The 56,735-nt window shown below is 74.4% G+C and carries 52 protein-coding genes and 1 riboswitch (1 of these 53 running past the window's edge); of the genes, 30 read left to right on the forward strand and 22 right to left on the reverse strand.

Annotated features, from left to right (window positions below; all coding sequences use genetic code 11):
* Window positions 1–220: 220 nt before the first annotated feature.
* Together IF30_RS41905 and IF30_RS0123900 are read right to left on the reverse strand one after the other, a co-directional pair.
* Window positions 221–517, reverse strand: a complete 297-nt coding sequence (locus tag IF30_RS41905) for a DUF1330 domain-containing protein (RefSeq protein WP_051710963.1) — start codon at window positions 515–517, stop codon at window positions 221–223.
* Window positions 518–572: 55 nt separating this feature from the next.
* A complete protein-coding gene (locus tag IF30_RS0123900; protein WP_030242037.1) occupies window positions 573–1,535 on the reverse strand; it encodes an EamA family transporter in 963 nt (320 codons plus the stop codon).
* Between the two features lie 132 nt (window positions 1,536–1,667).
* Between IF30_RS0123900 and IF30_RS0123905 the strand changes: the two genes are divergently transcribed.
* Window positions 1,668–2,180 (forward strand): MarR family winged helix-turn-helix transcriptional regulator, encoded by a 513-nt coding sequence (locus IF30_RS0123905; RefSeq protein WP_030242038.1) that lies wholly within the window; start codon window positions 1,668–1,670, stop codon window positions 2,178–2,180.
* A 134-nt stretch (window positions 2,181–2,314) separates the two neighbouring features.
* Window positions 2,315–2,767 (forward strand): hypothetical protein, encoded by a 453-nt coding sequence (locus IF30_RS0123910; protein ID WP_030242040.1) that lies wholly within the window; start codon window positions 2,315–2,317, stop codon window positions 2,765–2,767.
* Between the two features lie 77 nt (window positions 2,768–2,844).
* Here IF30_RS0123910 and cpt read toward each other — a convergent pair whose 3' ends face one another.
* The 6 genes from cpt to IF30_RS0123940 are packed head-to-tail and all read right to left on the reverse strand — an operon-like array spanning window position 2,845 to window position 10,093.
* Window positions 2,845–3,387, reverse strand: coding sequence for a chloramphenicol phosphotransferase CPT (gene cpt, locus IF30_RS0123915; RefSeq protein WP_030242042.1), 543 nt, complete (start codon window positions 3,385–3,387; stop codon window positions 2,845–2,847).
* A gap of 46 nt (window positions 3,388–3,433) precedes the next feature.
* Window positions 3,434–4,807 carry a cobyrinate a,c-diamide synthase gene (locus IF30_RS0123920; RefSeq protein WP_030242047.1) on the reverse strand — a complete coding sequence of 458 codons (1,374 nt, stop codon included), beginning with the start codon at window positions 4,805–4,807 and terminating at the stop codon, window positions 3,434–3,436.
* 4 nt (window positions 4,808–4,811) lie between these two features.
* Window positions 4,812–5,417, reverse strand: coding sequence for a cob(I)yrinic acid a,c-diamide adenosyltransferase (gene cobO, locus IF30_RS0123925; RefSeq protein WP_030242050.1), 606 nt, complete (start codon window positions 5,415–5,417; stop codon window positions 4,812–4,814).
* Between the two features lie 4 nt (window positions 5,418–5,421).
* Window positions 5,422–7,599: a putative cobaltochelatase gene (locus tag IF30_RS0123930; RefSeq protein WP_030242054.1), complete on the reverse strand. Its 2,178-nt coding sequence runs from the start codon at window positions 7,597–7,599 to the stop codon at window positions 5,422–5,424.
* On the reverse strand, window positions 7,596–9,140 hold the full coding sequence (locus tag IF30_RS0123935) for a cobyric acid synthase (RefSeq protein ID WP_030242056.1): 1,545 nt from the start codon (window positions 9,138–9,140) through the stop codon (window positions 7,596–7,598). The genes IF30_RS0123930 and IF30_RS0123935 overlap by 4 nt, the downstream gene beginning before the upstream one ends.
* Window positions 9,137–10,093, reverse strand: a complete 957-nt coding sequence (locus IF30_RS0123940) for a cobalamin biosynthesis protein (protein ID WP_030242059.1) — start codon at window positions 10,091–10,093, stop codon at window positions 9,137–9,139. Before IF30_RS0123940 ends, IF30_RS0123935 begins: the two co-directional genes overlap by 4 nt.
* 196 nt (window positions 10,094–10,289) lie before the next feature.
* Window positions 10,290–10,424: riboswitch (cobalamin riboswitch) on the reverse strand.
* A 211-nt stretch (window positions 10,425–10,635) separates the two neighbouring features.
* On the opposite strand from IF30_RS0123940, the gene IF30_RS0123945 reads away from it, so the two are divergent.
* From IF30_RS0123945 to IF30_RS0123955, 3 genes are all read left to right on the forward strand, one after another.
* On the forward strand, window positions 10,636–11,319 hold the full coding sequence (locus tag IF30_RS0123945) for a helix-turn-helix domain-containing protein (protein ID WP_158835429.1): 684 nt from the start codon (window positions 10,636–10,638) through the stop codon (window positions 11,317–11,319).
* 158 nt (window positions 11,320–11,477) lie between these two features.
* Window positions 11,478–12,635 carry an alpha/beta hydrolase family protein gene (locus tag IF30_RS0123950; RefSeq protein WP_234322822.1) on the forward strand — a complete coding sequence of 386 codons (1,158 nt, stop codon included), beginning with the start codon at window positions 11,478–11,480 and terminating at the stop codon, window positions 12,633–12,635.
* Between the two features lie 485 nt (window positions 12,636–13,120).
* A complete protein-coding gene (locus IF30_RS0123955; RefSeq protein ID WP_234322823.1) occupies window positions 13,121–14,572 on the forward strand; it encodes a hypothetical protein in 1,452 nt (483 codons plus the stop codon).
* A 145-nt stretch (window positions 14,573–14,717) separates the two neighbouring features.
* Here IF30_RS0123955 and IF30_RS0123960 read toward each other — a convergent pair whose 3' ends face one another.
* From IF30_RS0123960 to IF30_RS0124000, 9 genes are all read right to left on the reverse strand, one after another.
* Window positions 14,718–15,596, reverse strand: a complete 879-nt coding sequence (locus IF30_RS0123960; protein ID WP_030242067.1) for a CDP-alcohol phosphatidyltransferase family protein — start codon at window positions 15,594–15,596, stop codon at window positions 14,718–14,720.
* Entirely contained in the window at window positions 15,583–16,275 is a 693-nt protein-coding gene (locus tag IF30_RS0123965; protein WP_030242068.1) for a phosphatidylserine decarboxylase, read from the reverse strand. Before IF30_RS0123965 ends, IF30_RS0123960 begins: the two co-directional genes overlap by 14 nt.
* Before the next feature lie 487 nt (window positions 16,276–16,762).
* Complete coding sequence (locus IF30_RS0123970) at window positions 16,763–17,965, reverse strand: acyl-CoA dehydrogenase family protein (protein ID WP_030242070.1); 1,203 nt, start codon at window positions 17,963–17,965, stop codon at window positions 16,763–16,765.
* Window positions 17,966–18,170: 205 nt separating this feature from the next.
* Entirely contained in the window at window positions 18,171–18,674 is a 504-nt protein-coding gene (locus tag IF30_RS0123975) for a MaoC family dehydratase (RefSeq protein WP_030242072.1), read from the reverse strand.
* Between the two features lie 11 nt (window positions 18,675–18,685).
* On the reverse strand, window positions 18,686–19,663 hold the full coding sequence (locus IF30_RS0123980; protein ID WP_030242073.1) for an HpcH/HpaI aldolase/citrate lyase family protein: 978 nt from the start codon (window positions 19,661–19,663) through the stop codon (window positions 18,686–18,688).
* 27 nt (window positions 19,664–19,690) lie between these two features.
* Entirely contained in the window at window positions 19,691–21,718 is a 2,028-nt protein-coding gene (locus tag IF30_RS0123985; protein WP_030242075.1) for a protein meaA, read from the reverse strand.
* Between the two features lie 10 nt (window positions 21,719–21,728).
* Window positions 21,729–23,099, reverse strand: coding sequence for a crotonyl-CoA carboxylase/reductase (gene ccrA / locus IF30_RS0123990; protein ID WP_030242078.1), 1,371 nt, complete (start codon window positions 23,097–23,099; stop codon window positions 21,729–21,731).
* Between the two features lie 378 nt (window positions 23,100–23,477).
* Window positions 23,478–24,401, reverse strand: coding sequence for a TetR family transcriptional regulator (locus IF30_RS0123995; RefSeq protein WP_030242080.1), 924 nt, complete (start codon window positions 24,399–24,401; stop codon window positions 23,478–23,480).
* 197 nt (window positions 24,402–24,598) lie between these two features.
* Window positions 24,599–26,374: a 3-hydroxyacyl-CoA dehydrogenase family protein gene (locus IF30_RS0124000; protein ID WP_030242081.1), complete on the reverse strand. Its 1,776-nt coding sequence runs from the start codon at window positions 26,372–26,374 to the stop codon at window positions 24,599–24,601.
* A gap of 566 nt (window positions 26,375–26,940) precedes the next feature.
* Between IF30_RS0124000 and IF30_RS0124005 the strand changes: the two genes are divergently transcribed.
* The 4 genes from IF30_RS0124005 to IF30_RS0124020 all read left to right on the forward strand — a co-directional run bounded on the left by IF30_RS0124005 (window position 26,941) and on the right by IF30_RS0124020 (window position 31,833).
* A complete protein-coding gene (locus tag IF30_RS0124005; protein WP_078891632.1) occupies window positions 26,941–28,404 on the forward strand; it encodes a glutamine synthetase family protein in 1,464 nt (487 codons plus the stop codon).
* 3 nt (window positions 28,405–28,407) lie between these two features.
* A complete protein-coding gene (locus IF30_RS0124010) occupies window positions 28,408–29,544 on the forward strand; it encodes an amidohydrolase family protein (RefSeq protein WP_051710966.1) in 1,137 nt (378 codons plus the stop codon).
* Between the two features lie 297 nt (window positions 29,545–29,841).
* Window positions 29,842–31,329 carry a S8 family peptidase gene (locus tag IF30_RS0124015; RefSeq protein ID WP_051710968.1) on the forward strand — a complete coding sequence of 496 codons (1,488 nt, stop codon included), beginning with the start codon at window positions 29,842–29,844 and terminating at the stop codon, window positions 31,327–31,329.
* A 156-nt stretch (window positions 31,330–31,485) separates the two neighbouring features.
* Entirely contained in the window at window positions 31,486–31,833 is a 348-nt protein-coding gene (locus IF30_RS0124020) for a hypothetical protein (protein ID WP_030242087.1), read from the forward strand.
* Between the two features lie 55 nt (window positions 31,834–31,888).
* On the opposite strand, the gene IF30_RS0124025 is transcribed toward IF30_RS0124020, so the two are convergent.
* On the reverse strand, window positions 31,889–32,806 hold the full coding sequence (locus IF30_RS0124025) for a HipA family kinase (RefSeq protein WP_030242088.1): 918 nt from the start codon (window positions 32,804–32,806) through the stop codon (window positions 31,889–31,891).
* A gap of 91 nt (window positions 32,807–32,897) precedes the next feature.
* Here IF30_RS0124025 and IF30_RS0124030 point away from each other — a divergent pair, with 91 nt between their 5' ends.
* From IF30_RS0124030 to IF30_RS0124070, 9 genes are all read left to right on the forward strand, one after another.
* Window positions 32,898–33,338 (forward strand): SRPBCC family protein, encoded by a 441-nt coding sequence (locus tag IF30_RS0124030; RefSeq protein ID WP_030242089.1) that lies wholly within the window; start codon window positions 32,898–32,900, stop codon window positions 33,336–33,338.
* Between the two features lie 300 nt (window positions 33,339–33,638).
* Window positions 33,639–34,793: a glycosyltransferase gene (locus IF30_RS0124035; RefSeq protein ID WP_030242090.1), complete on the forward strand. Its 1,155-nt coding sequence runs from the start codon at window positions 33,639–33,641 to the stop codon at window positions 34,791–34,793.
* A gap of 392 nt (window positions 34,794–35,185) precedes the next feature.
* Window positions 35,186–36,709 (forward strand): sugar transferase, encoded by a 1,524-nt coding sequence (locus IF30_RS0124040; RefSeq protein ID WP_030242092.1) that lies wholly within the window; start codon window positions 35,186–35,188, stop codon window positions 36,707–36,709.
* A 5-nt stretch (window positions 36,710–36,714) separates the two neighbouring features.
* Complete coding sequence (locus IF30_RS0124045) at window positions 36,715–38,025, forward strand: O-antigen ligase family protein (protein WP_107054502.1); 1,311 nt, start codon at window positions 36,715–36,717, stop codon at window positions 38,023–38,025.
* Window positions 38,022–39,749, forward strand: coding sequence for a lipid II flippase MurJ (locus IF30_RS0124050; RefSeq protein WP_051710970.1), 1,728 nt, complete (start codon window positions 38,022–38,024; stop codon window positions 39,747–39,749). Before IF30_RS0124045 ends, IF30_RS0124050 begins: the two co-directional genes overlap by 4 nt.
* The gene (locus tag IF30_RS0124055; RefSeq protein ID WP_078891633.1) at window positions 39,739–40,590 is read left to right on the forward strand and encodes a polysaccharide deacetylase family protein; all 852 of its coding nucleotides are present in this window, start codon (window positions 39,739–39,741) and stop codon (window positions 40,588–40,590) included. Before IF30_RS0124050 ends, IF30_RS0124055 begins: the two co-directional genes overlap by 11 nt.
* A complete protein-coding gene (locus tag IF30_RS0124060; RefSeq protein WP_030242099.1) occupies window positions 40,587–41,702 on the forward strand; it encodes a glycosyltransferase in 1,116 nt (371 codons plus the stop codon). Before IF30_RS0124055 ends, IF30_RS0124060 begins: the two co-directional genes overlap by 4 nt.
* A gap of 46 nt (window positions 41,703–41,748) precedes the next feature.
* On the forward strand, window positions 41,749–42,678 hold the full coding sequence (locus IF30_RS50615; protein ID WP_051710972.1) for a Wzz/FepE/Etk N-terminal domain-containing protein: 930 nt from the start codon (window positions 41,749–41,751) through the stop codon (window positions 42,676–42,678).
* Entirely contained in the window at window positions 42,675–43,835 is a 1,161-nt protein-coding gene (locus IF30_RS0124070; protein WP_078891634.1) for a GNAT family N-acetyltransferase, read from the forward strand. The genes IF30_RS50615 and IF30_RS0124070 overlap by 4 nt, the downstream gene beginning before the upstream one ends.
* Window positions 43,836–43,839: 4 nt before the next feature.
* On the opposite strand, the gene IF30_RS0124075 is transcribed toward IF30_RS0124070, so the two are convergent.
* The gene (locus IF30_RS0124075; RefSeq protein ID WP_030242107.1) at window positions 43,840–45,045 is read right to left on the reverse strand and encodes a glycoside hydrolase family 26 protein; all 1,206 of its coding nucleotides are present in this window, start codon (window positions 45,043–45,045) and stop codon (window positions 43,840–43,842) included.
* Window positions 45,046–45,413: 368 nt separating this feature from the next.
* Here IF30_RS0124075 and IF30_RS0124080 point away from each other — a divergent pair, with 368 nt between their 5' ends.
* The 9 genes from IF30_RS0124080 (at window position 45,414) to IF30_RS41915 (ending at window position 52,508) form a co-directional block, all read left to right on the forward strand.
* A complete protein-coding gene (locus tag IF30_RS0124080; RefSeq protein ID WP_030242111.1) occupies window positions 45,414–46,439 on the forward strand; it encodes a hypothetical protein in 1,026 nt (341 codons plus the stop codon).
* A gap of 250 nt (window positions 46,440–46,689) precedes the next feature.
* The gene (locus IF30_RS0124085) at window positions 46,690–48,288 is read left to right on the forward strand and encodes an ABC-F family ATP-binding cassette domain-containing protein (protein ID WP_030242113.1); all 1,599 of its coding nucleotides are present in this window, start codon (window positions 46,690–46,692) and stop codon (window positions 48,286–48,288) included.
* Window positions 48,289–48,615: 327 nt separating this feature from the next.
* Window positions 48,616–48,849 carry a helix-turn-helix domain-containing protein gene (locus tag IF30_RS0124090; protein ID WP_030059940.1) on the forward strand — a complete coding sequence of 78 codons (234 nt, stop codon included), beginning with the start codon at window positions 48,616–48,618 and terminating at the stop codon, window positions 48,847–48,849.
* Between the two features lie 264 nt (window positions 48,850–49,113).
* Window positions 49,114–49,920 (forward strand): enoyl-CoA hydratase/isomerase family protein, encoded by an 807-nt coding sequence (locus IF30_RS0124095; RefSeq protein WP_030242117.1) that lies wholly within the window; start codon window positions 49,114–49,116, stop codon window positions 49,918–49,920.
* Window positions 49,921–50,110: 190 nt separating this feature from the next.
* Window positions 50,111–50,623 carry an Asp23/Gls24 family envelope stress response protein gene (locus IF30_RS0124100; protein ID WP_078891635.1) on the forward strand — a complete coding sequence of 171 codons (513 nt, stop codon included), beginning with the start codon at window positions 50,111–50,113 and terminating at the stop codon, window positions 50,621–50,623.
* A gap of 67 nt (window positions 50,624–50,690) precedes the next feature.
* The gene (locus tag IF30_RS0124105) at window positions 50,691–50,882 is read left to right on the forward strand and encodes a hypothetical protein (RefSeq protein ID WP_030242122.1); all 192 of its coding nucleotides are present in this window, start codon (window positions 50,691–50,693) and stop codon (window positions 50,880–50,882) included.
* Entirely contained in the window at window positions 50,882–51,241 is a 360-nt protein-coding gene (locus IF30_RS0124110) for a hypothetical protein (RefSeq protein ID WP_030242125.1), read from the forward strand. Before IF30_RS0124105 ends, IF30_RS0124110 begins: the two co-directional genes overlap by 1 nt.
* Window positions 51,238–51,870, forward strand: coding sequence for a DUF6286 domain-containing protein (locus IF30_RS41910; RefSeq protein ID WP_051710976.1), 633 nt, complete (start codon window positions 51,238–51,240; stop codon window positions 51,868–51,870). The genes IF30_RS0124110 and IF30_RS41910 overlap by 4 nt, the downstream gene beginning before the upstream one ends.
* Window positions 51,867–52,508: a hypothetical protein gene (locus tag IF30_RS41915; protein WP_051710978.1), complete on the forward strand. Its 642-nt coding sequence runs from the start codon at window positions 51,867–51,869 to the stop codon at window positions 52,506–52,508. The genes IF30_RS41910 and IF30_RS41915 overlap by 4 nt, the downstream gene beginning before the upstream one ends.
* 24 nt (window positions 52,509–52,532) lie before the next feature.
* On the opposite strand, the gene IF30_RS0124125 is transcribed toward IF30_RS41915, so the two are convergent.
* Window positions 52,533–53,294, reverse strand: coding sequence for an SDR family oxidoreductase (locus tag IF30_RS0124125; protein WP_030242133.1), 762 nt, complete (start codon window positions 53,292–53,294; stop codon window positions 52,533–52,535).
* A 107-nt stretch (window positions 53,295–53,401) separates the two neighbouring features.
* Here IF30_RS0124125 and IF30_RS0124130 point away from each other — a divergent pair, with 107 nt between their 5' ends.
* Both IF30_RS0124130 and trxA read left to right on the forward strand, forming a co-directional pair.
* Window positions 53,402–53,809, forward strand: a complete 408-nt coding sequence (locus IF30_RS0124130) for a MerR family transcriptional regulator (RefSeq protein WP_030242135.1) — start codon at window positions 53,402–53,404, stop codon at window positions 53,807–53,809.
* A gap of 3 nt (window positions 53,810–53,812) precedes the next feature.
* Window positions 53,813–54,145, forward strand: a complete 333-nt coding sequence (gene trxA / locus IF30_RS0124135; protein WP_030242137.1) for a thioredoxin — start codon at window positions 53,813–53,815, stop codon at window positions 54,143–54,145.
* A gap of 26 nt (window positions 54,146–54,171) precedes the next feature.
* Here the strand turns inward: trxA and IF30_RS0124140 are convergent, their stop codons facing one another.
* Window positions 54,172–54,969 (reverse strand): SURF1 family protein, encoded by a 798-nt coding sequence (locus IF30_RS0124140; RefSeq protein ID WP_030242139.1) that lies wholly within the window; start codon window positions 54,967–54,969, stop codon window positions 54,172–54,174.
* 31 nt (window positions 54,970–55,000) lie between these two features.
* Window positions 55,001–55,996, reverse strand: coding sequence for a DEDDh family exonuclease (locus IF30_RS0124145; protein ID WP_051710980.1), 996 nt, complete (start codon window positions 55,994–55,996; stop codon window positions 55,001–55,003).
* A 128-nt stretch (window positions 55,997–56,124) separates the two neighbouring features.
* Between IF30_RS0124145 and IF30_RS0124150 the strand changes: the two genes are divergently transcribed.
* On the forward strand, window positions 56,125–56,735 hold the 5' portion of the coding sequence (locus IF30_RS0124150; protein WP_030242144.1) for a zinc-dependent alcohol dehydrogenase family protein. The gene runs 433 nt beyond the window's last position; the window shows 611 of its 1,044 coding nt (coding positions 1–611); the start codon lies at window positions 56,125–56,127; its stop codon lies off the right edge, out of view.

The raw sequence follows: 56,735 nt of genomic DNA on the forward strand, positions 1-56,735 counted from the left end.
ATAAGAGACAGACCCCGGGCCCCACCCACGCCCCCACCGCCCGCCGCATCTACGTCGCCACCATCCCCGGCGGCCTCCCCGGCGCCGCCGACATCTACATCCGCGCCACCGGCTGACCCGATGCCGGGCACGACGAAGCCCCGCCGGTGCTCGGCGGGGCTTCGTCGTTCCGTTCCGTTCAGGCGCCCTTCCGGTCGGCCGGCCAGGTCGGCCGACCGGGTCAGCCGGGCAGGCCGGGGAGGGCGGAGATGGTCACGGGGTGGCCCATGGTGTCGATGCGCCAGGCGGCGAGGGCCTGGTAGGCGGGGGAGTGGTACCAGCCGTGGGCGTCGGCCTCGGTGGGGAACTCGAGGATGGCGGTCTTGGTGTGGCCGGTGTCCCCTTCCAGCCGGGCCGGGGCGTCGAAGGCGAGCAGGCGGCCCTGGTAGGGCTCCATGGTGGCGCCGACGTTGGCGAGGTAGTGGCCGAGGGCGGCGTCGGGGGTGCTGTCGGTGCGGGTGATGACGATGTAGTGCATGGTGTGCTCCGTGTCGTGGTGGTCAGCGAGTGGTAACAGGGACAGCTGGTAGGGGTCAGCGAGTGGGGACAGGGACAGCGGGGGCCGGGGTGGCAGCGGCGGCCGGGACGGTCCGGGTCGGCGGGGCGGGGTCGGCTGCCGTGGCGGGCTTGGGCTGCTTGGCGGGGGCCTGACCGGCGAACAGGGCGCCGAGGGCCAGCAGCAGGCCGACGAGCTGCCACCCGGTGAGGGTCTGGCCGAGGACGACGAGGCCGCCCACGGTCGCGACCACCGGGTTGATCAGGCCGAGGAACGAGGCCGGTCCGGCGCCCAGCCGTTCGATGCCGCGGAACCAGAGCACGTACCCGAGGGCGGTGCTGAGCAGTCCGAGGTAGGCGAATCCGGCCAGGTTGGCGGCGCTCAGCGCGGGCGGTGCGCCCTCGACGAGGCCGGCGAGCGGCACGAGGAACACCGAGCCCGCCAGGAGTTGCCAGGCCGTCAGGTCCAGCAGGGTGGCGCCTTCGGGGCGGCCCCAGCGGCGGGTGAGGACGGTGCCCATGGCCATCAGCGCGATCGCGGTGACCATCGCGGCGATCCCGACGCCGTCCAGGCGGGCGCCGCTCTTGAGCACCAGGAGTGCCACGCCGCCGACTCCGACCAGTCCGGCGATCAGCGCCCGGCGTCCCGGCCGTACGCCGAGCACGCCGACCGAGAATCCGGCGACGAGCAGCGGCTGGATCGCTCCGATGGTGGCCGCGACGCCGCCGGGGAGGCGGTAGGCGCCGACGAAGGTCAGGGGGAAGAACAGCCCGATGTTGAGCATTCCGAGGACGGCCGCCCGCCCCCACCAGCGTCCCTTGGGCAGCCTGCGGCCGATCAGCAGCAGGAGCAGTCCGGCCGGCAGGGCGCGGAGTGCGGCGAGCAGCAGCGGACGGCCTTCGGGCAGCAGTTGGGTGGTGACCAGGTAGGTCGTGCCCCAGGCCGCCGGGGCGAGTGCCGCCGTGACGGCTACTCCTGCACGTGTTCCGGTTCCAGCCACGAGATCCCCCTGAACGTTGACTATCTGAACGTTGAGGTAATTTATAGCCGCCGAGGTTAGTGAACGTCAAGTATGTGAATGTTAAGGTAGTTGCCGACGGCCCACCCGGGGCCACGAGGGAGGCGGCAGGCCATGGAGCAGCGCGACACCGTCGACGACATCGTCGAGCAGTGGAGCAGGACCCGTCCCGACCTGAACGGCGAGGCCATCGGCTTGGTCGGCCGGATGCGGCGGCTCAACATCCGCGTCGACGGCGCCCTGCGCGAGTACTTCGCCTCCTGCGGCCTCGACTCCTCCGAGTTCGACGTCCTGGCCACCCTGCGCCGCTCCGGCGAGCCCTACGAACTCAACGCCCGCGCCCTGCTCAAGTCCGCCATGGTCACCTCCGGCGCCATCACCAACCGGGTCGACCGGCTGTCCGCCAAGGGCCTGGTCGAGCGCAACCCCTGCCCGAGCGACCGCCGCGCCGTACTGGTCCGCCTCACCGCCGCCGGCAAGGACCTCATCGACGGCGCCCTGGCCGGCCACGTCCGCAACGAGGAACGCATCCTCGCCGCGCTCGACGACGACGAACGCGCCCTGCTCGACGGCCTGCTGCGCAAACTCCTGATCGCGCACGGGGACACCGAGTCGCTCCTCGACTGAGCCCCCGGGCGGCCGACCCCGGCCTGCCGGACCACCGGGCGACCGGCGCCCGGGAGGGCGTGTCCAGCGCCCTCGCGGCCGCGTTGACCCCGGCGGAACCCGCACCCGCGGAACCGCACCGGAGGAGAGGCCCGATGAAGGAACAGACGCCCAGGGAGATCGCCGTCCACGACCAGCTGCGGGCGGCCGGTGCGGAGGGCGCCCGGTGGCTCGCCGCCGCCGGCTGGGGCCCGCCGGTCACCGTCCCGCTGCAGGAGGCGGCCGAGTGGCAGCGGGAGATCCGGGCCCGGATGCTGGCGGCCCAGGAGGACGAGTCCTGCACCTGGTGCGACCACCTGATCCACGGCGGGCCGCAGCCCGTCGTCGTGCATGCGGAGCGCCCGACCCACCTGGTCTGCCGCGCCTGCTCGACCGCCGCCCGCCCCGGCCGCGTCTGCCTGGACTGCGGAAGGCCAGCCGGCTCCGCCTCGCCGGCGGGCGGCCGCGAGGACGTCTTCATGGGCGCGGTCGCCATCTACACCCGCGTCCGCTGCGCCGCCTGCCACCGCGCCGACCCGCTGCGCGGCACCTTCGGCAACGGCGATTGACGGGGGCGCCGGGCGCGGCGTGCCCGGCGGCGGGCGGCGGGCCGGGAAGCGGGCGGCAGGCACCACCCGCGCGAAGGTCAGCGCGGTGCGGTCACCCGCGCGAGGACCAGCCCGGCGCACTCACCGACCGTCGCCCGGCTGGTGTCCACGACCAGGTCGTACGACACCCCCCGGTGCACCGACTCGGCCTGGGCGGCGGCCATGCCGGGCACCCGGTCGCCGCGGGCGGCCTCCCGGGCCGCGGCCACGGCCGGGTCGCAGCGCACGCCGACCCAGAGCACGTCCAGGCCCTCCAGCGCCGCCCGCCAGCGGGCCTGCGAGGCGGTGGTGCCGAGGAACACCTCGTCCACCACTATCCGCGCCCCCGCCCGGGCCATCGCCGCGACCCCGGCCGTCCAGGCGGCGTCCAGGGCGGCGAAGACGGGCCCGACCTCGACGGTGCCGTCCCCGGCCTCCAGCCCGCCGATGCCGTCGCCACCGTCGCCGCTGCGCAGCCGCTCCGGCAGCGCGGCGACCATGGTGTCCGCGCCGAGGTGCAGCCACGGCTCCGGCAGCAGCTCCTGCAGCCGGCGGGCGATGCTCGACTTGCCGGAGCTGGAGCCGCCGTTGAGCACGATCACGTTCATGCGGGGAGCCTACGGGCGGTTGCCCGGCCGCGTCGCGGCATCACCCGCCGGAGCCTCGGAACGCCGCGGCCGCCGCCGCGAACGAGGACGCCACCATCGGCGCCCCCGCCCAGTGCAGGTGCAGGTACGAGGCGTGCACGCTGCCGTCCGTGAAGCCCTCCGTGCGCGGCCCGGTCGGCAGGCGCCACCCCCAGGCCGGGCGTTCGCCCGCACCCGGTTCGCAGACCGTGCGGTGGAACTCGTGCCCGCGCACCCGGGTGCCGGCCGCCGCGAGCGGCGAGTCGTGCAGGGCGACGGCCTCCCGGTAGCCGAGGGTGAGGCGCTCGGTCATCCGGGCGCCGGTGTCCAGCACCCCGCACATCGGCAGGCCGTCCAACTCCCGCCCCAGGTAGAGGAGTCCGGCGCACTCGGCGGCGATCGGCCCACCGGCGGCGGCGAACTGCGCGATGGCCGCGCGCAGCGCCGCGTTCCCGCTCAACTCCCGGACGTACAGCTCCGGGAAGCCGCCGCCGATGACGAGCCCGGCCGTACCCTCGGGCAGCGCACGGGCGTGCAGCGGGTCGAACGGGACGACCTCCGCGCCTGCGGCGCCGAGCAGTTCGGCGTTCTCGGCGTACGAGAAGGAGAACGCCGCGCCGCCCGCCACCGCGATCCGGGGCCGCCCGGGGACCGGGCTGACCTCGGCCGAAGGATCCCACGGCTCGGCGTCCAAGTCCGGCGCCGTACGGGCGAGTTCCAGCAGGGCGTCGAGGTCGACGGAGGAGCCGACCAGCTCGCCCATGTCGGCGACCGCCTTCAGCGCCTCCGCCGAGCGCTCCACCGCCGGGATCAGCCCGAGGTGGCGGGACGGCGTGGCGACCGCCGCCGAGCGGCGCAGCGCGCCCAGCACCGGCACGCCGGATCCCTCCTCCAGGGCCTCGCGCAGCAGGTGCTCGTGCCGGTCGGAGGCGACCCGGTTGAGGATCACCCCGGCGAGCCGCACCTGCGGATCCCAGGAGGCGAAGCCGTGCACCAGCGCGGCCACCGAGCGGGACTGCGAGGAGCCGTCCACCACCAGGACCACCGGAGCCCGCAGCAGCTTGGCGACGTGCGCCGTGGAGGCCAGCTCCCCGCGCCCGGAGGCGCCGTCGAACAGGCCCATGACGCCCTCGACCACGGCGACGTCCGCCCCCGCCGCGCCGTGCAGGAACAGCGGGGCGATCCGCTCGGGGCCGCACATGAACGCGTCCAGGTTGCGGCCCGGGCGCCCGGCGGCGAGCGCGTGGTAGCCCGGGTCGATGTAGTCGGGGCCGACCTTGTGCGGGGACACCGCCAGCCCGCGCGCGGCGAGCGCCGCGATCAGGCCGGTGGCGACGGTGGTCTTGCCGGCGCCCGAGGAGGGGGCGGCGACGACGAGGCGGGGGACGGTGCTCAACGGCCTACCACTCGATGCCGCGCTGGCCCTTGCGGCCGGCGTCCATGGGGTGCTTGACCTTGGTCATCTCGGTGACCAGGTCGGCGAAGCCGGTCAGCGCCTCGGGCGCGTACCGGCCGGTGATGACGACGTGCTGGCTGCCCGGCCGGTCCTCGAGCACGGCGACGACCTCCTCCGGGTCGACCCACCCCCAGTGCATCGGGTAGGTGAACTCGTCGAGCACGTAGAAGCGGTAGGTCTCGGCCGCGAGGTCCCGCTTGACCTGCTCCCAGCCCTCCTTGGCCGCCTCCTCGCTGGACATCTCCTGCTCGGCGGAGCGCTGGATCCACGACCAGCCGGAGCCCATCTTGTGCCAGTCGACGGTGCCGCCCTCGCCGGAGGCGCCGAGGACGCGCAGCGCGTTCTCCTCGCCGACCTTCCACTTGGCGGACTTCACGAACTGGAACACCCCGACCGGCCAGCCCTGGTTCCAGGCCCGCAGCGCCATGCCGAAAGCGGCGGTGGACTTGCCCTTGCCGGGGCCGGTGTGCACGGCGGTGATCGGCAGGGTGCGCCGCTGGCGGGTCGTCAGGCCGTCGTCGGGAACGCTCTCGGGAACGCCCTTGGGCATGGGATCAGGCCGCCTTTCGCATGGTGGTCGCCCGGTGGTCGCGGGCGGTCGTGGAACGGTTGTCCCCGCGGTTCTCGCGGACGAGCGAGGCCACGCCCTCGGCACGCAGCTCCTCCAGGCTGACGGCGGTGCCGCCGAGCCGCCCGGCCAGGGTGCGGGCCAGGCCCAGGCGGACCGGGCCGGACTCGCAGTCCAGCACCACGCTCGCCGTGCCCTGCGCGGCGAACAGCGCGGCCGCGCGGTGGGACTGCGCGAGGGCGTCGCGCCCGCCGGTGGCCCGGCCGTCGGTCACCACGACCAGCAGCGGGCGCCGGCTCGGGTCGCGCAGCCGCTCGACCCGCAGCACCTCGTGGGCGCGCAGCAGCCCGGCGGCCAGCGGGGTCCGCCCGCCGGTGGGCAGCGACTCCAGCCGGGCCGCGCCGACCTCCACCGAGGAGGTGGGCGGCAGCGCCAGCTCGGCGCCCGCCCCGCGGAAGGTGACCATGCCGATCTTGTCGCGCCGCTGGTAGGCGTCCATCAGCAGCGACAGCACGGCGCCCTTGACGGCGGTCATCCGCTGCCGGGCGGCCATCGAGCCGGAGGCGTCGACCACGAACAGCACCAGGTTGGACTCCCGGCCCCGGCGCACCTGTTCGCGGAAGTCGTCCTTCTGCAGCACCAGCGCCCGGCCGCTGCGCCCGCGCGCCACCTGGTGCGGGGCGGCGGCCTGCAGGGTCGCCGTCAGGTGCAGCCGGCCGAGGGCGCCCTGCGGCCGGCGGGCGCGGACGGTGTGCCCGCCGGTGGTCTCGGCGGGGGAGCGGCGGCCCTGGGCGCCGTGGCCGGTGCCCCGTACGGTGAACAGCTTGGTCCGGTACGCGTCCCCGGCGGCGACCGGCGCCGACTCCCGTGCGGGGGCGGGGTGCTGGGCGGGTACGGGCGGCTGCGCGGGCGCCTCGGGGCCCTCGGGGGCGGTGGCCTGCGGGGCGTCGCCGGCGGAGGGCTCGGGCGCTCCGCCGCCTCCGTCGGGGCCGCCTCCGTCGGGGCCGCCCCCCTCGGGGCCGCCTCCGTCCGGGCCGTCGCCCTCCGGCCCGGTCCCCTCCGGCCCGTTCCCGTCCGGCCCGTTCCCGTCCGGCCCGTCGCCTTCGGGCTCCGGGTCCTCCTGGGTCTGCTCCTGGGCGTGCTCCTCCAGCGTCCGGTCCAGCTGCTCCTCGTCCAGGCCCGGCGCGTCGAAGGGGTTGCGGCGGCGCCGGTGCGGCAGGGCCAGCCGGGCGGCCTTGCGGACGTCCTCCTCCAGCACCTCGGTGCGCCCGTCCCAGGCGGCGAGGGCGACGGCGGTGCGCGCCATCACGATGTCCGCGCGCAGCCCGTCCACCTCGAACGCCGCGCAGACGGCGGTGATCTGACGCAGCGCCACCTCCGTCAGCTCGACCTCGGGCAGCAACTCCCTCGCGGCGGTGATGCGTTCGGCGAGCGCCCGCTCCTCGTCGGCGAACCGCGCGGCGAAGCCGACCGGGTCCGCGTCGTACGCGAGCCGGCGGCGGACCACCTCGGCCCGCTCGGCCGGATCCCGGGTGGCGGCGATCTCGACGGTCAGGCCGAACCGGTCGAGCAGCTGCGGCCGCAGCTCGCCCTCCTCCGGGTTCATCGTGCCGACCAGCAGGAACCGGGCGGCGTGCCGCACCGACACGCCCTCGCGCTCGACGTACGAGCGGCCCATCGCGGCGGCGTCCAGCAGCAGGTCCACGACGTGGTCCTGGAGCAGGTTCACCTCGTCGATGTAGAGCACGCCGCGGTGCGCCTTGGCGAGCAGCCCGGGCTCGTACGCCTTGACGCCCTCGGCGAGCGCGCGCTCCAGGTCGAGCGAGCCGACGATCCGGTCCTCGGCCACGCCGACCGGCAACTCGACCAGCTGGGAGGGGCGTTCGTGACCGGCGGGCTGCCCGTCCCCGGCGGCGCCGCGGTGCGGCCCGTCCGGGCACTGCGGATCGGGCGCGGCCGGGTCGCAGGCGAAGCGGCAGCCGTCGACGGCGGCGATGGACGGCAGCAGCCCGGCGAGCGCGCGCACCATGGTCGACTTCGCGGTGCCCTTCTCGCCGCGCACCAGCACGCCGCCGACGGCGGGGGAGACCGCGTTCAGCAGCAGGCCGAGCCGCAGGTCGGCCATGCCGACGATCGCGGTGAACGGATAGCGGACGTCACTCATGCCTTGCCGGCCTCCTCAGGTGCCCCGGGCGGCAGGAACGGCAGCGATCCGGCCGCCGGCACCCCGCCCTCGATCAGCTTCCACAGTGCGTCGGTGTCCGCGTGTTCCTCGATCAGGTCGCCGAGCCGGTCCAGCCGGGCCTCGCGCGCCGCGGCGAAGCAGAGGTCCGGTGCCGGGACGAACGCCCGGCCCGCCGCCTCGGCGACCTCGCGCAGGAACGCGCGGCGGAAGCCGTCGTTCTCCAGCGCGCCGTGCCAGGTCGTGCCCCACACCGCGCCCACCCGGCAGCCGTCCAGGGCCTGCCCCCGGTCATCGGTGACGAACGGCTCGCCGCCCTCGACCGCGACGATCCCGTGGTGGATCTCGTACCCCTCGACCCGCTGCCCGAGCGCCCGGCCGACGGGCCGCGCCAGCACCTTCCCGGCGCCGAACCGCACGGACGTCGGCAGCAGGCCGAGCCCGTCGACGGCGCCCGCCTTCGACTCCACCTCGTCGACGATCCCGGCCGCCAGCATCTGGTAGCCGCCGCACACCCCGAGGACCGGCAGCCCGGCGGCCGCACGCGCCTTCAGCACCGGCTCCAGGCCGCGCTCGCGCAGCCAGGCGAGGTCGGCCACGGTGGCCCGGGTGCCGGGCAGCACCACCAAGTCGGCGTCGGCCAGCTCCTCCGGCCTGGTGGCCCAGCGCACCAGCACGCCCGGTTCCTGCGCGAGCGCGTCCAGGTCGGTGAAGTTCGACAGCCGGGGGAAGCGCACGACGGCCACCCGCAGCACGTCAGGTCCGAGCGGCCCGCGGGCGTCGACCCGGTCCACGACCGTCGACAGGTCCAGCGAGTCCTCGGCGTCCAGCCACAGCCCGGGCAGCATCGGCAGGGTGCCCAGCACCGGACGGCCGGTCAGCTCGTGCAGCATCTCCAGCCCGGGCGCGAGCAGCCGGGCGTCGCCGCGGAACTTGTTGACGAACCAGCCCGCCACGTGCCGCTGGTCCCGTGCCGACAGCAGCGCCAGCGTCCCGTACATCGCGGCGAACACGCCGCCGCGGTCGATGTCCCCGACCACCACCACCGGCAGCCCGGCGGCCGTGGCCAGGCCCATGTTGGCGATGTCGCGGTCGCGCAGGTTGATCTCGGCGGGCGAGCCCGCGCCCTCGCAGACGACCACGTCGTAGCGCCCGCGCAGGTCCGCCAGGCACTCCAGGGCGCGTTCCAGCAGGACGGGCTTGCGTTCGCGGTAGTCCAGCGCGCCCACTTCGGCGACCGGCTTGCCCAGCAGCACCACCTGGCTGCGGCCGTCCGCGCCCGGCTTCAGCAGCACCGGGTTCATCGCCGCCTCCGGCTCCACCCGGGCGGCCTGCGCCTGCATCGCCTGGGCGCGGCCGATCTCGGCCCCGTCGGCGGTGACGAAGGAGTTCAGCGACATGTTCTGCGCCTTGAACGGCGCGACCCGCACGCCCTGGCGGGCCAGCCAGCGGCAGATGCCGGCCGTCACCACGCTCTTGCCCGCGTCCGAGGTCGTCCCGGCGACCAGCAGCGCGTTGCTCATGCCCTTCCCCTCCTCTTGCCGAACGCCCTGATCGCCAGATGCCCCGCGACCGTCGTACCCAGTGCCAGCAGGCCCACCCGCCGGGAGAGCGCGCAGGCCCGCTCGATGTCGTCCACAGTCACCGGGCGCAGTTCCGCGCCCAGCACCGGCCGGTGCTCCACCCGCTCGCCGTACCGCAGGGTGCCCCCCAGCCGTACGCCCACGGCGCCCGCGAACGCCGACTCCGCCTGGCCCGCGTTCGGGCTCGGGTGCGAGGAGCCGTCGCGGCGCCAGACCCGCCACGCGGTCCGGGGCTGCGGGGCGGCGGCGACCGTCAGCAGCGCCGTCAGCCGGGCGCCCGGCCAGCCCGCCAGGTCGTCCAGCCGGGCCGAGGCCCAGCCGAACCGGGCGTAGCGCGGCGACCGGTGGCCCACCATGGCGTCCAGGGTGTTCACGGCGCGGAAGGCCAGCAGCCCGGGCGTGCCCGCCAGGGCGCCCCAAACCAGCGCGTTCACCACGGCGTCGGCGGTGTTCTCGGCCACCGACTCGACCACCGCGCGGGCGATCTGCTGCTCGTCCAGCGCACTCGGATCGCGCCCGCACAGGTGCGGCAGCCGCTCCCGCGCGGCCCGCAGGTCGCCGTCCTTCAGGGAGCGGCCGACGGCGCGCGCCTCCCGGGTCAGCGAGGTGCCGCCGAGCACCGTCCACGTCGCGGCCGCCGCCAGCGCCGCCCGGCCCAGCGGGCGCCGGCCCACCGTGCGGTCCAGGGCGAGCGCGCCCGCCGCGACCGCGCCCGCGCACAGCGCCGTGTACCCGGCGCCGACCGCACGGTCGTCGCGCCACAGCCGGCGCTCCAGCCGGGTCGCGGCGCTGCCGAAGACGGCCACCGGGTGGCCCCGGCGGGGATCGGCGAAGCGGGCGTCCGCGGCGTAGCCCGCGACGGCGCCCAGCGCGAACGCGGCGGCGCGGGCCAGGGGGCGGACCGCCAGGGCGGGCGCGCTCGGCGCCGGCACGGCTACCGGCCGCACGACGGGAGGCGGCACAGCGGAGGACGACCCGGCGGGGGACAATTCGACGGCGGACAGCCAGGGGGCCGACGGGGCGGGGCAGCCTGCACGCGTGCGTGTCCTCACTCAGGGTCCGCGCCCTGGATCGACGTAGCGGGGGCGAGAGTCTCCTGGCTTCCGGGTCGAACGCACCCCCGGCGCCTTCCAGCGGCTTCTGACGGTCCGCCGTGGCGATACTTCCGAGCGTGCTCCCCGGTGACAGTGGCGGGACCGCGCCGGACTCGCACCGGCTTCCTCTCCATGCCTCCGATTGGCCCCAGGATCCCATCACGCGGCCGAACCGGGAGTCAACCGAGGTCACGGAGGGGTTGGTCACACGGACGGGCCGACCGACACCCCGGCCGGCTGACACCCTGTGGGATCGCCCAGCGCGGCGCGCGGGCGCCGCGGACCGCTTCGTGCGTTCGACTGCTGGGGCCGCCCGCTGTCCGCCCCTACCGTTCGGTGGCATGCGTCGCAGAAAGCCCCCCGCCCCACCTCCCCCGGTGCCGTTCTCGCCCGCGGCCGCCCGCGCCCACCGGGCGGCCCTCGGCCTCACCGCCGAGCAGGTCGCCGAGGGCATGGCCGCCCACGGCGTCCGGCTGCTGCCCGCCCACGTCCTGGCCTGGGAGAGCGGCGGGCTGCGCCCGGACGAACCGGAGTTCATCGCCCTCGCCCGCGCCCTCTGGTGTCCCGCCGCCCAGCTGATGGACGCCCGCCCGACCAGCCTGCGCGACCACCGGATCGCCCGCGAGCTCGGCCAGGCGGCCGTCGCCGAGCGCACCGGCACCTCCCTGCCCGCCTACCGGCAGGCCGAACTGACGGGCCACTGGGAGGGCGACGAGGACCAGACCCACGCGCTCGCCGACGTCCTCGGCCTGAGCCTGCCCGAACTCGTCGAGGCCACCGGCCGCCGGGACGCCCTCGACCACCTCCTGCGCCAGTGCGTCGCCGGCCGCTGGCAGCCGCACCTCGGGGCCCTCGCCCGCATCGTCCCGGCCCCCTCCGGCGCCCTCGCCGCCGCCCTCACCGCCCTCCGGCAGGAACACCACGTCCCCACCCACTGGGGCGCCACCGCCCGTGCCACCCCGCCGCCGACCGCCGACGCCCTCATCCCCCGCTTCTGGCAGCTCCTCGACGACGCCGCGTCCTGACGGCTGGCGCCGGGTGCCGCCGCGTGCCACGCTTTTCTGGCGCCGTCGCCGTGCGCCGGTACCGCCGCGCCCCGCGCCGATTCGTGACCCGGACGGCCCAATCCGCTGGCCGGGCGGTCGGGGCGCCGGTGAACTGGTGCACGAACACCGTCCGGTCCGTGACCAACAGAGCGGGGAACGTTATGCGCTGGGGAACCGCCGCCGTCGTGGCGGCCGCCGCCGTCGGGGCCGGGGCCGGGGTCGCCGCCTTCCTGGTGATCGGCCGCCGGGCCTCCGAGCGGATGATCCGCCCGGTGACCACCGTCCGGGAGTCCGGTCCGGTCCTGGTCCGGAGCAGCGGCGCGGGTCGGATCACCTTCACCGGCGGCCCCGAGAGCCTGCGCCCCGGCTGCTGGGCGGTCGAGTGGGGCGACGGCGGGCACGCCGTCGTCGGGGAGGTCCTGCACGGCGACGAGCAGGGCGTCACCCGTCGGCTCGTCCGCACGGACCAGGGCGTTCCGGCCCCCGGCACCGAGGTCCGCTTCACCCCGCGCGTCCACCTCGGCGACCCCGCCCGGGCACTCGGCCTCGCCTACACCGACGTGGCCGCCGACGGTGAACTCGGCGCCCTGCCCGCCTGGTACCTCGACGGCAAGCGCGGCACCTGGGTGATCCTCGTCCACGGTCCCGGGGCCGACCGCCGGCAGGCCCTCCCGGTCCTTCCCGTCCTCGACCGCCTCGGCCTGCCCGCGCTCGTGGTCACCTACCGCGGCGACGAGGGCGCCCCCGCCGCCCCCGACGGCCACGGGCGCGGCGACGGCCGCGTCGGCGAGACGGAGTGGCGCGACGTCGAGGCGGCGCTCCGGCTGGCGCTCGACAACGGAGCGGGCCGGGTGATCCTGTACGGCTGGTCGGCGGGCGCCACCATGGTCCTGCAGACCGCGGCCCGTTCCGCCTGGTCGCACGCCGTCCGGGGCCTGATCCTCGACTCGCCCGTCCTCGACGTCCGGTCCACGGACCGCGGGGGCGCCCGGCGGCCGGCTGCCCGCGGCGCCGCCGCGGGCAGCGGGGCACACGCGGCGGAGGGCCGCACCGGCGTCGACGTCGCCGACTCCGACCGCCTCGCCGAGGGCACCGACCTCCGGGTCCCGACCCTCCTCCTGCACAGCCCCGCCGACCGGCTCGCCCCGTTCCGGGCCGCCGAACACCTGGCGGCGGCCCGCCCGGACGTGGTCAGCCTCCAGCCCTTCCCCGGGGCCGAGCACGCGGGGTTGTGGAACAGCGCTCCCGACCACTACGCCGAACTCCTCCGCCGCTGGCTCACCCCCCTGCTCTGAGCCGGGGTCCGGAAGCGTGTCGCGGCGCCCGGAACTCCCGACCGCCCGCCGCCGACGGCACGGGAAGTCGACCTCGCCGACTTCCCGTGCGGCAAGATCCACCCGGCGAACCGGCCATCCGTCCGGATTCGGGCTGGACAGCGACACCGGGGACCGAGGCCGCCGGCCGCCGCCACGGCGGCGATCGGCACGCCAGGGGCACAATGTGGCCCCGGGCTCGAACCGTCGACACCACCCTCCGTAACCGCCCGAGCGGGCCCCGCAACCGTCGAGGTCCACCTGACATGCGCAGGCCACACGTTTCCGGCCAGGCGGTTTGCCTCTGTTGCCCGATCTTGCGGAGGTGCCGGAGCCGCTCTCCCGGTCGTACGGACAACCGGATGTGACAGAAGGCCGGTACAAGGGGAAGACTGCTCGACGTGACGTCTCGGAACCCGCGCGACCGTGATGCCCCGCTCCCGCCGACGATCGGTACCGGTGCGACGGTGACCCGTCTCCCCGGTACGGCCCACCGGCCCGCCGGTGGCAGGCCGGGCGGGGCGGGTGTACCCCGCAACGGCGTCCCCCGGCGGCGGGGCCCCGCGCCGGCTCCCGGCCGCGGCCGGGTTCCCGCGCCCGAGGGCTTCCCCGCGCCCGCCGAGCTGGCCCCGCTGGCCCGCCGGATGCTGGTGGACGCCGTCCGGATCGCCCGCTGGGCCGGTGACCTCGACGAGGTCGACAAGCGCGGCGAACTGCTTCCCGAGGACGCCCGCGCCGCGGGCCGGGCGCTGGCCATGACGGTCGGCGCCGCCGCCAAGGCATGGGGGCAGGCGATGCTGGTGGGCCTGGTGGAGGCCCGGGACGGCGGCGCCGTCCCCGGCTGGCGCCTGCACGCCTGGGAGCACGACGACGAGGCCGTGGTGCGCGGCTGGTCGGCCCTGTTCGACGCCTGGACGCTGCTCGCCCCGGTGCCGCCCGCCGCACTGCGCGGGGTGTTCGCCGTGCTGGCCGGACAGGCCGTGGACCAGGCCCCGCAACTGCTCTCCTTCCTGCACCTGGTGGATGGTCCGGTCGCCGAGAGCGAGCTGCTGGAGCTGCTGCGCCGGGGCCTGGACGAGCGCCGGGTCGGCGGCGGGGCCGGCGGGCCCGGCCTGTCGCCCGTGCCGCACGCCGCCTCCGCGGTGTCGGCCGTCCGCGGCACCTGCCGGGAGCCGCAGATCGACACCCCCGCCGCGCCCTCGGACGTGGCCGCCGTCCTGGACTGGATGCTGGACGGCCTGGCGGCGGTCGGCGCCCTGACACGCAGCGACGATGCCGCCGAGCTGTCGCCGCTGGGCCACTGGGCGGTGCGGGCCAAGCTGGAGGAGATCTGCACGGTCGCGCAGACCGCGGCCGGGCACATCGAGCAGAGCGCCTTCGAGCTGCTGAACGCCTGCGCGGACTACTCGCCGGGCCCGGCCCGCGCCGAGTACCGCGCCTGGGTCGCGGCCCGTCCGGCGGACCGCGCGGTGGCCGAGCTGCTGGAGGCGGCGCAGGGCGACGACGCGCTGGTGCGCGGTCTGGCCTTCGAGGCGCTGCGGGTGGCCGGCGGGCCGGCCGAGCAGGCGGTCCGGGCGGCGGTCGACGCGCCCGTGCTGCGCCCGTACGCCCTGCTGTGGCTGGCGGAGCGCGCGGACGAGGGGGTCTCCCCGGCGGACGTGCTGGGCGCGGACGACGCGGCCTGGCTCTGGGTGGACACGGCGGCCGCGGTGCTGGACCACGGCGAGACGGAGCTGCTGGTGGGCCACGTCGAGGGCGCCTCGGCGGGCGATCCGGTCCGGCTGTTCGCCCGGGCCCGGCAGTCCGGGCACCCGCGGGCGGCCTCGGTGCTGACGGCGGTGTCGAGCGTGCACCCGGACCCGGCCGTCGCCCGGGCGGCCCGCCGCTCGGCCTTCAGCGTCCACACCGGCGGCGCGTAGACCTCCAGCGCGTGGCCCCTCCAGGAGGACGCCCGCCGCAGGAGCGAACGCACGGCGAAGGAGCGAACGCACGGCAGAAGGGCCCGGAACCGATCGGTTCCGGGCCCTTCTGCCGTGCGTCGGACGAGCGGCCTCAGCAGCGGCCTCAGCCGAGCCGGGACTCCGCCCGCCGGGCGCGGACGTCGCCGACCTTCTGCCCCACCTTGCGGCGGATGACCAGCAGCGGCGCCATCGCGGCGAGCGTGATCTGGGCGAACGCACCGACGTGCATCAGCGCGTCACCGCCGGGCAGCCCGGTGGCCCAGGCGGCCAGGCAGCCGATGGAGACCACGATCCAGCAGAGCGTGGCGGTGGCCAGCAGCCCCTGCGGCTTCGGGTACTCGATCCGGCTGACCATCAGGTACGCCGCGCCGAAGATGGCGAGCAGGCCGGGCAGGAACGGCGGGTCGAGCAGCACGATGGCGATGACCGTCATCGCGCCCATCGGGCACGGCATGCCCTGGAACACGCCGGGCCGCATCTTGACGGCGGAGAAGCGGGCCAGCCGCAGGACGACCGCGAGCAGGACGGTGATCGCGATGAGCGCCGAGAGCTTGCTGTTGGAGCCCTGGGAGACCATGCCCCAGACCGCGACGAAGTACGCCGGCGCGATGCCGAAGCTGATCAGGTCCGCGAGGTTGTCCAGTTCCGCTCCGAGGGCGGAGGAGCGCAGCTTGCGCGCCACCAGGCCGTCGAAGAGGTCGCACATCGAGCCGATCAGCAGCAGCGTGACCGCGGTGGCGGCGCTGTGCCGGTCCGGGGCGGCGTCCGGGTTGGTGATGTGCGGGACGAGGACCCCGGTGGTGATCGAGTAGATCGCCAGGAAGCCGCAGACGGCGTTGCCCAGGGTCAGGAAGTCGGCGGTGGACAGGTGCTGGGGAGAGCGCGGGGCGCGCAGCTCGCGGTCGCGCGCCCAACGGCGGCGGCGCAGCGATGTCTCCTCGTCGTCCAGGCCGACGATTGTCTCAGGATCAGTCACGGTCAAGGCGCGTCACCCCGGCTGTGGTCTTCTGGCCGACCTCGACGCCGACCTCGACGCCGGCCGGCAGGTAGGTGTCGACCCGGGAGCCGAACCGGATCAGGCCGATCCGGTCGCCCTGCTCGACCTTGGTCCCGGCGGCGACGTAGGGCACGATGCGGCGGGCCACGGCCCCCGCGATCTGGACCATCTCGATGTCGCCGAGCTCGGTGTCGAAGTGCCAGACGACCCGCTCGTTCTGGTCGCTGTCCTTGTTGAACGCGGGGACGAAGCCACCCGCGACGTGCTCGACCGACGTCACCGTGCCCGGCAGGGGCGCGCGGTTGACGTGGACGTTGAGCGGGCTCATGAAGATCGCGACCCGGGTGCGGCCGTCCGGCCAGGCGTCGATGCTCTGCACCACGCCGTCGGCGGGGGAGATCACTCTGCCCGTGCCGATCTCACGCTCGGGGTCGCGGAAGAACCACAGCATGCCCGCGCTGAGCGCACAGGCGGGTACCGCCGCCAGGGCCCACTTGCCGCTGCGCCGGGTGAGGGCGGTGGTCACGGCGGCCGTGGCGAGGGTGGGGACGAACCAGGGGGTGGCTCCGCGCGCGATGGTCACGCGGGGTCGCCGACCGGCCGTCGTGGGTGCGAGGGCATCGCGGTCCGTGACGGAGGTGTGAGGGGACGGGCTGATGGGCATCGAAGACCTTTGTCGCGGGGGATCATGGCCGCTGGACGGGGGCCACCGCGGAATCGGTAATAGAGGGACGGCTTGCTGTCCCGGTGGATGCTATCGGGAGCACACGGTGGGTGGGCAACCCGCCTGCTCGTTCATGTGTCCGGTGGGAGCGCGGGTGCGCGTGCCACTTCTACGACCGTAGCTCGCCCCGGTCCGGTTCCCAAGGGACCTGACAGGGCTGGTGACACTTGTCTCAACAGGCGGGCCGGCGAACCCGGTGGGAGGAAACGGCCGTAACGGCCTCGAGCGGGTGCGCGGAAGCGGCCGCAGGGCGCGTCGTTGCAGCTGTACGCCCTGCGGCCGCTTCCGGAGGCCGTGCCGGACCCAGGCGGACCAGGCCGGGGCCCGTGACGGGGCACGGCGCTCCGCCGGGACGGGCCCGCACGCCCGTCGACCGGCGGTTCGAGGGGTCGCCCGGCGACGTGGTCCGTCGGCGGGCGACCGGGGATCAGTCGGCGATCCGGTACTCCTCCAGGAGCCGGCGCCCGACGATCATCTTCTGGATCTCCGCAGTACCTTCACCGATGAGCAGCATCGGCGCCTCGCGGTAGAGGCGCTCGATCTCGTACTCCTTGGAGAAGCCGTAGCCGCCGTGGATGCGGAAGGCGTCCTCGACCACCTCCTTGCAGTACTCGGAGGCGAGGTACTTGGCCATGCCGGCCTCCAGGTCGTTGCGCTCGCCGCTGTCCTTCTTGCGGGCGGCCATGACCATCATCTGGTGGGCGGCCTCGACCTTGGTGGCCATCTCGGCGAGCTTGAACTGGATGGCCTGGTGCTCGGCGATCTTCTTGCCGAAGGTGGAGCGCTGCTGGGCGTAGGAGATGCCGAGTTCGAAGGCGCGGCGGGCGACACCGCAGCCGCGGGCGGCGACGTTGACGCGGCCGACCTCGACGCCGTCCATCATCTGGTAGAAGCCGCGGCCCGGGACGCCGCCGAGGACGCGGTCGGCGGGGATCCGGACGTCCTGCAGCACCAGTTCGGTGGTGTCGACGCCCTTGTAGCCCATCTTCTCGATCTTGCCGGGCACGGTCAGGCCGGGAACCCTGGGGTTCGGGCCGAAACCGGCCTCCTTCTCGATCAGGAAGGTGGTCATGTTCTTGTACGGGCTGCTGCCGCCCTCGTCGGTCTTGCACAGGACCGCGACGAGGGTGGAGGTGCCGCCGTTGGTGAGCCACATCTTCTGGCCGTTGAGGACGTAGGAGTCCCCGTCCTTCACGCCCTTGGTGGAGATGGCCGAAACGTCGGACCCGAGGCCGGGCTCGGACATCGAGAAGGCGCCGCGGATTTCGCCGGCCGCCATCTTCGGCAGGAAGTGGTCCTTCTGCTCCTGGGTGCCGTGCGCGTTGATCATGTGCGCCACGATGAAGTGGGTGTTGACGATGCCGGAGACGGACATCCAGCCGCGGGCGATCTCCTCGACCACCAGGGCGTAGGTGAGCAGGGACTCGCCCAGGCCGCCGTACTCCTCGGGGATGGTCAGGCCGAATAGGCCGAGCTGCTTCATGCCCTCGACGATGTCGGTCGGGTACTCGTCCTTGTGCTCCAGCTCGGTCGCGACCGGAATGATCTCCTTGTCGACGAAATCCCGCACGGTGGCGAGGATGTCCCGCTGGATCTCGGTGAGGCCGTCGGTCTGTGCGAGGCGTCCCATCGTGCGGCTCCGAAAGGTCTAAGAGGGCGGGGGGGGGGATTACGGGGGCCCTGCCGGCGTGGCTGCGGCAGCAGGGCCCCCTTCCGGGTGGGGGTCGGCCGATGACGGCGGCCTGCCCCTCCGGGGTCTTCGGAAGACCGGGGCCCCCGGTGAAGGGGACGGCGGCCTCCGACTGGGGGGAGGAGTGTCAGGAGAGGGGGAGCCGCTAGGAGAGCGGGGTCGGGCGGCCGGGCTGCTCGCCGCCGCGCTCCTTGGTGTAGGTCTCGGTGGGCACCATCACCTTGCGCCGGAAGACGCAGACGACCGTGCCGTCCTGCTTGTACCCCTTGGTCTCGACGTGGACGATGCCGCGGTCGTCCTTGGACTTGGACGGCCACTTGTCGAGCACGGTGGTCTCGCCGTAGAGGGTGTCGCCGTGGAAGGTCGGCGCGATGTGCCGCAGCGACTCGATCTCCAGGTTGGCGATGGCCTTGCCGGAGACGTCCGGGACGGACATGCCGAGCAGCAGCGAGTAGATGTAGTTGCCCACCACGACGTTCCGGCCGAAGTCCGTCGTCTTCTCCGCATAGTTGGTGTCCATGTGGAGGGGGTGGTGGTTCATGGTGAGCAGGCAGAAGAGGTGGTCGTCGTACTCGGTGACGGTCTTGCCGGGCCAGTGCCGGTAGACCGCGCCGACCTCGAACTCCTCGTAGGTGCGTCCGAACTGCATGCCGGGGGCCCTCAGCTTTCCGGGATCTCGAACTTGGTGGTGCGCTGCATGCCCGCGGCCCGGCCCTTGCCCGCGACGACCAGGGCCATCTTGCGGCTGGCCTCGTCGATCATCTCGTCGCCGAGCATCGCGGAGCCCTTGGCGCCGCCCGCCTCGGAGGTGCAGTAGTCGTAGGCGTCGAGGATCAGCTCGGCGTGGTCGTAGTCCGCCTGCGAGGGCGAGTAGATCTCGTTCGCGGCGGCGACCTGGTCGGGGTGGAGCACCCACTTGCCGTCGAAGCCGAGGGCGGCGGAGCGGCCGGCCACCTCGCGGTAGCCCTCCTGGTTGCGGATCTGCAGGTACGGGCCGTCGATCGCCTGGAGGTCGTTGGCGCGGGCGGCCATCAGGATGCGCATCAGGATGTAGTGGTAGGCGTCGGCCCCGTAACCGGGCGGCTGCTCGCCGACGACCAGGGACTTCATGTTGATGGAGGCCATGAAGTCGGCGGGGCCGAAGATGATGGTCTCCAGCCGGGGCGAGGCCTCGGCGATGGCGTCGACGTTGATCAGGCCCTTGGCGTTCTCGATCTGCGCCTCGATGCCGATCTTCCCGACCTCGAAGCCCATGGTCTTCTCGATCTGGGTGAGCAGGAGGTCGAGCGCCTTGACCTGGCCGGCGTCCTGGACCTTGGGCAGCATGATGCAGTCGAGGTTGGGGCCGGCGCCCTCGACCACGGTGATCACGTCGCGGTAGGTCCAGTGGGTGGTCCAGTCGTTGACCCGGACGACCTTCGTCTTGCCGCCCCAGTCGCCGTTGTTGAGCGCGTCGACGATGTTGTGGCGGGCGCTCTCCTTGACGAGCGGCGCGCAGGCGTCCTCCAGGTCGAGGAAGACCTGGTCGGCCGGGAGGCCCTGGGCCTTCTCCAGGAAGCGCGGGTTGCTGCCCGGTACGGCGAGGCAGGAGCGGCGCGGGCGCAGACGGTTGCTCGAGGTGTCGCTTGCGGTGCTCATGAGGGTCGTTCTGTTCCTTCCCAGTGGTCAGCTGGTGGCCGCGGGTGCGGGCGTCCACGGCTGGAGCTTGTTGGCGAGCCGGATCTCGTCCACGATCCGGCCGATGATGGTCGTGATGCCGAAGTCCTTCGGGGTGAACACGGCGGCGACGCCGGCGGCCCTGAGGGCCTCGCCGTCCGCTGCCGGGATGATGCCACCCACGATCACCGGGACATCCTGCACCCCGGCGCGGCGCAGCCGCTTCAGGACGTCGGGCACCAGCTCGCAGTGCGCGCCGGAGAGGATGGACAGGCCCACGCAGTGGACGTCCTCCGCGACGGCGGCGGAGACGATCTGCTCCGGGGTCAGCCGGATGCCCTGGTAGACCACCTCGAACCCGGCGTCGCGGGCCCGGACGGCGATCTGCTCGGCACCGTTGGAGTGCCCGTCCAGGCCGGGCTTGCCGACCAGCAGGCGCAGCCGGCCGGCGCCCAGTTCCTCGGCGGTCGCGGCGACCGCGGCGCGGACCTGCTCCAGCTCCCCGCCCGGCTCGGCGGCGACCGCGACGGGCGCCCCGCCGACCCCGGTGGGGGCGCGGTACTCGCCGAAGACCTCGCGCAGGGCGAAGGACCACTCGCCGGTGGTGACACCGGCCCGGGCGCAGGCGAGCGTGGCCGGCATCAGGTTGGCGTCGGTGGCGGCGACGGCCTTGAGCTCGGCCAGTGACGCCTGGACGGCGGCCTCGTCGCGCTGTCCGCGCCAGGCCTGCAGCGCGGCGAGCACGGACTGCTCGGAGGCCGGGTCGACCACCATGATCGCGGTGTCGAGGTCGGCCGTGAGCGGGCTGGGCTCGGTGGTGTCGAAGCAGTTGACCCCGACGATCCGGTCCTCGCCGGACTCGATCCGGGCCCGGCGGGCGGCGTGCGAGGACACCAGGTTGGACTTCAGGTAGCCGGACTCGACGGCCGGGATCACCCCGCCCATCTCCAGCACCTTGGCGATCTCCGCCTCCGCGCCGTCCAGCAGCGCGGCGGTCTTGGCCTCGATCACCTCGGAGCCGTTGAAGATGTCGCCGTACTCCAGCAGGTCCGACTCGTACGCCAGCACCTGCTGGATCCGCAGCGACCACTGCTGGTCCCACGGCCGGGGCAGGCCGAGCGCCTCGTTCCAGGCGGGCAGCTGGACGGCGCGGGCGCGGGCGTCCTTGGAGAGGGTGACGGCCAGCATCTCCAGGACGATCCGCTGGACGTTGTTCTCCGGCTGGGCCTCCGTCAGGCCGAGGGAGTTGACCTGGACGCCGTAGCGGAAGCGGCGCTGCTTCGGGTCCGTCACGCCGTACCGCTCCAGGGTGACCTTCTCCCAGAGCCGGGCGAAGGCGCGCATCTTGCACATCTCCTCGACGAAGCGCACTCCGGCGTTCACGAAGAAGGAGATCCGGGCGACCACCTCGCCCATCCGCTCGGCGGGCACCTGGCCGGAGTCGCGGACGGCGTCGAGCACCGAGATGGCGGTGCACATCGCGTACGCGATCTCCTGGACGGGCGTGGCCCCGGCCTCCTGCAGGTGGTAGCTGCAGATGTTGATCGGGTTCCACTTGGGGAGGTTGCCGACCGTGTAGGCGATCATGTCGGTGATCAGCCGCACCGACGGGCCGGGCGGGAAGACGTGCGTCCCGCGCGACAGGTACTCCTTGACGATGTCGTTCTGGGTGGTGCCGGTCAGCTTGGCGATGTCGGCGCCCTGCTCCTCGGCGACCACCTGGTAGAGCGCCAGCAGCCACATCGCGGTGGCGTTGATCGTCATGGAGGTGTTGGTCCGCTCGAGCGGGATGCCGTCGAACAGGGCGCGCATGTCGCCGACGTGGCCGACCGGGACGCCGACCCGGCCCACCTCGCCGCGGGCGAGGACGTGGTCGGAGTCGTAGCCGGTCTGGGTCGGCAGGTCGAAGGCGACGGACAGGCCGGTCTGGCCCTTCGCCAGGTTCCGCCGGTAGAGAGCGTTGGAGTCGCTCGCGGTGGAGTGGCCGGCGTAGGTGCGCATCAGCCACGGCCGGTCGCGCTTCTGGGGCTCGGTCATCGGATCCGTCTCACACGTTCCGGGTCGGCTGGACGGTCCGCTCGTCGAGCTCGCGGAACAGGTTGATGGCGGGCAGGTGCTTCGCGCGGAGCTCCTGGTCGCGCACGCCGAGGCCTTCCTCCGGCGCGAGGCAGAGCACGCCGACCTTGCCCTGGTGCTTGTTGTGGTGCACGTCGAGGGCGGCCTGCCCGGTCTCCTCCAGGGAGTAGACCTTGGACAGGGTCGGGTGGATCTTGCCCTTGGCGACCAGGCGGTTGGCCTCGAAGGCCTCGCGGTAGTTGGCGAAGTGCGAGCCGACGATGCGCTTCAGCGACATCCACAGGTAGCGGTTGTCGTACTGGTGCATGAAGCCGGAGGTGGAGGCGCAGGTGACGATGGTGCCGCCCTTGCGGGTGACGTACACCGAGGCGCCGAAGGTCTCGCGGCCCGGGTGCTCGAAGACGATGTCGACGTCCTCGCCGCCGGTGAACTCGCGGATCCTGGAGCCCAGGCGCTTCCACTCGCGCGGGTCCTGGTTGTTCTCGTCCTTCCAGAACCGGTAGCCCTCGGCGGAGCGGTCGATGATCGCCTCGGCGCCCATGGCGCGGCAGATCTCGGCCTTCTGGTCGCTGGAGACCACGCAGATCGGGGTGGCGCCGCCGGCCAGCGCGTACTGGGTGGCGTACGAGCCGAGGCCGCCGCTGGCGCCCCAGATCAGCACGTTGTCGCCCTGCTTCATGCCGGCGCCGTTGCGCGAGACCAGCTGGCGGTAGGCGGTGGAGTTGACCAGGCCGGGGGAGGCGGCCTCCTCCCAGGTGAGGTGCGCGGGCTTGGGCAGCAGCTGGTTGGTCTTCACCAGGGCCAGCTGGGCGAGGCCGCCGAAGTTGGTCTCGAAGCCCCAGATGCGCTGCTCCGGGTCCATCATCGTGTCGTCGTGGCCGTCCGGGGACTCCAGCTCGACCGAGAGGCAGTGCGCGACGACCTCGTCGCCGGGCTTCCAGGCGTTGACCCCGGCGCCGGTGCGCAGCACCACGCCGGCGAGGTCGGAGCCGAGGACGTGGTACGGCAGGTCGTGGCGCTTGGTGAGCGGCGAGAGCCGGCCGTAGCGCTCCAGGAACCCGAAGGTGGAGACCGGCTCGAAGATCGAGCTCCACACGGTGTTGTAGTTCACCGAGCTGGCCATGACGGCGACGAGGGCCTCGCCCGGGCCCAGCTCGGGGAGGGCGACCTCGTCGAGGTGAAGGGACTTGCGGGGGTCCTTGTCGCGGCTGTCGAGGCCCGCGAACATCTGCTCCTCGTCCTTGTGGAGCGTCACGGCCCGGTAGGACTCGGGGAGCTTGATCGCCGCGTAGTCGGCCGACGTGGCGTCGGTGCTGAGGATCGCGTCGAGGATTTCCTGCATGGCTGCCTCCGAAGGCGTACCTGTGTGAGGGTCACAGGGCGTCTGGGGGAGCCGGGAGCGGACACCGGCTTCGCTGAGGTGGGTGGTGGGCGGGTCGGGCTGGGCGCCCGGCGTGGACCGGGCGGGCTGGCTCTGCTCCCGGGGTGTGGGAACACCGGCCGACGGCGCGCCGAGGTGGGGAGCCGCGGCGCCGCGACTGGTGGGTAACAAGGTAGTGGCACCCTGTGCCACTCGTAAAGACACCGGGTGCCAGTAATTCCGGCCGTTCGAAACGGGCCGTAACGGCGCTTGACGCGCGTTGCGCGGACAGCCGAAAGGCCCGCGCCGACGAATCGGCGCGGGCCTTGTTCACCGCTATGAGCTGCGGAAACGCCGGATCTACGACTCCCGGGCACCAGTCAGGGCGGCCCGGATGCTGTCCACCACGACGTCCAGTGGAGCGTCCGTCCGGGCGACTGTGATGAGTACCTCACCTCCGGGGCTGGCACTCAGTGCGCTCTCGACGAGGACGTCCCCAGGGGCCCCACTGGCACCGGGTGCCACCAAGGATCCCCGGCGTCTGGCCCCCGGCTCGCTGGAGGCCCAGAAGGTCCGCCGGATCACCTCGAAGGAGTGGTCCAGCTGCGCCTCGACGTCCCCACGCCCGCCGGCCCGCAGCCAGCGCCGCAGCACGTGGTTGTGCGCCGCGACGACCGCCGCCGCCGAGACCTCCGCCAGCATCGAGTCGTCCTCGCCGCCCCGCTGCCAGCCGGACGGGATCGGCTCGCCGGTGTCGAACCGCCCCAGCAGGTACCGGGTGAACAGCCGCTCGTAGCGGGCCACCACGGCGATCTCCCGCTCGCGCAGCGCCGGCACCTGGCGGATCAGCTGGTACCGCGCGACCGACACCCCCGGCGTGGAGGCGTACATCCGCAGCACCTCCTTGATGCCGCGGCACACCACGTCCAGCGGGTGCTCCTCCGGTTCGGCACTGGCCAGCAGGTCGGCCACCCGGACGAGGGTGTCGTCGTGGTCCGGGAAGATCGCCTCCTCCTTGGACCGGAAGTACCGGAAGAAGGTGCGCCGGGCCACCCCGGCGGCGGCCGCGATCTGGTCGACCGTGGTCTCCTCGTAGCCCTGCGAGGCGAACAGCTCCATCGCGGCCGTGGCCAGGTCCTGGCGCATCTGCTGGCGCTGCGCCGCCGCCCGGCGGCTGCCCGGTCCGCCCCCCTCCGGCCCGGTGCCCCCGGTCGAGGGAGCCGGCCGGCCGGCGCCGGGCGAACCGGTGGTGTGCTGCGGGGAGGCTGACTGAACCCGATCCATGTCCGGAACGCTACACGGCCCCGCGGGCACGGCCGCGGCCCTTCCCCGGCGCACCGGTGCGACCGGGCCGGACACGACCGGCCGGGGCCAGCGCGAGGACACCGTCCCCGGGCTCCAGCCCGGGCGGCCGGAGGGAGCGCCCCCGTGCGCCGACGCGCCGTTGCCGTGGGCCGCGCCGCCGCCGGGCTGGGGCGTGGTCACCGGCGCGCGTGGTCGCGGAAGCCGCGGCCGGTCTTGCGGCCCAGGCAGCCCGCCGCGACCAGGTGCTCCAGCAGCGGCGCGGCGGCCAGGCCGGGCTCCCGGAACTCCTGGTGCAGGACCTGCTCGATGGTCAGCGAGACGTCCAGGCCGACCACGTCCAGCAGCTCGAACGGGCCCATCGGGTAGCCGCAGCCGAGCTTCATCGCGGTGTCGATGTCGTCCACCGTCGCGTAGTGCTCCTGCAGCATCCGCACGGCGTCGTTCAGGTACGGGAAGAGCAGCGCGTTGACGATGAAGCCGGCCCGGTCGCCGCACTCCACCGGGTGCTTGCGGACCTCGGCGGTCAGCTCCAGGACGGTCGCGGTGACGTCCGGCGCGGTCAGCACGGTGGAGACCACCTCGACCAGCTTCATGGCCGGCGCCGGGTTGAAGAAGTGCATGCCGATCACGTCCTGCGGCCGCGAGGTGGCGGTCGCACAGCTGATCACCGGCAGCGAGGAGGTGGTGGTGGCGAGCACCGCACCGGGCTTGACGACCTTGTCCAGGGTGGCGAACAGCTCCCGCTTGACCGCCAGGTCCTCGGCGACGGCCTCGACCACCAGGTCGGCCTCGGCCAGTTCGGCGTACTGGCCGACCGGGGTGGTCAGCGCCAGCGCGGTGTCCCGCTGCTCGGCGGACATCCGGCCCTTGGCGACCGAGCGGTCCAGGGACCTCGCCAGCTGCGCCTTCGCGCGGTCGGCCTTCTCCTGGCTGCGCGCGGCGAGCAGCACCGGGTACCCGGCCTTGACGAACACCTCGGCGATGCCGGTGGCCATCGTGCCCGAGCCGCAGACGCCGACGGTGCGGACCTCGCGGCCCGGCACCTTCGGCACCGCCGGGCCGGTGGCCGCGTCCACGGCCCGGGACGAACCCGGCGCCTCGTAGGTGTAGAAGCCGCGGCCGCTCTTGCGGCCCAGCAGCCCGGCCGCGACCAGCTGGCCGAGGATCGGGGCGGGGGCGTGCAGGCGGTCCCTGGACTGCTCGTACATCGCCTCCAGGACGGTGCGCGCGGTGTCGACGCCGATCAGGTCGAGCAGCGCCAGCGGGCCCATCGGCAGGCCGCAGCCGAGCCGCATCGCGGCGTCGATGTCCTCCCGCGAGGCGTACTTGGACTCGTACATCGCGGCGGCCTGGTTCAGGTACGCGAACAGCAGGCCGTTCACCACGAAGCCGGCCCGGTCGCCGGCTGCCACCGGCTCCTTGCCGAGGTCCCGGGCGAAGGCGGCGGCGTCCTCGGCGGTCTGCGGGGAGGTCAGCACGGTGCGGACCACCTCGACCAGCTTCATGGTGTGCACCGGGTTGAAGAAGTGCAGGCCCAGCACCCGTTCCGGGCGGGCGGTCGCGGCGGCGATCCTGGTCACCGAGAGCGCGGTGGTGCCGGTGGCCAGCACGGTGGCCTCCGGGCAGATCCGGTCCAGCTCGGCGAAGACCTCCCGCTTGAGCTCCAGCTGCTCGGGCACCTCCTCGATCACCAGGTCCGCGGCGGCGGCGGCCGCGAGCTCGTGCCCGACCGCGATCCGGGCCAGCAGCCCGGTGCGCTCCTCGGCGGTGAGCCGCTCCCGGTCGACCGCGTGCGCGGTGGCCTCCTCGATCCGGGCCAGCGCCCGGGCGGCGGAGTCCGCGGTCGCTTCGATGCCGATCACCCGGCGGCCGCTCTTGGCGACCGCCACCGCGACACCGGCACCCATCGTGCCGAGGCCGACGACGGCGACAGTGGGGAAGGGACGCTCCATCTGTCCTGACTCCTAGTCATGAAGGGCCCGCGCGTGCTCCGGCGGGCGCACCGCCGCGCCCGTACGCCGGGGGCGGCCGCCGCCGGAGGAGGGTTCACGCGCGGGGGCTGGGGAGATGACGGGTGCCGGCAGACCCGGGCAGCGGCCGGTCCGCTCCGGCCGAACTGCGGGGTGTGCCGTGGTGCTCAGGCGCTCGAAGGTGAAGGAAGCGGCGCTGATACGAGGAGAGAGCCGGCCGGCCGCGGTTCGCGGCACCAGCCGGTGGAAGCGCACCGCGCGAGCGCCGCAGAGACGGCGACCGCGGCCTCCCGCCGGTGCGGCTCCCGAAGCCCGGCGGTGGTGCGTCCGGCCACTGTAGCGAAGCTACTCGCGAGTAGGAAGGGGTCGTGGGCGGAAAACCGCGGGCGGATGACGGTTCGAGGTCGGGGTGGCCGTTCGCCGCCGTGATCGACGGGGGGTGGCCGACGCCCGCGCCGCCCCGAACGGGTGAACGGATGGACGGACTTCCGTCCGGACCACCCGATAGGGGAGTTACCCGGGCCCAACCGGCGGGGCAGCATGGGGACATGACCATCGGACCCGCTCCAGGCCCCGCCGCCCCAGGCCCCGACCGGCCGTCCGGCCCCGCCGAGCCGGACGAGGCCGGCGCGCCCGCGGCCGCCGTCGCGCTGCCCCCGCGCGCCGAGCGGGCCGCGCGCGCCGACGAGGCCGTCGACCGACTGCGCACCGCCGCCGTCGAGGCGGTGGCCGTCACCTGGGTGGACAACGCGGGCATCGCCCGGGTCAAGGCCGTGCCGCTCGCGGCCCTGGCGCACGCCGCGCAGTGGGGAGTCGGCACCGCGCCCTGCTTCGACGTGTTCCTCGCCGACGACGCGATCACCACCAGCCCCGTCATCGGCGGCCCCACCGGGGACCTACGGCTCTACCCCGACCTCGACCGGGTCGTCCCGCTCGCCGCCCAGCCCGGCTGGGCGTGGGCCCCGGGGGACAGGTACACCCAGGGCGGCGCCCCGCACCCCGGCTGCCAGCGGCTGTTCGCCCGCCGGATGGAGGCCGCCGCGGCCGGGCGCGGGTTGAGCCTGAAGGCCGGCATCGAGGTCGAGTGGGTGGTCGCCCTCGCCGGCTCCCCGCAGGAGGAGCCGCGGTACCCGACGCACGGCCCGGCGTACGGGATGCACCGGCTCACCGACCTCTCCGACTACCTGCGGGACGTCCTGCGCGCCCTCGGCGAGCAGGGGCTCGGCGTGCTGCAGATCCACCCCGAGTACTCCCCGGGCCAGTTCGAGGTCTCCGTCGCCCCCGAGGGGCCGGTCGGCGCCGCGGACACCTCCGTCCTGGTCCGGCACACCATCCGGGCCGTCTCCGCCCGGCACGGCCTGCGGGCCTCCTTCGCGCCGCTGGTCGAGGCGGGCGCGGTCGGCAACGGCGGCCACCTGCACCTCAGCCTCTGGCGGGACGGGCGCAACCTCGGCCACGGCGGCCCCGGGCCGCACGGCCTCACGGCCGAGGCCGAGGGCTTCCTCGCCGGCGTCCTCGACGCCCTGCCCGAGCTGCTGGTCCTGGGCTGCTCCAGCCCGGCCGGGTACCTGCGGCTGGTGCCCTCGCACTGGGCCGGCGCCTACCAGTGCTGGGGCCTGGAGAACCGGGAGGCCGCGCTGCGCCTGGTGACCGGCTCCACCGGGGAGCGGGCCGCCGCCGCCAACGCCGAGGTCAAGTGCTTCGATGCGAGCGCCAACCCCTATCTGGCGGTCGGCGCGGTGATCGCGGCCGGCCTCGCCGGGCTGGACCAACGCCTGGCACTGCCACCGGAGTTCACCGGCGACCCGGCCGCCGCAGAGCCCGGCACGGTGCCCCGGCTGCCGGAGGGCCCGGCCGGCGCGCTGGCCGCGTACGAGCGCTCGGCGGTGCTGCGCGAGGCACTCGGCGAGCCGCTCTACCAGGCGGTGCTCGCGGTGCGCCGGGCGGAGGGCGAGCAGTACGCCGCCGCCACGTCCGAGGAGTCGGTCGCGGCGACGCGCTGGCGGTACTGACCGGTGGCCCCGCCGCGGCTCGCAGCACCGGAAGGGGAGCCCGCGCTGATCGACCACCACTGCCACAGCGTGGTGGCGGCCGACCTCGCCGACGACGCCCTGGCCGGGCTGCTCACCGAGTCGGACCGCCCGCCCGCGCCCGGCTGTTCGCCCTTCGACAGCGCGCTCGGCCTGGCCGTGCGGCGCTGGTGCCCACCGGTGCTCGGTCTGCCGGCGCACGCCCCTGCGGCCGACTACCTGGCCCGCCGCCGCGAGGTGGGCGCGGCCGAGGCCACCCGCCGGCTGCTCGCCGCGGCCGGCTTGGACACCTGCCTGGTCGACACCGGACTGGGCACCGCGGCGGGCCTGCCGCTGATGCCGCTCGGCGAACTCGCCGAGGCCGCCGGGGCGTCGGTGCGCGAGGTGGTCCGGCTGGAGTCGGTCGCCGAGACGGTGGCGGCCGGCGCCGAGGACTGGCCCCGGGCCGTCGCCGAGGCGCTCGCGGCGGCCGCCGGCCGGGCCGTCGCGGTCAAGTCGGTGCTCGCCTACCGGCGAGGCCTGGCCGCCCCGGCCGAGCGGCCCGCCCGGGCGGCCGTGGTGGCCGCGGCCGGCGCCCGGCTGCGCGGCGGGCACGACCGGCTGACGGATCCGGTCCTGCTGCACCACCTGCTCTGGACGGCCGTGGACGTCTGCGCCGAGCTGGGCCTGCCGCTCCAGCTCCACACCGGCTTCGGTGATCCGGACCTCACGCTGCACCGGGCCGACCCGTCCCTGCTGACGGACTTCGTGCGCGCCGCCGAGCCCAGCGGCGTCCCGCTGGTGCTGCTGCACTGCTACCCGTACCACCGGCAAGCCGCCTGGCTGGCCCAGGCCTTCCCGACGGTGTACACCGATCTCGGGCTGACGGCCTCCTACACCGGCCCGCGGGTGGCGGCGGTCCTGGGCGAGATGCTGGAGCTGGCGCCGTTCGGAAAATTGCTGTTCTCCACGGACGCCTACGGCCTACCCGAACTTTTCTTGGTGGGCACCTGTCAGTTCCGGTACGGACTGGGCGCGTTGTCGGCGCGCTGGCAGGCCGACGGCGCGTGTTCCGCGAGCGATGCCCAGCGGCTGGCGCGCCTGGTCTCCGCCGACAATGCGCGTCTGCTGTACGCCTTGTAGCAGTGCGGCGACGGGCATCGTGGCTGCGCCGGAGGGGTGTGTGCCGGGTGCGGGCCGAGTCGGTGGCCAGGTGTGCGAAGTGTGCGGTGGCTCGTCGGCGAACCGACACTTTTTAACACTCTTGAACCTGTTTCCCTTGTTGACCTGCGGACTTTCGACCTCCGTTGTTGGACTAGATGTGACGATCAGATGTCTGCCCCTTGCGCTTATAAGCAAATATTCATTAGCGTCCGGGTCATTCCCGGTGCATCTGCCAACCGCAGCTGCCCGCATGACGACTCGGGAGGGCCAACCCCAATGAGAGTTCCTCGGATCAGCCGGACCCGGTACGCGGCCGTGGGCCTCGTGCTCGCCACCGCCGGCGCCCTCGCGCTCCCGGCCGGCACCGCCGTCGCAGCCCCCTCGGGCGACTCGACGACCGGTCCGCTGCTCAGCTACGTCGTCAACACCAAGGCCAACCACGGGCAGGTGCAGAAGGCCGAACAGGCCGTCAGGAGCCTCGGCGGGACGGTCGTCTACTCGTACGAGCAGGTCGGCGTCGTCATCGCCCGCTCGACCGACACCAAGTTCGCCGAGAAGCTGCGCCTGGCCAAGGGCGTCGAGTCCGTCGGCGCCAGCCGCACCAAGGGCATCACCGCCGCCGACCAGGGCAAGGCCGAGGTCGCCGCCGAGCCCGTCGGCGCCGCCACCGACGGCCAGGAGCCGTACGAGCCCAACCAGTGGGACATGCGCCAGATCGGCGTCGACAAGGCGCACAAGCTCTCGCTCGGCAGCCGCAACGTCACCGTCGGCGTCCTGGACTCCGGCATCGACGCCAAGCACGAGGACCTGGCCGCCAACGTGGACGCCTCCCAGTCGGTCTCCTGCATCGACGGCGGCAAGCCGAACACCGACTGGAACGCCTGGCAGCCCACCAACAGCGACCACGGCACCCACGTGGCCGGCACCATCGCCGCCGCCAAGAACGGCAAGGGCGTCGTCGGCATCGCCCCGAACGTGAAGCTGGCCGCCGTCAAGGTCGTCGACGACGGCGGGTTCATCTACCCCGAGTACGCGGTCTGCGGCTTCGTCTGGGCCGGCGAGCACGGCTTCAAGGTGACGAACAACAGCTACTACGTCGACCCGTGGATGTTCAACTGCCCCAACGACAAGGACCAGGCCGCGATCTCGGACGCCGTCCGCAAGGCCGTCGCCTTCTCGCAGCGCAAGGGCGTCCTCAACGTCGCCGCGGCGGGCAACGAGAACATCGACCTGGCCCACAAGACCACCGACGTGTCCAGCCCGGACGACACCACCCCCGGCACCCGTCCGGTCACCAACAACTGCCTGTCGCTGCCGACCGAGCTGCCCGGCGTCATCGCCGTCTCCGCGGTGGGCGTCAACGGTGACAAGTCGTACTACTCCAGCTACGGCAAGGGCGTCGTGACCGTCGCCGCGCCGGGTGGCGACGCGCGCTACCAGATCCCGAACACCCCGGACAAGAACGGCCGCATCCTGTCCACCCTGCCGGGCAACAAGTACGGCTACATGCAGGGCACCTCGATGGCCACCCCGCACACCACCGGTGTGGTCGCGCTGCTCGCCAGCACCTTCCCGTGGGCCAGCCCGGACGAGCTGACCGAGCTGCTGACCAACCAGGCGGAGTCCCACCCCTGCCCGACCGGCGAGTACAACCCGGGCGGCGCCGGCCAGTGGAAGGCCACCTGCGAGGGCGGCGCCGACGACAACGGCTTCTACGGCGCGGGCATCATCAACGCCGAGAAGGCGGTCCAGTGGTGGCGCTGACGCGCTGACCACGGCGACACCTGATCGCTGAGCCGGGGAGCGGGGCCACTGGTCCCGCTCCCCGGTCGCGTCTGAGTAGCCGTACTCAGGCCGCCGCCGCCCCCGCCGACCAGGATGGATCGGTACCCACCGGACCCACCCCAGGAGTCGATCGGCATGGCCCAGACCGCTTCCGTCGAGCAGAGCGCCCCCGCCAGGCGCAACCGGATCGCACTCGCCCTCGGCGTGGGCCAACTGCTGTTCGCCGCACCGATGCTCGCCGCCGTGGTGACCGGCGGCCTGGTGGCCGCGATGATGGGCCTCGCCGCCGGCGGCCCGGCCGTCGCGCTGCTGCCGCTCGCCGCGCTCCTCGCCGCGGGCCCCCTGCTCGGGTCGGGCCTCGCCGCCCTGATCGCCCGGGCGCAGGGGCTGTCCAAGGACATCGCGTTCCCGGTGAAGGCCTTCGGCCTGCTGCTCGGCACCGCGGTCGAGTACTTCGCCTGGATCCGCCCGGCCATCGGCTAGCACCCGGCGAGTGACCGTCTGGCACCCGGCGGTCGACCGGCGCGCCGGCGACCGGCTAGCGACCGTCGACGTGCTCGGGTCCGTCGACGTGGTGCTCCCAGACCGTCTCCACCGACGGCTTGCCGTGCAGGTCGGGCACCTCCTGCAACCAGGCCGGCCGCCCGGCCCGGGTCCGGGCCGCCTGCCGGCGGTCGGCCTCACGGAGCTGCTCGGGCGTGGCGAAGCCCTCCGGCAGCCACTCCGAGGAGAGCACCGCCCGGGCCGCCAGGTGGGTGACGTACGCGTGCCGGACGGCGTCCACCGAGTCGAAGCCGGGCTCGTCCGCCAGCCACGCGTCCGGGACCAGCGCCAGCACCTCCTCCAGCAGCGGCACGGTGACCAGCGGGCCGAGTTCCTCGTCGGCCAGCCGGACGTCCGGGGCCGAGCCGCCGAGCGCGTGCGCGCTGAGGTCGTACCGCTTGCCGACCGCCGCCCCGGCCCCCGGCCAGCGGTGGTGGAAGATCAGCGCGGCGCCGTTGTCGATCAGCCAGAGCCGCTGGTGCCAGACCACCAGGTTGGGGTTGTGCACGGTGCGGTCGACGTTGCCCGTGAGGGCGTCCAGCCAGACCACCCGGCCGGCCTCGGCGGAGCCCACCGGGATCATCCCCGGCCGGAAGTCCCGCGCCCCCGGCAGCAGGTCCATGCCGAGGTTGACGCCGGCGCTGGCCCTGAGCATGTCCTGGATCTCGGTGTCGGGCTCGTCCGCGGCGACGGCCGGGTCGAAGTCCACCAGCCGCAGCTCCGGCACCCGCAGTCCCAGCCGCCGGGCCAGCTCGCCGACGATCACCTCGGCGATCAGCGCCTTGCGGCCCTGCGCGGCCCCGGTGAACTTGACCACGTACGTTCCCAGGTCGTCCGTCTCCACCACGCCGGGCACCGAGCCGCCGGCCCGCAGCGGATCGACGTAGCGCACCGCAGTCACCAGATCGAGCACACCGGCCACCCTATCCCGCCGTGTCGCGGGCGTGACGCTGTGGTTGGCTTGCCGGTGAGATCGCTACCCGGCAGACGAGGAGAGCAAGGCCATGGGACAGGTGCAGGCCACCACCGAGCGGGTCTACGACGCCGCCCCCGAGCGGGTGTACGAGGCGCTGGCCGACTACCAGGTGACCCGCCCGAAGCTGCTGCCCGCGCAGTACAGCGAGTACGAGGTCCGGGTCGGCGGCACCGGCGCGGGCACCCAGGTGCACTGGAGGCTGCAGGCCACCGAGAAGCGGGTGCGCGACTGCCTGTTCACCGTCTCGGCGCCGACGCCGGACCGGCTGGTCGAGAAGGACGCCAACTCCAGCATGGTGATCACCTGGACCGTCGCGGCCGTCGGCGAGGGCCGCTCCAAGGTGACGGTGACCGCCACCTGGCAGGGCGCGACCGGCATCGGCGGCTTCTTCGAGCGCACCTTCGCCCCGAAGGGCCTCAACCGGATCCACGACCAGGTGCTGGCCAACCTGGCCGCCGAGGTCGGCTGAGGTCGGCTGAGGCCCCGCCGGGGTCCGCCCGGGCCGCCCGGATCGGCCGCCCGGATCGGCCGCCCGGATCGGTCGGCGGGGGTCGGCCGGCTGGGGTCGACCGGCGTCCGCCGAGGCGCCGTAATCCGCCGGCCGCGCGGTTCGGTCCCTTGGATCCATCGATGTGCGTGAATCGCCCGGCGATTCGATTGGCTCGGCCACCCGTGCGAGCGGAAAGCCGTACGGGTGGCCGAACCGCCACCTGCGGGTGACGGGGGCCGTCCGGTACGGGGGAGCCACCCTAGGCTCGCCGCCGTGCATATGACGATCCTTCACATTTCTCAACCGGTGGACGGCGGGGTGGCCCGCGTCGTCGCCGATCTGGTCCGGGGGCAGCGCGAGGCCGGCCACCGGGTGCTGGTCGCCTGTCCGCGCGGTGGGCGGCTGGCCGCGGAGGCCGCCGCGGTGGGCGCGCTGGTCCGGGACTGGCCGGCCGGGCGCTCGCCGGGCCCGGGCACCGCCGCCGAGGCGTGGCGGCTGCGCCGGATCGTCCGGGCGGCCGCGCCCGACGTGGTCCACCTGCACAGCGCCAAGGCCGGTCTGGCCGGGCGGCTGGCGGTGCGCGGCGCGGTGCCGACCGTCTTCCAGCCGCACGCCTGGTCCTTCGCCGCCGTCGACGGCGCGCTGGCCGCCACCACCCTGCGCTGGGAGCGGTTCGCCACCCGCTGGGCGCACCGGCTGCTGTGCGTCAGCGTCCAGGAGCGGGCCGACGGCGTGGCCGCGGGGGTGCATGCCGACTGGGCGGTGGTGCCCAACGGCGTGGACGTCCGGCACTACGCGCCCGCCGACCGCAGGGCCGCCCGGATCGCGCTCGGCCTGGACCTGGACGCCCCGCTCGCGGTCTGCGTCGGGCGGCTGTGCCGGCAGAAGGGCCAGGACGTGTTGCTGGCCGCCTGGCCGGAGGTGCTGCGCCGGGTGCCGAGGTCCCGGCTGGCGCTGGTCGGCGGCGGCCCGGAGGAGCAGCGGGTGGCGGAGCTGGTCCGGGAGACCGCCGAGCCCGCCCGAATCCGGCTGGTGGGGGACGTGGCGGATCCGCGCCCGTGGCTGGCGGCGGCCGACCTGGTGGTGCTGCCCTCACGCTGGGAGGGGATGGCGCTGGCCCCGCTGGAGGCGATGTCGGCCGCCCGTCCGGTGCTGCTGACGGACGTCCCGGGCGCGCGGGAGTGCCTGCCGCCCGCGGAGCGGGAGCACGCCGTGGTCGCGGTGGAGGACGCGGCGGCCCTCGCCACCCGAATGGCCGAAGCGCTGTCCGATCCGATCGAATGCGAGCGGCGTGGCGCCAGGCTCCGCGAGCACGTGGCGGCCCGGCACGACGTGCGCACAGTGGTCGAACAGGTGGACGTCCTCTACCGCCATCTGCTGGGCGCCGGACCGGCGGCGGGGCGGCGCCGCAGCCGTGTCCCAGAGCGGATCTGATCGTTTCACATGCCGTGAATGGCCGCCTTTCCGGTGCTGCCGTATTCGCACCCTCAACCGGATATGGGGCGAGGCGTAATCCGAAATACCTATTAATGGGCGGCTGGAATGAAACGGCAAGTCACCTTCCAGCCGGTACCCCCACGTTCTGTATTGTCGGATTTTGCCTGCTTCGTTCAGATTTCAGACCGGGAATTCACGGCTGAGCCCCTCGCAACCGCGCTTCTCAAGACCGGTGCCTTCGCGATCGGCCCCGCCACGGGGGATCCGAACGCCGCCAGCGGCAGCAGGTGCTGTCAGGACCGCGCCCTCCGGGCGGGGACGGCCGCCCCGCGCCAACCGGTGCCGGGGCACCATCACCCGGGGCACACAGCAGGGGAGATCGTGCGCTGATGACCATTGACCACGAAAGCGTGCCGCGAGCGGGCGGCCCCCTGTCCGGCCCCCGGCGGCCCGGCACCGGGCTGCTCGACCGCCCGGCGGGCGCGGCGCACAGCCGCGCCTTCCCGGCGCCGCGCCGGCACCGCGGGGCGGTCCGCAACCGGCTGGCCCTGCCGCTCGCCCTGGTCCAGGCCGACACCATCGCACTGTGCTCCGCCGGCGGCATCGCCAACCGGGCCCTCGACCCCGGCGCCCCCCTCGACCCCCTGCTGGGCGTGCCCGCCGTCCTGCCCCTGCTGCTCCTGCTCAACCTCGCGGGCGGCCTCTACCGCGCCCGGCTCACCCTGTCCGTGCTGGACGAACTGCCCGCGCTGGCCGCCCGGGCGGTGGTCGCCGCCGCCTTCGCCGTCACCCTGTCCGGCTGCCTCGGAGGCCACTGGCCTGACTGCGGCCCGGTCGCCCCGACCCGCCTCACCGTGCTCCTCGGCGTCCAACTGCTCACCGCCGCCGTCGGCCGCGCCGTCCTCTACCACCTGGTCCGACGCATCCGCCGCAGCCGCCCCAGCCCCACCCTGGTGCTCGGCGCCGGCCGGCTCGGCCGCCGGGTCGCCGCCGCCCTCGGCGAGCACGGCGAGTACGGGATGCGCCCGGTCGGCCTCCTCGACGCCGACCCGCCGCCGCTCGCCGACGGCACCGGCCTGCCCGTCCTCGGCGGCCCCGAGGTGCTGGAGCGCGAGGTGCGCCGCCACCGGATCCAGCACGTGATCGCCACCGCGGGCGCCGCCGACGAGGGCGAGACCGCCGTCGCCCTGCGCGAGGCCGCCCGGCTGGGCTGCCAGGTCTGGCTGGTGCCGGCGCTGCGCGAGTACGGCTCGCTGACCACCGCCCCGACCTCCGGCGGCGACCACCTGTGGGGCTTCCCCTGCCTGCGGGTCGGCCGCCCGGCGATGCGCCGCCCCGGCTGGGCCGGCAAGCGCGCCCTGGACATCACCGCCGCCACCGTCGGCCTGCTGCTGCTCTCCCCCGTCCTGGCGCTCTGCGCCCTCGCGGTCCGCTTCGACACCGGGCCCGGCGTGCTCTTCCGCCAGCAGCGCACCGGCCTGGACGGCAAGGTCTTCACCGTCCTCAAGTTCCGCACCCTGCGCCCGAGCAACGAGCACGAGTCCGCGACCCGCTGGAACATCGCCCAGGACCACCGGATGGGCGCCGTCGGCCGGCTCATGCGCAAGAGCTCCCTGGACGAGCTGCCGCAGCTGTGGAACGTCCTGCGCGGCGACATGAGCCTGGTCGGCCCGCGCCCCGAACGCCCGTACTTCGTCATGCGGTTCGGCCAGGCCTACCCCGAGTACGCCGACCGCCACCGCGTCCCGGTCGGCCTGACCGGCCTGGCCCAGGTCAACGGCCTGCGCGGGGACACCTCCATCGAGGACCGGGCGCGCTTCGACAACCGCTACATCGAGAGCTGGAGCCTCTGGCAGGACGTCAAGATCCTGTGCCGCACCGCGGTCCTGATGCTCCACCCGGACGGGAGCTGACCCGCGTGGCCCTGACCCTCACGGCCCTGCCGCGCCCCGCCTTACGCAGGGCGCTGCCCGCGCTCGCCGAGCGGCCCAGCCTGCTGGCCGCGGCCACCGTCCTGCTGGTCTGCGTGCCCACCGGCGAGAAGGACGTCGCGGCCGCCGTCCACATCACCGCCGCCGACCTCGCCTCGCTGGCCCTGGTCGCCCTCACCGCGCTCGACCTGCTGCGCGGCCGGCTGCCCGCCGTCGACCGGGCCACCTGCGCGCTGTTCGCCGGCGTCGTGGTCGCCGCCGCCGTCGCCACCGTCGGCTCGATCGACCCGGCCACCAGCATCACCGGCTTCGTCCGGCTCACCCAGGTCTTCGTGCTGGTGCCCGCCGGGGTGCTCTGCTCGCTGCGCGACCGCACCGACCAGCGCCTGGTCCTCGGCTCCTTCGTGCTCGCCGCACTCATCCAGGGCGTGGTCGGCGCGAACCAGTACCTCACCCGCACCGGCGCCTCCTACACCGGCCAGCCGATCCGGGCCGTCGGCACCTTCGGCGCGCTCGACATCATGGCGATGTCCACCGTCGTCAGCTACGGGCTGCTCGCCGCCCTCGCCCTCGCGCTCGGCGAGCGCGGGCCCGGCGGCGACGCCCGGCTGCGGCGGGCGATGTTCGCCGCAGCCGCCTTCCTCGCCTTCCCGCTCGCCGTCTCCTTCAGCCGCGGCAGCTGGATCGCCACCGGCCTCGCCGCCACCGTGCTGCTGCTGCGCGCCGACGCCCGGCTCGCCGTCCGCAGCGCCGTCGTCGGCCTGGCCGCCGCGGTCGTCCTGGTCGGCGGACTCGGCCTCGGCGGCTCCGGCGTCACCAAGCGGCTCAGCTCGATCGGCTCCGTCTCCGCCGCCCCCGACCAGTCCGTCTCCGACCGCTACGACCTGTGGGCCACCGCCGGGCGGATCTGGCAGGACCACCCCGTGCACGGCGCCGGGCCCAAGGCCTTCCAGCAACTGCGCGACAGCCACGCCCCGTTGCGGCTGTCCTCCGGCAGCGACGCCGCCGACGCCACCATCGGCTTCCAGCGCGAACCGCTGCTCTCCCCGCACAACATGTACTTCCTCGCCCTCAGCGAGCAGGGCCTGATCGGCATCACCGCCTACGCCGCGCTCTTCCTCGGCCTCCTGATCGGCTGCCTGCGCCGCTCCCGCGGCCCGGGCCTCGCCGCACTCGCCCTGCTCACCTGGGTCCTCGTCGACTTCCTGTACGCCGACATCGGCGGCACCACCACCGTGCTGACCTCCGTCGTCCTCGGCCTCGCCGCCCGCGCCGCCGCCGGGGAGGCGGACCGGTGACCACCGACCAGCCGGCCGCCCTGGCCTCCGCCCTCCCGGCGCCGCGCAGCGCCCCCGGCGAACAGCCGACCCCCGGAGCCGGCCCGGCCCCCCGGAGCGGCTTCCTCGCCAAGGCCTTCGGCATCACCGCCGGGCTCAGCGCCGCCGGCTCGGGCCTCGGCCTGCTGCGCGACCTCCTGCTCGCCCGCTACTTCGGCGCCAACCAGGGCACCGACGCCTTCCTGGTCGCCTGGACCGTCCCCGAGACGGCCGCACCGCTGCTGATCGAGGACGCCATGTCCTTCCTCATGGTGCCCGCCTTCGCCCTCGCCCTGGTGCTCCGCGAGGAGGACCCGGACGCCCCCGACCCCGTCCGCCAGCTGGTCCGCGCCACCCTGCCCTGGCTGCTGATCGCGCTCAGCGCCCTCGCCCTGGCCGCCGCCCTCGGCGCCCCGCAGTTGGTCGAGCTGCTCGCCCCCGGCCTGCCCGACCCCGGCCTCGCCGTCACGTGCACCCGGATCACCGCGATCACCGTGCTGCCGTTCGGCGTGGCCGGCTACCTGGCCGCCGCACTGCGGGCCCACCACCGCTTCACCGCCCCGGCCGGCATCTACGTCGTCCACAACCTCGGCATCCTCGCCGTCCTGCTCGCCCTCCACGCCGCCCTCGGCGTGAGCTCCGCCGCCCTCGGCGTCGCGACCGGCAGCCTGCTGATGGTCGGCCTGCTGGTCGGCCCGTTCCTGCGCCGACTGCGCCGGGGCCCGTCCGGCACCGGCCGCGCCCGCCGCTCGCGCCAGGCACTCGTGCTGATGCCGCTCGCCCTGCTGCCGGTGGCCGCCTTCACCCTGACCCGCCAGTCGCAGGTCTTCGTCGAGCGCTACCTCGGCTCGGCGCTGCCGCCCGGCACCATCTCGCACCTCAACTACGCCGCCAAGGTCTCCCAACTCGCCATGACGGCAGGCATCCTGATCTGCACCGTCACCTTCCCGCTGGTAGCCCGGGCGCTCGCCGCCGGGGACCTCACCGCCGCCCGCGACCGGGTGGAGAAGGACCTCGGCCAGGCGGCGGCCGTCGTGCTGCTCGGCACCGCCTTCCTGATGGCCTGCGCCCCCTCCGTCGTGGCGCTGCTGTTCGAGCGCGGCGCCTTCGGCCCCCGCGACACCGCCGCCACCGCCGACGTCATCCGGGTGTACAGCTTCGGCCTGCCCGCCCAGGCGCTGATCGGCGTGATGATCCGCCCGTACTTCTCGCTGCGCCCGGTGGTCCGCAGGGCCGACGACCCCGGGACGGAGGACGGCGGCCGCCGGCTGCTGGACTGGTACCCGGCCGCCGCGATGGTGCTCGGCCTCGGCGTCACCGTCGCCACCGGCCTGCTCGCGACGCCCCGCTTCGGCGCCCTGGGGCTCGCCGCCGGCAACGCGGCCGGCATCACCGCCGCCGCCGCCCTGCTGCTGCACGGCCTGGTGCTGCGGGGCATCCCGCTGCGGCTGCGCCGGGTGCTCGGCGGCCACGGCCGGCTGGTGGCCGCCGCCGCCGGGGCCACCGTGCTCGGCACCGCCGCCGCCGGACTGGCCGCCGACCCCCTGCTCTCGACCCTCCTCGGGGGCCTCACCGTCGCGCTGGCCTTCGCCGCCCTGGGCACCGGCCTCGGTGCCCGCGAGGTGCGCGGCCCGGTCCTCGCCGCCGCTCGGGCCCTGAACCCGCCAACCGTCGCCGAAGAAGGGAAGCGTCCCCATGGACAATGAACGGGGAACCGTCCGTTCGGCCCAGACGGGCGTCGGCCACGCCCCGCCGCACCAGGCGCGACTGCCCAGGAGCCGCCACCCGGTCGGCGAACCGCCGATCCCCGGCTCCGCCTCGCCGTGGATCCTGATGTACCACTCGGTGGCGGTCGAGAAGGAGGACCCGTACCGGCTCACCGTCAGCCCCGAGCGGTTCGCCGAGCAGATCGCCTGGCTGCACCGGCGCGGCCGGCGCGGCGTCTCGGTCCGCGAGCTGATGCGGGCCCGCGCCCTCGGCCGGGACGACCGGCTGGTCGGCCTCACCTTCGACGACGGCTACGCCGACTTCGCCCGCTACGCGGTGCCGATCCTCCAGGCGTACGGCTTCACCGCCACCGCCTACGTGGTCGCCGACCTGCTCGGGCGGGACAACGACTGGGACTCCGAGGGCCCCCGCAAGAAGCTGCTCACCGTCCAGGAGGTCACCGAACTCGCCGCGGCCGGCTGGGAGATCGGCTCGCACGGCCTCGGGCACCAGGCGCTGCCCGGCCTGCCGGCCGAGGCCCTGGCGGTGCAGGCCCGGGAGAGCCGGCGCCTGCTGGAGGAGGTCGTCGGCGGCCCGGTCACCGGCTTCTGCTACCCGTACGGCGCCGTCGACCTGCCCGCCACCCAGGCCATCCGGGACGCCGGCTACGACTACGCGTGCGCCATCGCGCACTCCTCGCTCACCGGCCGCTTCGCCCTGCCCCGCTGCTACGTCGGCGACCGCGACGGCGCCTGGCGGCTGCGGGCGAAGAAGGGCCGGCACCGCCTGCGCGACGCCGTCACCGAACTGCGCCGCGCGCGGGGGGAGCGCCGGCCGTGAAGGTGCTGCACATCGTCACCGGGCTCGCCGCCGGTGGCGCGGAACGCCAACTCCACCTACTGCTCAGGCACTTGCCCGCGCACCAGCGGTGCGAGGTGGTCGCCCTGACCAACCCCGGGACGGTCGCCGCGGCGCTGCGCGCCGACGGCGTGACCGTCCACCACCTCGGCATGCGCGGCAACCGCGACCTCGGCGCACTGCCCCGGCTGGTCCGGCTGGTCCGGGCCGGCCGCTACGACCTGGTCCACACCCACCTCTACCGGGCGCAGCTGTACGGCCGGCTCGCCGCGCGACTGGCCGGGGTGCGCGCGGTGGTCTCCACCGAGCACTCGCTGCACGCCGGGGTGATCGAGGGCCGCCCCGTCACCCGCGGCGTCAAGGGCCTCTACCTGGCGGCCGAACGGCTCGGCAGCACCACTGTCGCGGTCTCCCGGCAGGTCGCCCAGACACTGGGCTCCTGGGGCGTCCCGCCGACCCGGATCGAACTGATCCCCAACGGCATCGACATCGGCCGCTACCGCCTCCCGCCCGGTGAGCGGACCGCCGCACGCCGCCGGCTGCGGGCCGAACTCGGCCTGCCGCAAGGGAGTTGGGTGGTCGGCGCGGTGGGCCGGCTGGTCCCCGGCAAACGCTTCGACGTGCTGGTGGCGGCCCTCGCCGAACTCGACCCGGCCACCCGGCTGGTGCTGGTCGGCGAGGGCCCCGAACGCGCCGCGCTGGAGCGCCGGGCCGCCGAACTCGGCGTCCGGGAGCGGCTGGTGCTCACCGGCGAACGCGACGACGTGCCCGAACTGCTGGCCGCGGTCGACGTACTGGCCGCGCCCTCCACCGCGGAGACCTTCGGCCTGGGCGTGCTGGAGGGCCTGGCGGCCGGGCTGCCGGTCCGGCACAGCGCCTGCCCCGCACTCGACGAACTGCCGCCCAGTGCCGCCCCGCAGGCCCGCCGCATCCCGTCGGAGCCCGCCGCCTACGCCGCCGCGCTGCGCGACCTGCGCCACCTGAGCGACCACATCGCCGACCCGCTGCCGCACCCCCCGGCCGTCGGCCACTACGACATCGCCAGGGTCGCCGCCGACCTGGGCGCCCTCTACGACCGGCTGGCCCGCGCTTGACCGCCCGCCACCGCCGGAACCGCCGTCCCACACCCAAGGAGCCCCCATGACCACACCGCGTCGAACCGCCCGCCGCCTGGTCCGCCGCTGGTGGCCGGTGGCGCTCGCGGTGCCCCTGGGCGCCGCGGCCGGCGCCGGGTACGCCGTCGTCTCGCCCCCCTCCTACTCCGCCAGCGCCTACGTCCTGGTGGTCCCGCAGAACCGGGGCGAGGCCGCGACCGCGACCAACTTCGCCCAGGCGTACGGGCGGTTGGCGGGCCAGCCGCAGGTGCTCGCGGTGGCGGCCGCCGAGACCGGCCACACCCGGGCCGAACTGGAAGCCCTGGTGCACGGGACGACCTCCCCGGACGCCCCGATGATCGAGATCACCGGCACCGGGACGCGCGCCCAGGAGGCCGCCCGGACCGCCGACGCGGTGGCCGGCTCGCTGGTCGCCTTCGCCAACACCAGCAGCAAGGACACCAACGTCCGGCTGGTGACGCTGGCGCCGGCCGCCGCGCCGGACAAGCCGACCACGCCGTCCGCCGCGCTGGACGTCGCGGTCGGCGGCGCCGCCGGGCTGCTGCTGGGCGCGCTGGTGATGATGACCCGTCGCCGGGACACGGCCGCAGCCCCGGGGGCCGCCGCGCCCGCCGCGCCCGCCGGGACGGGAGGGACCGGGGACACCGCCGCAGACCCCGTGCCGGCGGATATCCCCGTGCCGGCGGCGATCCCCGTGACGCCGCGCCCGCGCAGCGAGGAGCAGCCGGCCAAGGCCGGGGCGGACGCCAAGCCGGAGGCCGGGACGGACTCGAAGGCCGACACCGAGACCGACACCAAGGCCGACACCAGGACCGTCGGGAACGCCGACCCGAAGGCCGGCACCGGGGCGGCGGCGAAGACCCCGGCCAAGGAGAGGACCGCCGCCAAGGAGAAGGCCCCGGCCAAGGAGAAGGCCCCGGTCAAGGAGAAGGCCGCGACCGGGAGCGGCCGATGAGCACCGAGACCCGCCGCGCCGGCCTCCCGGTCCAGGCCGCGACGCCGTCCTGGACCACCGAACTGCGCCGCGAGGACGACGCCCTGGACGCCGTCGCCGGGGAGTGGGACGAGCTGGCGGCACGCTGCCGGACCGCCACCTTCTTCCAGGCCGCCGCCTGGCAGCGTTCCTGGTGGCGCCAGTACGGCCGCCCGGGCGCCCTGCTGGTGGTGCTGGTCCGCCGGGACGGCCGGCTGGTCGGCGCGGGCGCCTTCATGCACCGCGGCGGCCCGCTCGGCGGCCTGACCGGCCTCGGTGCCGGGCTGATCGACTACACCGACGTCCTGCTCGACGACGAGTGCGCCGACCGGGCCGCCGCCGAGTTCGCCGCCGCCCTGCCGCTCACCCGCCCCTGGCACTCGCTGGAACTGCGCGAGGTGCACCCCGACGCGGCGGTGCAGCGGGTCTACGAGCACTGGCGCGGCTGCCGCCGTCGCCACCAGGACTCGCTCTGCCAGTACCTGCCGGCCGTCCCGATGGAGCGGCTGCTCAAGCGGGTGCCCGGCAAGACGGCCCAGCGCAGCCGGGTGAAACTGCGCAAGATCGCCGAGGCCGGGGTGCAGGTCCGCTCGACACCGCCGGCGGAGGTGCCGCAGGCGATGGCGGAGCTGCTTCGGCTGCACTTCCTGCAGTGGCAGGAGCGGGGTGTCACCCCGGAACACCGCACCGAGCGGTTCGCCCGGCACCTGACCGACTCCACCACCGGCCTGGTCGCCGCCGGGAAGGCCGCCGTCCACCAGTTCCACCTGGACGGCGAACTCGTCGCGGTGAACCTGCTGCTGCTCTGCCCGTCCTTCGGCGGCCTGTACCTGTACGGCGCCCACCCGCTGCTGCGCGAGCGGCTGGACATCGCCGGACTGCTGTTCAGCGCGGCGCTGGACGACACGGTCGCCGCGGGCATCCCGGTGCTCGGCCTGCTGCGCGGCCAGGAGCCGTACAAGCAGCGTTGGCGGCCGGACCGGCTGCCCAACCAGCGCCTGCTGCTGGGGCCGGCGGGGGCGGCGCCGGCGGCGGCCGTGCGAGCCTGGGCGGTGCGCGCCCGGCAGGCGGCGGCGCACCAGCTGCGCACCCGCTTCCCCCGGCTCAAGGAAGCGCTGCTGACCCGCAGCCGGAGCTGATCGCTCAGCGCCGGCCCGGGGTCGGACCGGCCGACGGACTCGGCGCGGCGCTCGCGCTCGCGGCTCCCGTCCCGCTCGGCAGGGCGGGGGCGCTCGGCGCGGAGGGCACCGCCGGCGGGGTCGGAACGGCCGGGGCGGCGGGGGTCGGGGGCGCTGTCGGCCCCGCCGTCGGCGCCCCCTTCGACCCGGACATCAGCTGCTTGAACCGGGCCGCCGAGCGCGGGTTGCTGCCGCACTGGAAGAAGCCGTGCGGGCAGTAGTCGGTGACGGTCTGGTAGGCGGTGTCGTGGGTGCGCATCCAGTCGACCATCCGCTGCACGAACTCGGGGTTGTCGCCGTTGCGGAACAGCCCCCACTCCGGGTACGAGACCGGCTTGCCGCGCCTGGCCGCGAACTCCACCTGGTCCTGGAGGCCGTAGGGCTCGCGCACGTAGTCGTCGAAGGTGCCCCCGGCGGGCTGGTCGTAGCTGTCCATGCCGATGATGTCGACCACGTCGTCGCCGGGGTAGCACTTGGTCCACGGGATCGCGTCCGTGCCCCGGTTGGGGGCGAAGTCGAAGCGGAACCGCTGCCCGGGCACCGAGCGCATCACGCCGACGATCCGCCGCCAGTACGCCTTCCACGCGGACGGGTCGGGCTTGCAGCGGTGGGTGTAGGTGGTGCCGTTCATCTCCCACCCGGGGGTGAGCACGGTGTCCGCGCCGCCCAGGGCGACCAGCCGCCGCGCGAGCTTGAGGAAGTGCCCGTCGAAGTCCCCGCGCGCGCCCTGGGCGAGCAGCCTGGCGACCTCGCCGTCCGGCACGTTCGCCTCGTTGGGCACCAGCATCGGCACGCCGAGGACGAGCAGCCGGGCCGGGTCGGCCAGCCGCCACTGCGACCACAGGCCGAGCACCACCGGGTCGCCCTCGATGTCGGCCCAGCCGTTGCCCGCCAGGTAGGTGTGGCCGACCTGCAGGTTCGCGTCGCCGAGCCACTGCGCGTACCGGCTGATCTGCGGGATGTACCTGTCCCAGGAGCCGACGAAGGCGCCGAACGGGGGCTCGTGCTTCGGCCGTTGGACCGGCGGGCGGGGAGCGGCGCCGCGCGGCTCGAAGGCGTCGGAGGAGAGGGAGTGCCGTTCGGTCCGGTTGGGCGGCGTCCCGGCCGGGACGCCGGCCGTGGCCATCAGCAGCAGGGCGGCGGCGGCCAGCGTCAGGCGGCCGATTCGCATGGTCTCTCCTCCGGACGTCGCGTGGGCGGGGCGCCCGGTCTCGGCGTGGACGGACCGTGGCGCCCCGCTCGCCGACAGTAGGACCGCCTGAGCGCAGAAAAGCCGAATGTCACCCTAAAGTGGGCGGCATTCGAACGCCGTCTGCCGCAACGGCGGCCGGCCCGCCGCCGTGTATCAGCTCTGTAACGGTCCGGCCGGGCCCGCGCTGCCCGCTCCGGGACGCGCCACGGAGCGGCCGGGGAGCCGACGACGCAGGTGGGCGGGCGGGCGTGCGGCCGGGGCGCACGGACCGGGGCGTGCGGTCAACCACCCGGGCGGGGGAGGGAACCGGGCTGACTCGCGGGCCCGGTGAAAGGTACGCTCCGGCCGTGTCCCGGAAGCCGCTGCGTGTACTGACCCCCCGCTCGATCCTGCCTGCCCTGGCGGTGATGCTGGTCCTTGCGGCCGGAGCGGCGGCACACGCGAACAAGCCGGTGCCGTTCGGCGACCGGGTGGCGGGGCCGGGTGACGCCGAGGCGACGCCGGTGAACTCGGAGTCGCTCAGCGCGGCCGACCTGGACCTGAGGGTGGGCCCGGGCCTGGAGGCGTTCCACAAGCGGACCGGCGAGCAGGCCTGGTCGTACCGCCGGGAGGGCGCCGAGGCGCTCTACCTGGCGATGGCCGGGGACAACGCGATCGTGGTCTGGGACGACGGCATGGTCACCTCGGTGCGCCCCGGCGACCACGCGGTGCGCTGGCACCGTGCCGTGCCCGGCCTGGAGGACTGGCTGCGCGGTGACGGCGATCCCGGCGCCGACAAGCGGACCGACGTCCAGCGCAAGCAGCTCGCCAAGCAGCGGGCCGCGGCAGCGCTGCACACCGTCCAGCGGGACGGCTCGCCCTGGCTGGCCCTGGTGACGCCCAACCTGACCATGGGACTGCGCGACGCCGACGGGGACCTGCGCTACAACGACAGGCCGGCCAACGGCTGCGTCTACGACCCGCTGCGCGCCGTGCACACGGACTACGCCGTGCTCATCCCGCGCACCTGCACCAACAGCAGCGGGCAGGCCGTCTCCGGCGGCATCACCGGCTACCGGCTGGACAGCAACGGCTGGGCGATGAGCACCGGCCCGGCCGCGACGGTCAAGGTGCTGGACCGCAGCCGGGTGGAGGTCACCGACGGTCCGATCGTCCCGCCCCGGGTGTTCGACACCAAGGCGGCCGCGCCGGAGACGGCCTGCGGCAGCCTCGACGCGCCCTTCGCCGCCGTCCGCCCGCAGGGCGGCTGCACGGACCCGTCGGCGCCGGTCGCGGACGCCCCGGCCGCTCCGGCCGGCGGTGCCGGCCCGACCGCCACGGACGGCCCGGCCGACACCGGGGCCCCGACGGCGCCCGCGGGGGACCAGCCGTAGCGGGCGGCGGCCGGGCGGTCCGGGAGCCGGGCGGTCAGGGGGCCCGCAGGGCGGGCCGGTACCGCGGGCGGTCGTCCCCGGGGCGTTTCGCACGGCCCGGTAGACTTGCCGCCATGGCTATCTTCTCCGGGCAATAGCGGGCGGCGGCGCTCCCACGTGCCGCGCCGACCGTCGATGAAGCCCCTTCCCGTCCGCCCGGCCCCGGGCCCCGCCCGGCCGCCCGCCCACGTCCCAGGAGTAGTTCCCAGCCATGATTTCCGCCAACGCCCTAGAGCTGCGCGCCGGTGCCCGGATCCTGATCGAGTCCGCGAGCTTCAAGGTCGGTGCCGGCGACCGGATCGGCCTGGTCGGGCGCAACGGTGCCGGCAAGACCACGCTCACCAAGGTGCTGGCCGGTGAGGGCCTGCCCGCCTCCGGGACCGTCACCCGCTCGGGCGAGGTCGGCTACCTGCCGCAGGACCCGCGTACCGGCGACCTCGACGTCCTCGCCAAGGACCGCATCCTGTCCGCCCGCGGCCTCGACAGCGTGCTGAAGAAGATGCGCGAGAACGAGGACCGGATGGCCAACGGCAAGGGCGCCACCCGGGACAACGCGATGAAGAAGTACGCCCGGCTGGAGACCGAGTTCCTCACCAAGGGCGGGTACGCGGCCGAGGCCGAGGCCGCCACGATCGCCGCCGCGCTGGGCCTGCCGGACCGCATCCTGAACCAGGAGCTGCACACCCTCTCCGGTGGTCAGCGCCGCCGCGTCGAGCTGGCCCGGATCCTGTTCTCGGACTCCGACGTGCTGCTGCTCGACGAGCCCACCAACCACCTGGACGCCGACTCGATCGCCTGGCTGCGGGACTTCCTGAAGACCTACAAGGGCGGCTTCATCGTCATCTCGCACGACGTCGACCTGGTCGAGACGGTCGTCAACAAGGTCTTCTACCTGGACGCCAACCGCTCCGCGATCGACGTCTACAACATGGGCTGGAAGCAGTACCAGCAGCAGCGCGAGGACGACGAGAAGCGCCGCCGGCGCGAGCGTGCCAACGCCGAGAAGAAGGCCGCGACCCTCAACGCCCAGGCCGACAAGATGCGCGCCAAGGCGACCAAGACGGTGGCGGCGCAGAACATGGCCCGCCGTGCCGAGAAGCTGCTGTCCGGGCTGGACCAGGTGCGCCAGAACGACAAGGTCGCCAAGCTGCGCTTCCCGGACCCGGCCCCCTGCGGCAAGACCCCGCTCACGGCCAGCGGGCTCTCCAAGTCCTACGGTTCGCTGGAGATCTTCACCGACGTCGGCCTGGCCATCGACCGCGGTTCGCGGGTCGTCATCCTCGGCCTCAACGGCGCCGGCAAGACCACCCTGCTGCGGATGCTGGCCGGGGTGGAGCAGCCGGACACCGGTGAGGTGATCCCCGGCCACGGCCTGAAGATCGGCTACTACGCCCAGGAGCACGAGACGCTGGACCCGGACCGCACGGTGCTGGAGAACATGCGCTCCTCGGCGCCGGACACGGACCTGGTGCAGATCCGCAAGATCCTCGGTTCCTTCCTGTTCTCCGGCGATGACGTCGACAAGCCGGCCGGGGTCCTCTCCGGCGGTGAGAAGACGCGTCTGGCGCTGGCTTCGCTGGTGGTCTCCAGCGCCAACGTGCTGCTGCTCGACGAGCCGACCAACAACCTCGACCCGGCGAGCCGGGAGGAGATCCTGGGCGCGCTGCGCGAGTTCTCCGGTGCGGTCGTGCTGGTCACGCACGACGAGGGCGCGGTCGACGCACTCCAGCCGGAGCGCATCATCCTGCTGCCGGACGGCGTGGAGGACCTCTGGAGCCCGGCCTACGCCGACCTGGTCTCGCTGGCCTGACCGGGAGTAGACGCGGCCTCCGCTTTTCGGACCAGAAAACCTAGTCCTTACGGCGTGTCCGGGAATGAAGTAGACCCGGATTCCGTTTAAGGACTTCCTGTCGGCCCGCCACTCGATCGTGGTCGGGCCGACACTGCTGATCAGCCAATTCGCGGCGAACGGCGGAACCCGCTCGGGGGCGTGCACTCTGCGTGAGCGCCCTGATCGGATCCGATCACCACCGCAGGACCACGCATTTCCGGCATCGACCTTGTCGAATGGGTGGCCAGGACGCGGTGGATGGGTGATCATGGGAATCTGACCGAGCAACGCTACGAGGAGGCACGGGTGGCCGAGACTCTGAAAAAGGGCAGCCGGGTGACCGGTGCCGCGCGTGAGAAGCTCGCGGCCGATCTCAAGAAGAAGTACGACTCCGGGGCGAGCATTCGCGCTCTCGCGGAGGAGACCGGTCGTTCGTACGGCTTTGTGCACCGGATGCTGAGCGAGTCCGGAGTGATCCTCCGGGGCCGCGGTGGTGCCACGCGGGGCAAGAACAAGGCGACTGCCGGAGCCGGTTCCTGACGGTTCGTCAGTCCATGGCTGGATGACGCGGCGGCAGGGCGCCGACCGAGGTGACGACAGCTGACCGTCGGCTGGGCGTCCTCCCTCGGGTCGTGTGGACCGGCCGCCGATCGTCATGTCCGGGGTGTCTCCGTCCCCCGTCCGCTTCCTCGCCCGTCGGTGCCGGCAATGCCCCGCCGACCTTTCCCGGCAGAGCCCCTGCCTTCGCGCGCCCAGGTTTGTTACTCTCCGGTAGCCACGTCCCCCGCCACCGGAGGTTCCCGCATGACCGCCCCCGCCACCGACCCGCAGGCCCCGAGCTGGGAGCGGGACGGCGTCCGCCTGGAGATCGAAGGCGAACTCGCCGTCGTCACCCTCTGTCAGCCCAAGCGACGCAACGCCCAGTCGCCGGCGCTCTGGCGCGCCCTCGCCGCCGCCGGCCGCGACCTGCCCGGGAGCGTCCGGGTCGTCCTCCTGCGCGCGGAGGGCGTCTCCTTCTCGGCCGGCCTGGACCGGGCCATGTTCACCGCCGAGGGCATCCCCGGCGAGCCCACCTTCCTCCAGCTCGCCGGCGGGAGCGACAAGGAACTGGACGACACCATCGCCTCGTACCAGGAGGCCTTCACCTGGTGGCGCCGCTCGGACGTGATCTCCATCGCCGCCGTCCAGGGCCACGCCGTCGGCGCGGGCTTCCAGCTGGCGCTCGGCTGCGACCTGCGGGTGGTCGCCGACGACGTCCAGTTCGCGATGAAGGAGACCTCGCTCGGCCTCGTCCCGGACCTGGCCGGCACCAAGCCGCTCACCGAACTCGTCGGCTACGCCCGGGCGCTGGAGATCTGCGCCACCGGCCGCTGGGTCGGCGCGGAGGAGGCCGCCGCGATCGGGCTGGCCAACCTGGCCGTGCCCGGCGCGGAGCTGGACGTTGCCGCCCGTGACCTCGCGGCGGCCCTGCTGGCCGCTCCGCGCGGCGCCGTGATCGAGACCAAGGCCCTCCTGCAGGGCGCCGCCGGGCGCTCCTTCGAGGAGCAGCGTTCGGCCGAACGGGTGGCGCAGGCCCGTCGGCTGAGGGAACTCGCCGGGATCGGCGACTGACACGCGGCGTCGGTCGGCCCGCATCGACGGCAGGCCCGGCCCGGGGGAGACCCTGGGCCGGGCCTGCGGCGTTTCCGGGTGCGCCGGGCGGCGGGTGGCGGGCGCCGCTCAGGGGGCGGGGAACGTGGCGAAATGCCAGAGTTGGGGAGGTTTGCGATATAGCTGGAGCCGTACGACGGGAGATGCGCCCATGCCTGACACTCCGACGCCCGCGACCCTGCACAAGAACCCCGGCGGCACCCCGACCCCCGGTCCGCCGCCCGGTGCCCACGGCGGGGGGAGGCCGGGCGGTGAGCGCGGCCGCACGGCGCTGGCCGTCGGCGTGGTGGAGAAGATCGCCGGGATGGCGGCCCGCGAGGTCTCCGGGATCCACGCGCTGGGCTCCGGGCTGGCCCGGACCTTCGGCGCGATGCGGGACCGGGTGCCCGGCGGCAAGGCCAGCGTCGGGCGGGGCATCAAGGCCGAGGTCGGTGAGAAACAGACCGCGATCGACATCGCCCTGGTGGTCGAGTACGGCGTGGTCATCCCCGAACTCGCCCGCCAGGTACGGGAGAACATCATCCACGCGGTCGAGCGGATGACCGGTCTCGAAGTCGTCGAGGTCAACATCGCGGTCAACGACGTGCACCTCCCGGACGAGCCCGAGTTCGAGGAGGAAGAGGAGCCGGTGCCGACGTCGGGGCAGCGGCCCAAGCTCAAGTAGGGCCCCGGCGGCAGGTGCCGGCCGGGCGGAGAACAGGACGAGGCAGCGCGGAACGAGGGAGTAGCGGATGAACCTGGCCATCGTCGGCCTGGTGGTGGGCATGGCCCTCGGCTTCGCCGGATACTTCGGGGGGTTCGCGGCGTTCCTGCTGGTGGCCGCGCTCGGGCTGGTCGGCTTCGTGGCCGGGCGCCTGCTGGAGGGCGACATCGAACTGGGCGAGCTCGGGGACCTGCTGCGCGGCCGCGACCGGCGCCGCTGATGGCGACCCCCGTCCCCGCGCCGCTCTCCGCCTCCGTCCCCGCTCCGGGCCGCCGGGGGCGGCTGCGGGTCGCCGACCGGGTCTACGCCCGGATCGCCGCCCGGGCCGCCCGGGAGGCGATCGTCGAGGCCTGGCCCGCCGGGCGGGCGAAGGGGGCGCCGCCGCACGTCTCGGTGGCCGTGCCGGGCAGCACGGTGACGGTCCGGGTCGCGGTCGAGCTGCCGTTCCCGTCCGACGTCGCGGCGACGGCCCGGGCGGTCCGGGACCGGATCGCGGCGCAGGTGGTGGGGCTGACCGGAACGAAGGTGTCGGGCGTGGTGGTGGTGGTCGAGAAGCTGGTGCCGGGGGGAGCCGCGTGAGCGCGGAGATCGTCGACGAGGCCGCCGGGACCGGAACCGCGCCGGGGCGGCCGCCCAGGCTGCGGGCGCCCAGGACGGCGGCTGCGGCGGTGGTGGCGACCGGCGTGCTGGTGGTGGCCGGGTCGCTGCTGTACGACGTGATCGCGGTACGGGTCGGGCAGCCGGTACGGCGGTGGCGGGCGCAGATCGTGGACGAACTGGCCACCCGGCACCTCGACGACCTGTGGGTGCTGGTCGGCGCCGGAGCGGCGACGCTGCTGGGCGGCCGGCTGCTGTGGCTGGCGATCGCGCCCGGGCTGCGGCGCTGGCTGGTGCTGCGGCCGTACGGGGGGACCAGCGCGGCCATCGACCGCGCCGGGATCGGGCACCTGCTGACGGACCGGGCGGCCGGACTCGACGGGATCGACCACCTGCGGATCCGGGTCGGACGGCGGCGGGTCCGGGTGGCGCTGGCCGGTCCGGCGGACCCGGCGGTGGTGCAGCGGCAGCTGCGGGACGAACTGGAACGGGTGGGGCTGGCCCGGCCGCTGCGGCTGGACGTGCGGACGGTGCGCGGCCGCCGGGCGGGCGGGAGCGCGGGAGCCGGGATCGAGCGGAGTGCCGGGCCGGGGGCGGGAGTGGCGGGGTGAGGCGGGCGGTCGTCAACCGGGTGTTGCTGGGGGCGGTCGGGCTGGTGCTGCTGGGGGTCGGGGTGCTGGTGCTGGCGGGCGGCCTGGACCTGTACCGCCGGGTGGGCGTGCATCCGCCGGACTGGTGGCCGCTCACCTCCCCGGACCAGCCGGTGGTGAGCACGCGGTCGCGGTCGCGGTGGGTGTCGTCGGCGTGGTGGTGGCCGACGGTGATCGGCGGCCTGGCCGTACTGGTGGCGGGGGCGGCGTGGTGGCTGGTGGCGCAGGTGCGGCGCACCGGGCTGTCGGTCGTCACGGTGCCGACGCCGGGCGTGAGCGGGCTGCGACTGCGGGTCGGTGCACGGGCGTTGGAGGAGGCGCTGGAGATCGGCACGGCGGTGCTGCCGGAGGTCGAGCGGGCCGGGGTGCGACTGGTACGGGCGCCGGGGCAGCCACGGTTGCGCGGGGCGGTGCGGTTGACGCCGGGCGGGGATCCGGCGGCGCTGGTGGCGCACTTCGAGGACGGGCCCCGGGCGGACGCGATCGGCAGCCTGGGGCTGCCGGACCTGCCCGCGGACCTGCGGATCCGGGTGCTCCAGGCGGCCCCCGCCGAGCCGCGACAGCGGCGGCTCCGGCGGGGACAGCCCAGGGTGGAGTAGCGGGAGCAGGAGGACGGGCGGAGGTCAGAGGGTGCGCAGGGCGCCGCCGTCGACGGGGACCATGACGCCGGTCAGGTAGGAGGCCGCGGGGGAGAGCAGGAAGGCGGCGACCTTGCCGAACTCCTCGGGGGTGCCGTACCGGCCGAGCGGGATGTCGGCGGCGGCCCGGGCGCGGGCGGCCGCCGGGTCGGGGGCGAGGGAGTCGAGCTCGCGGACCCGGTCGGTGTCGATCCGGGCGGGCAGCAGGCCGACGACCCGGATGCCGCGGGGGCCGAGTTCGTCGGCGAGCGCCTTGGCGGCCATCGCCAGGCCCGGCCGCAGACCGTTGGAGATGCCGAGGCCGGGGATCGGCTGGCGGACCGAGCTGGACAGCACGAAGCCGATCACGCCGCCCTCGGAGAGCACGGAGGCGGTGGCACGGGCGAGTCGGAGGGCGCCGAGGAAGACGGATTCGAAGGCGTCGCGCCAGGCCTCCTCGGGGGTGCTTCCGACGGGGCCGGCCTGGGGGCCGCCGACACTGATCAGGATGCCGTCGAGACGGCCGAAACGCTGCCGGGCCTCGGTGACGAGGCGCTCGGGGGTGTCGGGGTCGGCGTTGTCGGCGACGAGGCCCCGGGCGGTGCCGAGGGTGTCGAGTTCGGCGACGGCGGCGTCGACGCCCTCCTGGGTGCGGCCGCTGACGAGGACGCGGGCGCCGTCGGCGGCGAGTTCGCGGGCGGCGGCGAGGCCGAGGCCCCGGGTGGCGCCGGTGACGATGTAGGCCTGGTCTTTCAGTCCGAGATCCATGGGGAACATAGTGCCGGGTGGGGCGGGGCGAGAGCGCCGGGGGCTGGCCTTGACGTCGGGGGGAAGGTCTACGGTCGGTACCGGCTGCACGGGAGGAGTGGTCCGGGATGCGGATCGGCGAACTGGCGGAGCGGGCGGGGACGACCACGCGGGCGCTGCGGTACTACGAGCAGTTGGGACTGCTGCCGGCCCGGCGGGCGGGCAACGGGTACCGGGCGTACGACGAGGCGGACCTGCGGATGCTGCGGGAGATCCGGATGCTGCAGGACTTCGGCTTCGAACTGGAGGAGACCCGCCCGTTCGTGGAGTGCCTGCGGGCCGGGCACCCGGAGGGGGACTCCTGCCCGGCCTCGCTGGAGGTGTACGAGCGCAAGCTCGCGGAACTGGACGACTGCATCACCCGGCTGCAGGCCGTCCGGGCGCAGGTGTCGGGCCAGTTCGAGCGGGCGGTGCGGGCGCGGGACGAACTCGCGACCGCCGAGCAGCCACCACGGTGCGAACTGACGAAGGAGTAGACGATGGTGGAGATCGCGGGTGTGCCGGCGGTGACGGACGAGACGTTCGCCGCGGAGGTGCTGGCGGCGGAGGGGCCCGTGCTGGTCGACTTCACGGCGGACTGGTGCCCGCCGTGCCGGATGATGGCGCCGGTGCTGGCGGACATCGCCCGGGAGGAAGCGCACCGGCTGCGCGTGGTGAGCGTGGACGTGGACCGCAATCCGCAGGCGCAGGCGGCGTACGGGGTGCTGTCGATGCCGACGCTGATGGTGTTCCGGGACGGCCGGCCGGTGCGGTCGGTGGTGGGGGCGCGGGCGAAGGCGCGGTTGCTGCGGGAGCTGGAGGACGTGCTGTAGGCGGGCGTTCTCCAGGCGGGGGTGATCTAGACGGGGACGGGTTCGGCGCCGGCCTCGGCTTCGGCGGCCTTCTCGGCGCGGTCCTTGGCCTCGCGGCGGGCGAGGATCCAGACGCCGACCGGGATCATCGCGGCGAACAGCCACCACTGGACGGCGTAGGCCATGTGCGGCCCGATGTCGGAGTGGTTGGGCTCGGGGATCAGCTCGGGCTGGTCGGCCGGGGCGGGGGTGGTGCCGGCGAGTTCGAGGTAGCCGCCGAGGAGGGGGGCGCCGGTCTCCTTGGCCTGCTCGGCGGTGTTGATCAGGTTGAACTGGCGGTCGGGCAGGCCGGTGCGGTCCTTGATGCCGCTGGCGCCGTAGGTCTCCTCGGCGCGCAGGCGGCCGGTGAGGGTGACCTCGCCCGTCGGCGCGGCGGGGACCGGCGGGTACTGGGTGGCGCCGTCGCCGGAGGCGACCCAGCCGCGGTTGACCAGGACGGTGCCCTTGCCGTCGGAGAGCTTCAGCGGGGTGACGACGAAGTAGCCGATCGTCCCGCTGGAGTCGGTCCGCTTGCGGACCACGAACTCGTGCGCCGGATCGTACTGGCCGGTGGCGGTCACCGCGCGCCAGGTGAGGTCCTTGGGGACGGCGAAGCCGGGCGTCGGCGACAGGGTGTCGAACGGGACCGGGGCTGCCGTGAGGGCCTGGCCGATCAGCTCGTTCCGGGCCACCCGCGCCTCGTGGCGGTGCAGCTGCCAGAAGCCCAGCTTGATCGTCACGGGGATCAGCAGCAGCGCGATCAGCATGGTGATCAGCCACTGGCGGGTCAGCAGAAAACGGTACACATGGGAACGGTACGCCGACCTCACAGCGGGCTCACGCACCGGGGTGCGGGGCGACCTCGCGCAGGAGCTGGAGGAAGGCGTCCTCGGTGACCACCGGGGTGCCGACCTCGCGGGCCTTGCGGGCCTTGCCGCTCCAGCTGTCCGGTTCGTTGGTGACCAGCAGGCTGGTGAGGCGGCTCACCGAGGTGGCGATGTGCAGGCCGGCCTCGACGGCGCGGTCCTCCAGGAGTTCGCGGTCGGTGGAGGTGTCGCCGGTGAACGCCACCCGCATGCCCTGGACCAGCGGCTTGCCGTCCTCCCAGCGCCCCGGGTTGGGGTACGGGCACGGCGGGCGCTTCCTGGCCTGGCGGTAGTTGGCGCCGGTCCAGGAGGCGCGGGCGGGGACGGCGGGCTCGTCCTCGCCGAGGTCGGCGACCGCGACGCAGTTCTGCAGCGGCAGCGGGATCCCGCCCAGGCGGGCGAGGTGCAGGCTGGGGCGGAAGGCCTCGGCGAGCACCCGGGCGTCGTCCAGGGCGTTGTGGGCGTGGCGCTGCTGGACGCCGAAGTGGGCGGCGAGCGAGGCCAGCTTGCCGTTGGGCAGCGGCAGGCGCAGGTCGCGGGAGAGGACCATGGTGCACAGCCGCTGCTCGACGGGGGCGCGCAGGCCGGCCCGGGAGAACTCGCGGGAGATCATGTTCCAGTCGAAGAGCGCGTTGTGCGCGACCAGGACCCGGCCGCGCAGCCGGTCGGCGAGTTCGTCGGCGATCTGCGGGAAGGTCGGGGCGGTGGCGAGCAACTCGGCGGTGAGGCCGTGGATCCAGACCGGGCCCGGATCCCGCTCGGGGTTCACCAGGGTGTACCAGTGGTCGGTGATCTCGCCGTCGGGGTCCAGCTGGTAGACGCCCGCCGAGATGACCCGGTCGGAGCGACCGAGACCGGTGGTCTCGACGTCGACGACCGCGAAGCCCTCGGCGGGGGCGGCGGAGCGCTGGGCGGGGACCGGGAGGGTCCGCGGCGCACCGTACGTCTCGGGCTGGATCGGTTGCATGGTCCAACAGGATAAGGGGCGGCAGGAGCGGCTCCGGTCGGAAGGGTTCCGACCGACCGGCCGGAATAGAGTGGTCAGCGGGGGTGTCGTACACCTGGTCGAGACCGTTCTCCTGTGAGGAACAGCGCATGCGAGCCACCGTGATCCACGGCCCCAACGACATCCGGATCGAAGAGGTACCGGACCCGGTGATCCGGCAACCGACGGACGTGGTGGTCCGGGTCCTGAACGCCTGCATCTGCGGCAGCGACCTGTGGGCCTACCGCGGGGTGGCGCAGCGGGTGGCCGGGCAGCGGATCGGGCACGAGTTCCTGGGCGTGGTCGAGGAGGCCGGCGCCGAGGTGCGCGGCTTCGCGAAGGGCGACCTGGTCGTGGCGCCGTTCGTCTGGTCGGACGGGACGTGTGACTTCTGTCGCGAGGGCCTGCACACCTCCTGCCCGCACGGCGGCTTCTGGGGGCAGGTCGGCTCGGACGGCGGCCAGGGCGAGGCGGTGCGAGTGCCGTTCGCGGACGGGACGCTGGTGAAGCTGCCGAAGGAGGCCGCGGGCGACGAGAAGCTGCTGCCCGGCCTGCTGGCGCTGTCCGACGTGATGTCGACCGGGCACCACGCGGCGGTCTCGGCGCGGGTGCGGCCCGGCGCGACGGTCGCGGTGGTCGGCGACGGCGCGGTGGGCCTGTGCGGGGTGCTGGCGGCGCACCGGCTGGGCGCGGGCCGGATCATCGCGATGGGGCGGCACGA

It is taken from the genome of Streptomyces sp. NRRL S-350 (genome assembly GCF_000719705.1).
Taxonomy (GTDB): Bacteria; Actinomycetota; Actinomycetes; order Streptomycetales; family Streptomycetaceae; genus Kitasatospora.

Coding starts and splice junctions, on each gene's coding strand:
- IF30_RS41905 (WP_051710963.1), bottom strand. CDS start 517: ATGCACTACATCGTCATCACCCGCACCGACAGCACCCCCGACGCCGCC.
- IF30_RS0123905 (WP_030242038.1), top strand. CDS start 1,668: ATGGAGCAGCGCGACACCGTCGACGACATCGTCGAGCAGTGGAGCAGG.
- IF30_RS0123910 (WP_030242040.1), top strand. CDS start 2,315: ATGAAGGAACAGACGCCCAGGGAGATCGCCGTCCACGACCAGCTGCGG.
- cobO (WP_030242050.1), bottom strand. CDS start 5,417: ATGCCCAAGGGCGTTCCCGAGAGCGTTCCCGACGACGGCCTGACGACC.
- IF30_RS0123930 (WP_030242054.1), bottom strand. CDS start 7,599: ATGAGTGACGTCCGCTATCCGTTCACCGCGATCGTCGGCATGGCCGAC.
- IF30_RS0123935 (WP_030242056.1), bottom strand. CDS start 9,140: ATGAGCAACGCGCTGCTGGTCGCCGGGACGACCTCGGACGCGGGCAAG.
- IF30_RS0123945 (WP_158835429.1), top strand. CDS start 10,636: ATGCGTCGCAGAAAGCCCCCCGCCCCACCTCCCCCGGTGCCGTTCTCG.
- IF30_RS0123965 (WP_030242068.1), bottom strand. CDS start 16,275: ATGCCCATCAGCCCGTCCCCTCACACCTCCGTCACGGACCGCGATGCC.
- IF30_RS0123970 (WP_030242070.1), bottom strand. CDS start 17,965: ATGGGACGCCTCGCACAGACCGACGGCCTCACCGAGATCCAGCGGGAC.
- IF30_RS0123975 (WP_030242072.1), bottom strand. CDS start 18,674: ATGCAGTTCGGACGCACCTACGAGGAGTTCGAGGTCGGCGCGGTCTAC.
- IF30_RS0123980 (WP_030242073.1), bottom strand. CDS start 19,663: ATGAGCACCGCAAGCGACACCTCGAGCAACCGTCTGCGCCCGCGCCGC.
- IF30_RS0123985 (WP_030242075.1), bottom strand. CDS start 21,718: ATGACCGAGCCCCAGAAGCGCGACCGGCCGTGGCTGATGCGCACCTAC.
- ccrA (WP_030242078.1), bottom strand. CDS start 23,099: ATGCAGGAAATCCTCGACGCGATCCTCAGCACCGACGCCACGTCGGCC.
- IF30_RS0123995 (WP_030242080.1), bottom strand. CDS start 24,401: ATGGATCGGGTTCAGTCAGCCTCCCCGCAGCACACCACCGGTTCGCCC.
- IF30_RS0124000 (WP_030242081.1), bottom strand. CDS start 26,374: ATGGAGCGTCCCTTCCCCACTGTCGCCGTCGTCGGCCTCGGCACGATG.
- IF30_RS0124005 (WP_078891632.1), top strand. CDS start 26,941: ATGACCATCGGACCCGCTCCAGGCCCCGCCGCCCCAGGCCCCGACCGG.
- IF30_RS0124015 (WP_051710968.1), top strand. CDS start 29,842: ATGAGAGTTCCTCGGATCAGCCGGACCCGGTACGCGGCCGTGGGCCTC.
- IF30_RS0124020 (WP_030242087.1), top strand. CDS start 31,486: ATGGCCCAGACCGCTTCCGTCGAGCAGAGCGCCCCCGCCAGGCGCAAC.
- IF30_RS0124030 (WP_030242089.1), top strand. CDS start 32,898: ATGGGACAGGTGCAGGCCACCACCGAGCGGGTCTACGACGCCGCCCCC.
- IF30_RS0124035 (WP_030242090.1), top strand. CDS start 33,639: ATGACGATCCTTCACATTTCTCAACCGGTGGACGGCGGGGTGGCCCGC.
- IF30_RS0124040 (WP_030242092.1), top strand. CDS start 35,186: ATGACCATTGACCACGAAAGCGTGCCGCGAGCGGGCGGCCCCCTGTCC.
- IF30_RS0124055 (WP_078891633.1), top strand. CDS start 39,739: ATGGACAATGAACGGGGAACCGTCCGTTCGGCCCAGACGGGCGTCGGC.
- IF30_RS50615 (WP_051710972.1), top strand. CDS start 41,749: ATGACCACACCGCGTCGAACCGCCCGCCGCCTGGTCCGCCGCTGGTGG.
- IF30_RS0124070 (WP_078891634.1), top strand. CDS start 42,675: ATGAGCACCGAGACCCGCCGCGCCGGCCTCCCGGTCCAGGCCGCGACG.
- IF30_RS0124075 (WP_030242107.1), bottom strand. CDS start 45,045: ATGCGAATCGGCCGCCTGACGCTGGCCGCCGCCGCCCTGCTGCTGATG.
- IF30_RS0124085 (WP_030242113.1), top strand. CDS start 46,690: ATGATTTCCGCCAACGCCCTAGAGCTGCGCGCCGGTGCCCGGATCCTG.
- IF30_RS0124095 (WP_030242117.1), top strand. CDS start 49,114: ATGACCGCCCCCGCCACCGACCCGCAGGCCCCGAGCTGGGAGCGGGAC.
- IF30_RS0124100 (WP_078891635.1), top strand. CDS start 50,111: ATGCCTGACACTCCGACGCCCGCGACCCTGCACAAGAACCCCGGCGGC.
- IF30_RS0124105 (WP_030242122.1), top strand. CDS start 50,691: ATGAACCTGGCCATCGTCGGCCTGGTGGTGGGCATGGCCCTCGGCTTC.
- IF30_RS0124110 (WP_030242125.1), top strand. CDS start 50,882: ATGGCGACCCCCGTCCCCGCGCCGCTCTCCGCCTCCGTCCCCGCTCCG.
- IF30_RS0124125 (WP_030242133.1), bottom strand. CDS start 53,294: ATGGATCTCGGACTGAAAGACCAGGCCTACATCGTCACCGGCGCCACC.
- IF30_RS0124130 (WP_030242135.1), top strand. CDS start 53,402: ATGCGGATCGGCGAACTGGCGGAGCGGGCGGGGACGACCACGCGGGCG.
- trxA (WP_030242137.1), top strand. CDS start 53,813: ATGGTGGAGATCGCGGGTGTGCCGGCGGTGACGGACGAGACGTTCGCC.
- IF30_RS0124145 (WP_051710980.1), bottom strand. CDS start 55,996: ATGCAACCGATCCAGCCCGAGACGTACGGTGCGCCGCGGACCCTCCCG.